The organism is Paenibacillus marchantiae (assembly GCF_028771845.1).
Lineage (GTDB): Bacteria > Bacillota > Bacilli > Paenibacillales > Paenibacillaceae > Paenibacillus > Paenibacillus marchantiae.
This window is the reverse complement of the sequence record NZ_CP118270.1, coordinates 5,994,774-6,052,444: the sequence shown is the minus strand read 5'-3', so window position 1 is coordinate 6,052,444 and position 57,671 is coordinate 5,994,774. Positions and strand designations below refer to the sequence as shown.

General features: G+C 46.7%; 56 protein-coding genes, 2 tRNA genes and 1 other annotated feature (1 of these 59 only partly in view). Of the genes, 52 read left to right on the top strand and 6 right to left on the bottom strand.

Features of this window, described 5'->3' with window-relative positions; all coding sequences use genetic code 11:
- The 17 genes from murB to PTQ21_RS27270 form a co-directional block, all read left to right on the top strand.
- On the top strand, nt 1–219 hold the final stretch of the coding sequence (gene murB, locus PTQ21_RS27350) for a UDP-N-acetylmuramate dehydrogenase (protein WP_063566984.1). 687 nt of this gene lie to the left of the window's left edge; the window shows 219 of its 906 coding nt (coding positions 688–906); its start codon lies beyond the left edge, outside the window; the stop codon is at nt 217–219.
- A 17-nt stretch (nt 220–236) separates the two neighbouring features.
- Complete coding sequence (gene murA / locus PTQ21_RS27345; protein WP_063566983.1) at nt 237–1,520, top strand: UDP-N-acetylglucosamine 1-carboxyvinyltransferase; 1,284 nt, start codon at nt 237–239, stop codon at nt 1,518–1,520.
- A 58-nt stretch (nt 1,521–1,578) separates the two neighbouring features.
- A complete protein-coding gene (locus PTQ21_RS27340; RefSeq protein WP_063566982.1) occupies nt 1,579–2,346 on the top strand; it encodes a cell division protein FtsQ/DivIB in 768 nt (255 codons plus the stop codon).
- 293 nt (nt 2,347–2,639) lie between these two features.
- Nucleotides 2,640–3,923 carry a cell division protein FtsA gene (gene ftsA / locus PTQ21_RS27335; RefSeq protein ID WP_063566981.1) on the top strand — a complete coding sequence of 428 codons (1,284 nt, stop codon included), beginning with the start codon at nt 2,640–2,642 and terminating at the stop codon, nt 3,921–3,923.
- Between the two features lie 150 nt (nt 3,924–4,073).
- Nucleotides 4,074–5,186: a cell division protein FtsZ gene (ftsZ, locus tag PTQ21_RS27330; RefSeq protein WP_063566980.1), complete on the top strand. Its 1,113-nt coding sequence runs from the start codon at nt 4,074–4,076 to the stop codon at nt 5,184–5,186.
- 253 nt (nt 5,187–5,439) lie between these two features.
- Nucleotides 5,440–6,420 carry a sigma-E processing peptidase SpoIIGA gene (spoIIGA, locus tag PTQ21_RS27325; protein WP_063567038.1) on the top strand — a complete coding sequence of 327 codons (981 nt, stop codon included), beginning with the start codon at nt 5,440–5,442 and terminating at the stop codon, nt 6,418–6,420.
- Between the two features lie 11 nt (nt 6,421–6,431).
- A complete protein-coding gene (gene sigE, locus PTQ21_RS27320; RefSeq protein ID WP_017687308.1) occupies nt 6,432–7,154 on the top strand; it encodes an RNA polymerase sporulation sigma factor SigE in 723 nt (240 codons plus the stop codon).
- Nucleotides 7,155–7,265: 111 nt separating this feature from the next.
- A complete protein-coding gene (sigG, locus tag PTQ21_RS27315) occupies nt 7,266–8,048 on the top strand; it encodes an RNA polymerase sporulation sigma factor SigG (protein WP_063566979.1) in 783 nt (260 codons plus the stop codon).
- Nucleotides 8,049–8,284: 236 nt separating this feature from the next.
- Nucleotides 8,285–8,638 carry a YlmC/YmxH family sporulation protein gene (locus PTQ21_RS27310; protein WP_063567037.1) on the top strand — a complete coding sequence of 118 codons (354 nt, stop codon included), beginning with the start codon at nt 8,285–8,287 and terminating at the stop codon, nt 8,636–8,638.
- 51 nt (nt 8,639–8,689) lie between these two features.
- A complete protein-coding gene (gene pgeF / locus PTQ21_RS27305) occupies nt 8,690–9,583 on the top strand; it encodes a peptidoglycan editing factor PgeF (protein WP_072734482.1) in 894 nt (297 codons plus the stop codon).
- Between the two features lie 6 nt (nt 9,584–9,589).
- Nucleotides 9,590–10,291, top strand: a complete 702-nt coding sequence (locus PTQ21_RS27300) for a YggS family pyridoxal phosphate-dependent enzyme (protein WP_274567820.1) — start codon at nt 9,590–9,592, stop codon at nt 10,289–10,291.
- Complete coding sequence (locus tag PTQ21_RS27295; protein WP_063566976.1) at nt 10,282–10,749, top strand: cell division protein SepF; 468 nt, start codon at nt 10,282–10,284, stop codon at nt 10,747–10,749. Before PTQ21_RS27300 ends, PTQ21_RS27295 begins: the two co-directional genes overlap by 10 nt.
- Before the next feature lie 58 nt (nt 10,750–10,807).
- Nucleotides 10,808–11,026, top strand: coding sequence for a YggT family protein (locus PTQ21_RS27290; protein ID WP_063567036.1), 219 nt, complete (start codon nt 10,808–10,810; stop codon nt 11,024–11,026).
- Nucleotides 11,027–11,042: 16 nt separating this feature from the next.
- Nucleotides 11,043–11,825 carry a YlmH family RNA-binding protein gene (locus PTQ21_RS27285; RefSeq protein WP_274567818.1) on the top strand — a complete coding sequence of 261 codons (783 nt, stop codon included), beginning with the start codon at nt 11,043–11,045 and terminating at the stop codon, nt 11,823–11,825.
- 241 nt (nt 11,826–12,066) lie between these two features.
- Entirely contained in the window at nt 12,067–12,576 is a 510-nt protein-coding gene (locus tag PTQ21_RS27280) for a DivIVA domain-containing protein (RefSeq protein WP_063566974.1), read from the top strand.
- A 58-nt stretch (nt 12,577–12,634) separates the two neighbouring features.
- Nucleotides 12,635–12,926 (top strand) — a binding site (T-box leader).
- A gap of 594 nt (nt 12,927–13,520) precedes the next feature.
- A complete protein-coding gene (ileS, locus tag PTQ21_RS27275) occupies nt 13,521–16,619 on the top strand; it encodes an isoleucine--tRNA ligase (protein ID WP_090953434.1) in 3,099 nt (1,032 codons plus the stop codon).
- A 229-nt stretch (nt 16,620–16,848) separates the two neighbouring features.
- Entirely contained in the window at nt 16,849–17,205 is a 357-nt protein-coding gene (locus tag PTQ21_RS27270) for a DUF5665 domain-containing protein (protein WP_063567857.1), read from the top strand.
- 12 nt (nt 17,206–17,217) lie between these two features.
- Here the strand turns inward: PTQ21_RS27270 and PTQ21_RS27265 are convergent, their stop codons facing one another.
- Entirely contained in the window at nt 17,218–17,955 is a 738-nt protein-coding gene (locus PTQ21_RS27265; RefSeq protein ID WP_063567858.1) for a TraR/DksA C4-type zinc finger protein, read from the bottom strand.
- Nucleotides 17,956–18,019: 64 nt separating this feature from the next.
- Here PTQ21_RS27265 and PTQ21_RS27260 point away from each other — a divergent pair, with 64 nt between their 5' ends.
- The 9 genes from PTQ21_RS27260 (at nt 18,020) to PTQ21_RS27220 (ending at nt 24,723) form a co-directional block, all read left to right on the top strand.
- Nucleotides 18,020–18,166 carry a hypothetical protein gene (locus tag PTQ21_RS27260; RefSeq protein ID WP_157258414.1) on the top strand — a complete coding sequence of 49 codons (147 nt, stop codon included), beginning with the start codon at nt 18,020–18,022 and terminating at the stop codon, nt 18,164–18,166.
- Between the two features lie 9 nt (nt 18,167–18,175).
- Nucleotides 18,176–18,670, top strand: coding sequence for a signal peptidase II (lspA, locus tag PTQ21_RS27255; RefSeq protein WP_274567815.1), 495 nt, complete (start codon nt 18,176–18,178; stop codon nt 18,668–18,670).
- Complete coding sequence (locus PTQ21_RS27250; RefSeq protein ID WP_274567813.1) at nt 18,663–19,646, top strand: RluA family pseudouridine synthase; 984 nt, start codon at nt 18,663–18,665, stop codon at nt 19,644–19,646. Before lspA ends, PTQ21_RS27250 begins: the two co-directional genes overlap by 8 nt.
- Before the next feature lie 109 nt (nt 19,647–19,755).
- Nucleotides 19,756–21,009, top strand: coding sequence for an LL-diaminopimelate aminotransferase (locus tag PTQ21_RS27245; protein ID WP_063567860.1), 1,254 nt, complete (start codon nt 19,756–19,758; stop codon nt 21,007–21,009).
- 184 nt (nt 21,010–21,193) lie between these two features.
- The gene (locus PTQ21_RS27240) at nt 21,194–22,108 is read left to right on the top strand and encodes a decaprenyl-phosphate phosphoribosyltransferase (protein WP_371121651.1); all 915 of its coding nucleotides are present in this window, start codon (nt 21,194–21,196) and stop codon (nt 22,106–22,108) included.
- A gap of 32 nt (nt 22,109–22,140) precedes the next feature.
- Nucleotides 22,141–22,773 carry an HAD-IB family hydrolase gene (locus PTQ21_RS27235; RefSeq protein WP_079696187.1) on the top strand — a complete coding sequence of 211 codons (633 nt, stop codon included), beginning with the start codon at nt 22,141–22,143 and terminating at the stop codon, nt 22,771–22,773.
- A 26-nt stretch (nt 22,774–22,799) separates the two neighbouring features.
- Nucleotides 22,800–23,090, top strand: a complete 291-nt coding sequence (locus PTQ21_RS27230) for an EamA family transporter (protein WP_090810048.1) — start codon at nt 22,800–22,802, stop codon at nt 23,088–23,090.
- Between the two features lie 4 nt (nt 23,091–23,094).
- Entirely contained in the window at nt 23,095–23,397 is a 303-nt protein-coding gene (locus PTQ21_RS27225; protein ID WP_256338016.1) for a DMT family transporter, read from the top strand.
- Nucleotides 23,398–23,421: 24 nt separating this feature from the next.
- Complete coding sequence (locus PTQ21_RS27220) at nt 23,422–24,723, top strand: DUF6080 domain-containing protein (RefSeq protein WP_274567812.1); 1,302 nt, start codon at nt 23,422–23,424, stop codon at nt 24,721–24,723.
- Nucleotides 24,724–24,876: 153 nt separating this feature from the next.
- On the opposite strand, the gene PTQ21_RS27215 is transcribed toward PTQ21_RS27220, so the two are convergent.
- Nucleotides 24,877–27,552 carry a YhgE/Pip domain-containing protein gene (locus PTQ21_RS27215; protein WP_274567811.1) on the bottom strand — a complete coding sequence of 892 codons (2,676 nt, stop codon included), beginning with the start codon at nt 27,550–27,552 and terminating at the stop codon, nt 24,877–24,879.
- Between the two features lie 703 nt (nt 27,553–28,255).
- Here PTQ21_RS27215 and pyrR point away from each other — a divergent pair.
- From pyrR to PTQ21_RS27095, 24 genes are all read left to right on the top strand, one after another.
- A complete protein-coding gene (pyrR, locus tag PTQ21_RS27210) occupies nt 28,256–28,819 on the top strand; it encodes a bifunctional pyr operon transcriptional regulator/uracil phosphoribosyltransferase PyrR (protein WP_072734474.1) in 564 nt (187 codons plus the stop codon).
- Entirely contained in the window at nt 28,819–29,730 is a 912-nt protein-coding gene (locus PTQ21_RS27205) for an aspartate carbamoyltransferase catalytic subunit (protein WP_095206245.1), read from the top strand. Before pyrR ends, PTQ21_RS27205 begins: the two co-directional genes overlap by 1 nt.
- Nucleotides 29,731–29,856: 126 nt before the next feature.
- Nucleotides 29,857–31,161, top strand: coding sequence for a dihydroorotase (locus PTQ21_RS27200; protein ID WP_274567810.1), 1,305 nt, complete (start codon nt 29,857–29,859; stop codon nt 31,159–31,161).
- 402 nt (nt 31,162–31,563) lie between these two features.
- Nucleotides 31,564–32,706 carry a glutamine-hydrolyzing carbamoyl-phosphate synthase small subunit gene (gene carA / locus PTQ21_RS27195; RefSeq protein WP_053784194.1) on the top strand — a complete coding sequence of 381 codons (1,143 nt, stop codon included), beginning with the start codon at nt 31,564–31,566 and terminating at the stop codon, nt 32,704–32,706.
- Nucleotide 32,707: 1 nt separating this feature from the next.
- Entirely contained in the window at nt 32,708–35,926 is a 3,219-nt protein-coding gene (carB, locus tag PTQ21_RS27190; RefSeq protein ID WP_274567809.1) for a carbamoyl-phosphate synthase large subunit, read from the top strand.
- Nucleotides 35,927–36,037: 111 nt separating this feature from the next.
- Nucleotides 36,038–36,778, top strand: a complete 741-nt coding sequence (gene pyrF, locus PTQ21_RS27185) for an orotidine-5'-phosphate decarboxylase (RefSeq protein WP_072734472.1) — start codon at nt 36,038–36,040, stop codon at nt 36,776–36,778.
- Nucleotides 36,775–37,416, top strand: coding sequence for an orotate phosphoribosyltransferase (pyrE, locus tag PTQ21_RS27180; RefSeq protein WP_062326374.1), 642 nt, complete (start codon nt 36,775–36,777; stop codon nt 37,414–37,416). The genes pyrF and pyrE overlap by 4 nt, the downstream gene beginning before the upstream one ends.
- 289 nt (nt 37,417–37,705) lie before the next feature.
- A complete protein-coding gene (locus PTQ21_RS27175) occupies nt 37,706–38,626 on the top strand; it encodes an ABC transporter ATP-binding protein (RefSeq protein WP_274567807.1) in 921 nt (306 codons plus the stop codon).
- Complete coding sequence (locus PTQ21_RS27170) at nt 38,589–39,704, top strand: efflux RND transporter periplasmic adaptor subunit (RefSeq protein ID WP_274567806.1); 1,116 nt, start codon at nt 38,589–38,591, stop codon at nt 39,702–39,704. Before PTQ21_RS27175 ends, PTQ21_RS27170 begins: the two co-directional genes overlap by 38 nt.
- Entirely contained in the window at nt 39,704–42,610 is a 2,907-nt protein-coding gene (locus tag PTQ21_RS27165) for an ABC transporter permease (RefSeq protein WP_090953424.1), read from the top strand. The genes PTQ21_RS27170 and PTQ21_RS27165 overlap by 1 nt, the downstream gene beginning before the upstream one ends.
- A 2-nt stretch (nt 42,611–42,612) precedes the next feature.
- On the top strand, nt 42,613–43,476 hold the full coding sequence (locus PTQ21_RS27160; RefSeq protein ID WP_063567873.1) for an ABC transporter ATP-binding protein: 864 nt from the start codon (nt 42,613–42,615) through the stop codon (nt 43,474–43,476).
- 21 nt (nt 43,477–43,497) lie between these two features.
- Nucleotides 43,498–44,952 (top strand): ABC transporter substrate-binding protein, encoded by a 1,455-nt coding sequence (locus PTQ21_RS27155; protein WP_063567874.1) that lies wholly within the window; start codon nt 43,498–43,500, stop codon nt 44,950–44,952.
- Between the two features lie 132 nt (nt 44,953–45,084).
- Nucleotides 45,085–45,249: a hypothetical protein gene (locus PTQ21_RS27150; protein ID WP_162842468.1), complete on the top strand. Its 165-nt coding sequence runs from the start codon at nt 45,085–45,087 to the stop codon at nt 45,247–45,249.
- Between the two features lie 71 nt (nt 45,250–45,320).
- Nucleotides 45,321–45,394 (top strand) — tRNA-Met (locus tag PTQ21_RS27145).
- Nucleotides 45,395–45,450: 56 nt separating this feature from the next.
- A tRNA-Ile gene (locus PTQ21_RS27140) sits at nt 45,451–45,524 on the top strand.
- A 244-nt stretch (nt 45,525–45,768) separates the two neighbouring features.
- Nucleotides 45,769–46,137, top strand: a complete 369-nt coding sequence (locus tag PTQ21_RS27135; RefSeq protein ID WP_090809970.1) for a hypothetical protein — start codon at nt 45,769–45,771, stop codon at nt 46,135–46,137.
- 23 nt (nt 46,138–46,160) lie between these two features.
- Nucleotides 46,161–47,393, top strand: a complete 1,233-nt coding sequence (locus tag PTQ21_RS27130) for a beta propeller repeat protein (protein ID WP_274567805.1) — start codon at nt 46,161–46,163, stop codon at nt 47,391–47,393.
- 186 nt (nt 47,394–47,579) lie between these two features.
- Nucleotides 47,580–47,777: a hypothetical protein gene (locus tag PTQ21_RS27125; RefSeq protein ID WP_063567877.1), complete on the top strand. Its 198-nt coding sequence runs from the start codon at nt 47,580–47,582 to the stop codon at nt 47,775–47,777.
- 138 nt (nt 47,778–47,915) lie between these two features.
- Nucleotides 47,916–48,338 carry a hypothetical protein gene (locus PTQ21_RS27120; RefSeq protein WP_063567878.1) on the top strand — a complete coding sequence of 141 codons (423 nt, stop codon included), beginning with the start codon at nt 47,916–47,918 and terminating at the stop codon, nt 48,336–48,338.
- 238 nt (nt 48,339–48,576) lie between these two features.
- Nucleotides 48,577–50,133 (top strand): tetratricopeptide repeat protein, encoded by a 1,557-nt coding sequence (locus PTQ21_RS27115; protein ID WP_274567804.1) that lies wholly within the window; start codon nt 48,577–48,579, stop codon nt 50,131–50,133.
- Nucleotides 50,134–50,214: 81 nt separating this feature from the next.
- Nucleotides 50,215–50,385 carry a hypothetical protein gene (locus PTQ21_RS27110; protein ID WP_157258415.1) on the top strand — a complete coding sequence of 57 codons (171 nt, stop codon included), beginning with the start codon at nt 50,215–50,217 and terminating at the stop codon, nt 50,383–50,385.
- A 171-nt stretch (nt 50,386–50,556) separates the two neighbouring features.
- Nucleotides 50,557–51,237: a hypothetical protein gene (locus PTQ21_RS27105; RefSeq protein WP_274567803.1), complete on the top strand. Its 681-nt coding sequence runs from the start codon at nt 50,557–50,559 to the stop codon at nt 51,235–51,237.
- Nucleotides 51,238–51,353: 116 nt separating this feature from the next.
- On the top strand, nt 51,354–51,476 hold the full coding sequence (locus PTQ21_RS27100; protein ID WP_079696179.1) for a sporulation protein YjcZ: 123 nt from the start codon (nt 51,354–51,356) through the stop codon (nt 51,474–51,476).
- Nucleotides 51,477–51,647: 171 nt separating this feature from the next.
- On the top strand, nt 51,648–51,977 hold the full coding sequence (locus tag PTQ21_RS27095) for a DUF1904 family protein (protein ID WP_063567881.1): 330 nt from the start codon (nt 51,648–51,650) through the stop codon (nt 51,975–51,977).
- A gap of 72 nt (nt 51,978–52,049) precedes the next feature.
- Here the strand turns inward: PTQ21_RS27095 and PTQ21_RS27090 are convergent, their stop codons facing one another.
- Complete coding sequence (locus tag PTQ21_RS27090) at nt 52,050–53,252, bottom strand: MFS transporter (protein ID WP_274567802.1); 1,203 nt, start codon at nt 53,250–53,252, stop codon at nt 52,050–52,052.
- 144 nt (nt 53,253–53,396) lie between these two features.
- A complete protein-coding gene (locus PTQ21_RS27085) occupies nt 53,397–53,561 on the bottom strand; it encodes a DUF6199 family natural product biosynthesis protein (RefSeq protein ID WP_161490655.1) in 165 nt (54 codons plus the stop codon).
- Between the two features lie 327 nt (nt 53,562–53,888).
- On the opposite strand from PTQ21_RS27085, the gene PTQ21_RS27080 reads away from it, so the two are divergent.
- Both PTQ21_RS27080 and PTQ21_RS27075 read left to right on the top strand, forming a co-directional pair.
- Nucleotides 53,889–55,037, top strand: a complete 1,149-nt coding sequence (locus PTQ21_RS27080; RefSeq protein WP_063567883.1) for a sensor histidine kinase — start codon at nt 53,889–53,891, stop codon at nt 55,035–55,037.
- A 112-nt stretch (nt 55,038–55,149) separates the two neighbouring features.
- Nucleotides 55,150–55,632, top strand: a complete 483-nt coding sequence (locus tag PTQ21_RS27075; RefSeq protein WP_079696176.1) for a NucA/NucB deoxyribonuclease domain-containing protein — start codon at nt 55,150–55,152, stop codon at nt 55,630–55,632.
- 130 nt (nt 55,633–55,762) lie between these two features.
- Here the strand turns inward: PTQ21_RS27075 and PTQ21_RS27070 are convergent.
- Together PTQ21_RS27070 and PTQ21_RS27065 are read right to left on the bottom strand one after the other, a co-directional pair.
- A protein-coding gene (locus tag PTQ21_RS27070) for an IS3 family transposase (RefSeq protein WP_274567801.1) occupies nt 55,763–57,123 on the bottom strand; the annotation gives its coding sequence in 2 pieces (ribosomal slippage) (nt 55,763–56,667 and nt 56,667–57,123; 1,362 coding nt in all).
- Nucleotides 57,124–57,256: 133 nt separating this feature from the next.
- Nucleotides 57,257–57,493, bottom strand: a complete 237-nt coding sequence (locus PTQ21_RS27065; RefSeq protein WP_053784208.1) for a hypothetical protein — start codon at nt 57,491–57,493, stop codon at nt 57,257–57,259.
- Between the last annotated feature and the right edge of the window lie 178 nt (nt 57,494–57,671).

The window sequence follows — 57,671 nt, the reverse complement described above, 5'->3', positions numbered from 1 at the left end:
CCTGGTGATCATGCCGCCCGCCTGATTGAAGCAGCGGGGCTAAAGGGTATGACTCAAGGAGGCGCACAGGTATCCACCATGCATGCCAATTTCATTGTCAATACAGGCCAAGCAACAGCAGAGGACGTTATCACCCTAATGCAGCAGATTCAGAACACTATATCATCTCAAAACGGTATTAACCTGGTACCGGAAGTCTTCGTAGTGGGTGAACGGTAAACCCCGGAGGTGATACATTGGACAAATTGGTGATTGAAGGCGGGAAACCCCTCTCAGGATCCATACGCATCCATGGAGCAAAAAATGCCGCTTTACCGATTATGGCCGCAAGTTTGTTGGCAGACGGAGAAGTTACGCTGCACAACGTTCCACACTTGCTGGACATTGAAGTGATGCTGTATATCCTGGAACGACTTGGATGCACGTGTCGGCATGAACAGGGAACAGTGACGATAGATACATCGTCCATCCGGTCATATGATGTGCCTGAGGATCTCATGAAGCAGATGCGTTCTTCCATTTTTTTAATGGGACCATTACTGGCTAAGTTTGGGCAAGTATCCGTGTACCAGCCAGGTGGCTGTGCCATTGGGGAACGTAAAATTGATCTTCACCTTCGGGGCCTTGAGACGCTCGGAGCTTCGATTGAAGAGCTGGATCAGCAGATCATATGCCGCGGGCGCAAGCTGGTGGGTACAGACATTCATCTGGATTTCCCCAGTGTAGGAGCCACAGAAAATATTATGATGGCTGCTGTTACGGCTGAGGGTACAACAACGATATTTAATGCAGCCAGAGAACCTGAGATACAGGATTTGCAACATTTTCTGAATGCAATGGGTGCACGGATTATCGGTGCTGGAACGGATACGATCACCATTAATGGTGTGGAGAAACTCAAACCTTGTTCTTACGAAATTATACCTGATCGGATCGTTGCAGGAACGGTGATGATTGCAGCCGCAGCAACGAGAGGGAATGTAACGCTTACACACTGCAATCCGGCTCATCTTACTTCCCTTATACATGTGTTGAAGCGTACTGGTGTTCAAATCACAGTCTGCAATGATATAATGACGGTGAGCTGTATGAGCCGTCCCAAATCAGTAGACCGCATTGTGACTTCTCCGTATCCTTCATTTCCAACAGACCTGCAGTCGCAAATTATGGTGCTGCTCAGTCTGGCAGACGGTTTCAGTGTGATGAAGGAAACGGTATTCGAGGGTCGGTTCAAACATGTGGATGAGCTGAATGTCATGGGAGCCGATATTTCGGTAGACATGAATGCAGCATTTATCCGTGGCGTTCCCCGTTTGTACGGGGCTACAGTGGAAGCAACCGATCTGCGTGCAGGTGCAGCACTAGTCATTGCTGGCCTTGCTGCCCAGGGAAAAACGGTTGTGGAGCAAGTACATCATATTGATAGAGGGTACGATCGTATCGAGAAGCTCTTTCAGAGTCTTGGAGCTTCGGTTGAGCGACAGTCCCCCGTTTCGAAGCAGCTGGATTTTGCCAATTAACGTCCTTTGAGTCCCCTTCTTAAGGGAAGGGGGCCGGAGGCTTTGTGGAGCGCGACCTATGCCTAAAAGTCAAATTCCGGTTCTGAAGAAGAATCGGCCCAAACGAAACACAAGCCGTAAAATCGTATTTATTCTCTTACTTCTTTTTATTGTATTACTTGCTGTACTTTTTTTTCGTTCTTCGATGAGTCGGATTTCGGCAATTGAGATTACGGGTAATGTATACACAACAACTTCGGAACTGCTGGAGAAAAGCGGTCTGAAGGAGGGCGAACAGTTTTTTGGGACAACCTCTGCTGATGTGATTGAGCGACTGAAAACGATCAAGGCTATATCAACCGTAACTGTGGATAAACAATTTCCGGGTACTATTCTTATCAAGGTGCAGGAATATCCAACGGTTGCGTATGAACTTGGTTCTGACGGTACGCTAAAAGCCATACTGGCAAGCGGGACAAGCTTAACGGTTCCTGCCACCATTGGCGTTGCGGTTGAGAAACCGATTTTGACCCAGTGGAAGGCGGACGATCCGCTCAAGGCCAAGCTGAGTGAAGCGTTGGCCAAGATCCCGAATGAACTAACGACGGATATATCGGAGATTATTCCGAATCCCACACCTTCATTCCCGGATCAGATCCGAATGTATACCAAGTCACAGTTTGAAGTGATTACAACTGTTTCTCTATTGTCCGATAAGGTAGAGTATCTCAACCAGGTCATTGAGACGGAACGGCCAGGGAAAATCACCATGCTGGAGGCTGATACGTACGTGCCTTTCATTCCGGATAACCCGGAAGAAGATGCTGAACCAGGAGCAACTCCCTGATTTCCGCCTTTATTCGGTAGAGAAGTATTCAAAACCAGGCGGGATCGGGGTTTAGCCCCTTTTATCCAATGAAAGTTGTTCTTTCTGAGACGAAGAAAAAATGATACACTTGAACTTATGGCACTTGAGTTGCCTCCTTCTTTTTTCTTCAAGGTTTTATGTCTCGCAACCAGATCTTGGCACCCAAAAAAATTGTAGAAAAAAGAGGGAAAGCCTAAAGTGTGTTGAATATATTTTAAGAGTGTTTAAACCCGAACGTATTTTACTATTTGGAGTCAGGAGGTGCCACAGACTTGAGCAACAATGACATCATTGTTAGTTTGGACATCGGTACATCCAAAATTCGCGCTATTATTGGGGAAATGAATAATGGAACCTTTAATATTATTGGAGTTGGATCTGCCGACTCGGAGGGAATTCGCAAAGGTGTAATCGTAGATATCGATCAGACGGTGCAATCGATCCGTAATGCAGTGGATCATGCAGAACGTATGGTAGGTATTCAAATATCCGAAGTATATGTTGGAATCTCGGGAAATCATATCGGACTGATGAGCAGTCACGGTGTCGTGGCAGTATCTAACGAGGATCGTGAAATCGGAGAAGAAGACATGGAGCGGGTGTTGAAAGCAGCCGAAGTGATTGCGGTTCCACCGGAACGGGAAATTATTGATGTTGTAGCCAAGCAGTATGTTGTAGATGGCTTGGAGGGCATACAGGACCCCCGTGGTATGATTGGTGTTCGTCTGGAAGTAGAGGCGACCATCATTACGGGTGCAAAAACCGCGATACATAATCTTTTGCGCTGCGTGGAAAAAGCGGGTCTGAAAGTAAGTGATTTGGTACTCATGTCACTTGGAGCAGGTCAGCTGGCATTGTCCAAGGATGAAAAAACGATGGGTTCCGTGCTTGTTGATATCGGAGCAGGGGCTACAACCATCGCCATCTTCGAAGAAGACAGTCTCGTTGCAACTTCAACGCTACCTATTGGTGGGGAGTTTGTAACGAATGATATTGCCTATGGTCTGCGCACATTAACAGATCAAGCCGAAAAGGTAAAATTGAAATATGGCTGCGCATGGCTGGACGATGCTGCTGCGGATGTCATGTTCAAAGTAACACGGATCGGCAGCAACGTAGACAAGGAATTCTCTCAAGAGGATCTGGCGGCTATTATCGAACCGAGGGTTCAAGAAATATTCCAGATGATTTCTCAAGAAGTGAAGCGTCTTGGTTACAATGATCTTCCTGGAGGTTATATACTAACGGGAGGTACGGTCTCTATGCCGGGTGTTCTGCAGGTAGCTCAGCATGAGCTTGCTGCTTCGGTACGAGTTGCGGTGCCGGATTATATCGGTGTGCGTGACCCTGGCTTCACGAGCGGAGTCGGCATTTTGCACAGTGTAATCCGCAGTTTGCGTATTCGTCCCTCGATCAACAACGGCGGTGGAAATAACAACAACAATAATAACAACAAAAAACCGACCAACCGTCCTAAGCCGAATGCGGCCCAGGAATCGGAGCAAAAACCAGGTCTGTTCGAACGGCTGAAAAATATGTTCAGCGAATTTATATAACAGGTTGAATCCATTTCATACAATTCTTGAAGCCGTTTGAATGCGCTGGTTCTAAAATAAACGCTTTCGTTCGTCGATATATGAAATTGATTCGGTTCAATCAAAAATTGGACGGGCCATCCATGCACATTGAGGGGGAGATGGAATAATATGTTGGAATTTGATTTCGAGATGGAGAGCTTGGCTCAAATTAAAGTCATCGGTGTAGGCGGCGGCGGAAGCAATGCAGTCAACCGTATGATCGAAAACGGTGTACAAGGTGTAGAATTTATTACGGTAAATACGGACGCTCAGGCGTTGCACCTCGCGAAATCCGAGCATAAATTGCAAATCGGTGATAAATTAACCCGTGGTCTTGGCGCTGGCGCCAACCCGGATGTAGGTAAAAAAGCAGCGGAAGAATCTCGTGATTTGATCATGAACACCTTGAAAGGTGCAGACATGGTATTTGTTACAGCGGGTATGGGCGGCGGTACGGGTACAGGTGCGGCTCCGGTTATTGCCGAAATCGCCAAAGAGTGCGGCGCACTTACCGTGGGTGTTGTAACACGCCCGTTCACATTTGAAGGACGTAAACGTTCCAGCCATGCAGAGCAAGGTATCGAAGCTCTCAAGGAAAAAGTGGACACGCTGATCGTCATTCCAAATGATCGTTTGCTTGAGATTGTAGACAAAAAGACCCCAATGCTTGAAGCGTTCCGTCAAGCAGATAATGTATTGCGTCAAGCGGTGCAAGGTATCTCTGACTTGATCGCTGTACCGGGTCTGATCAACCTTGACTTTGCAGACGTCAAAACGATCATGCACGAGCGTGGATCTGCGCTGATGGGTATCGGTGAATCGACTGGCGAGAACCGTGCAGCTGAAGCAGCTCGTAAAGCCATCATGAGTCCTTTGCTGGAAACGTCCATCGAAGGTGCACGTGGTGTCATCATGAACATTACGGGTGGCATTAACCTGTCCCTGTATGAAGTCAATGAAGCAGCTGAGATTGTTACTTCAGCTTCCGATCCGGAAGTGAACATGATCTTTGGTGCCATCATTGATGAGGATCTGAAAGAGGAGATCAAGGTTACAGTTATCGCGACCGGATTTGAGGACAAGCCTGCTTCGCCTCCACCTGGACGCAAACCTGCTCCAGCAAGTGAGCCTGCGGATAACCGTTCGCCGAACCTGCGTCCTTTCGGAAATCAGCCAAGCAATGATCAGCTGGATATTCCGACATTTTTGCGCAATCGTTCACGCAATAATAACAACGATTAATACTCCAATAGATTTCAATGAAGACCCGGTACTCCTGATAGGAGTAACCGGGTCTTTTTGTTTTTTATTATCCTATCACATCGTATTGAACAAATTCTGAACAACGGGTCTGAGCAATTCCGACAAAAAAAGTTGGAACGATCCCCCCATGATTAGACAGACTTTGAAAAGTGAGCTCCTTATACTTGTGAATATGCTCATGAATATCGGGATAACGTTATTTCGATATGTTGCGCGCAGGCAGGTGAAGAATGTGGTTGTATATGTGGATCTTATTTTTTTGACGAACCTGTGTATTGACGGTGCACTCATCGGACTGACGGCCTGGATGCGCAAAACGAAGCTGGTCTGGTGGAGATGGTTGCTGTCCGCGATCGTGGGTGCGCTGTACGTAGTCATGATGTTTGTACCGGAGTTTGATTTTATGTTCACCTTTTTGATCAAGTTTGGATTGTCTCTGGTGATGCTGAGTATTGCATTTGGGTTTAAGGGTCTTCAGGCATTTATGAGGACCTTGGGTACCTTCTATGTAATCAATTTTGTCGCCGCAGGGGGAATTCTGGGTGTGCACTACATGCTGCAAAGCTCTGGGGAATTGTTCAACGGCATTTGGTTTACGGCATCAGGTGGAATGTCTTTTGATTTGAAAATTGCCTTTTGGTTCACATTTGTCGTCTTTTTTGCCGTGCTTTTTCTATTCAAAGCCGTGCAGAGCTCGAAACGAAAAACAGACCGAATGACAACGTACTTGGGTAAAGTGGAGGTTTTTATTGATGATGTGACTATTTCTTGTACAGGCCTTCTGGATACAGGAAATCAACTCACAGACCCTCTTTCACGTATGCCCGTCATGGTAATGGAGGTATCGTTATGGCAAGACATGCTGCCTGCTGCATGGAAGGGCAGGTTGAAGGATGAGGCGCCGGACAACCTTATCATGGAGCTCGATCAGGAGGATTTCCACTGGCAGGATCGTTTAAGGCTTGTACCCTATCGGGGTATTAACAAAGGAACTGCATTTATGCTGGCGATGAAGCCAGACCGGGTGAAGGTAACGATGGATGAGATGTGTTATGAGACGACAAAGGTATTAATAGGGTTGGACGGGGGCGTACTGTCATCCGATGGAAAATACCAGGCCGTGATTCACCCTGAGCTTGTGCAAGACGCTGCTTCTGCGCAGTCTACGGCTATCTCTGCGGGAGCAACAGAAAAGCCGCTGAATGTGGTATAGGAGGAACGTACATGCTTGTAAAATGGAAACTGGTGGCGCAGCTGCAGTACTATCGTTTATTATTTCTGCTTGGTTTGAAAAGTGAAGAGATTTATTATATCGGAGGCAGTGAGGCGCTACCGCCCCCATTAACACGTGAAGAAGAAGAATTTTTGTTGCAAAAGTTGTCTTCAGGGGATTCCGCGATCCGTGCCATGCTGATTGAACGGAACCTGCGACTGGTGGTATACATCGCACGCAAATTCGAAAATACAGGTATCAATATCGAGGATTTGGTCTCCATCGGTGCGATCGGGTTGATTAAAGCCGTTAATACATTTGACCCGGAAAAGAAAATTAAACTGGCAACCTATGCTTCCCGTTGTATCGAAAATGAAATTTTGATGTACCTGAGACGTAACAGTAAAATTCGTACAGAAGTTTCTTTTGATGAACCACTCAATATTGATTGGGATGGAAATGAACTATTATTATCCGATGTACTCGGTACAGAGAACGATACAATCTATCGGAATATCGAAGAACAGGTAGACCGGAAGCTTTTGCATAAAGCATTGGAAAAATTAACCGAGCGTGAGCGAATGATTATGGAGCTTCGTTTTGGCTTGACGGATGGGGAGGAAAAGACACAAAAAGATGTCGCCGATCTGCTTGGAATCTCCCAATCCTATATCTCTCGTCTCGAAAAAAGAATCATTAAAAGACTCCGAAAGGAGTTCAACAAGATGGTCTGAACAGGAGCATTTTTTATAATGGGTATTAATGGCAAGGATGCCAAGTGCGAATAAAATAGCCTGCCCCGGAGATAATGTACATTAATGTTTCTCCTTGGGAGGTAAGTCACGATGACCCGAAACAAAGTCGAGATTTGTGGCGTGGACACCGCAAAATTGCCTGTCCTCACCAACATAGAAATGCGGGAATTGTTTCATTCCCTACAGCAACACCATGATCGCTCAGCAAGAGAGAAATTAGTGAATGGCAACCTGCGCCTGGTGCTCAGTGTCATTCAGCGCTTTAACAATCGGGGAGAGTTTGTCGATGATCTGTTCCAGGTTGGATGTATCGGCCTGATGAAAGCCATTGATAATTTTGATTTATCCCAGAATGTCAAATTTTCAACCTACGCGGTGCCGATGATTATCGGTGAAATCCGTCGATACCTGCGCGATAATAACCCAATTCGGGTATCTCGCTCCTTGCGGGACATTGCTTATAAAGCACTTCAGGTGCGTGACAGCCTGACGAATAAAAATTCCCGTGAACCGACGATATTTGAAATTTCTGAGGTACTGAATGTGCCGAAGGAAGATGTGGTTTTTGCATTGGATGCCATTCAGGACCCGGTTTCGCTCTTCGAACCGATCTATCATGATGGTGGAGATCCGATCTATGTGATGGATCAGATCAGCGATGACAAAAACAAGGATGTGTCCTGGATTGAGGAAATTGCACTGCGTGAAGCGATGCACCGTCTCGGTCAAAGGGAGAAAATGATTCTGTCGATGCGGTTTTTCGAAGGGAAAACCCAGATGGAAGTGGCTGATGAAATTGGCATTTCCCAGGCGCAGGTATCCCGTCTGGAGAAATCAGCGATACAACAAATGCAGAAACATGTGAAGTCGTAACAAGGGGTAAGCCAGGAGACGATCAAATGGAAGAAATATCCTTTTGATCGTCTTTTTGCTTTTTGGATTTCGACATCAGAGGGATTTGGAATTGTTCCATTGCCTTTCCTTCGAAAAAGAGGACATTTTTCGCGTATGAAACATATATTGTATAGAAGTGGAGAACGGGCAGAAGCGGATTAATCGGGGGGCGGGACCAAATGAAAGTGAACACAGGTGAACCGGTCGGTAGCGGGATGAAAATTTCGGATTTTCAAACCAAAGATGTTATTAACATTACGGATGGCAAACGTCTGGGTCAGATTAGCGATTTGGAGCTGGATCTGAAGCAGGGACGAATTGAAGCAATTGTTGTGCCAGGTTACAGCCGTTTTATGGGGCTATTCGGCGGGGGAACGGATCTAATCATCCCTTGGAGGAACATTGTGAAGATCGGTTCGGATGTGATTTTGGTTAAAATGGATGAAATGAAGGAAAATAACTACGATGAGCGTGACCGTGAAGCCCGCTTGTATGACGAGCAGAACGGCCGGGTGGACCGGGTGGAACGTATTGAACGCTTGAATCGGAACCAGCGTCGAACGATATAACCGAGACAGAACGGGGTTCATTTGGTACACTGGAAGTTGTGAGGTGAGAAGATGGAACCGTTTATTTTGGATAAGGAAATACGGTCGGGAAGCCAGAACTCAAATTGGGGTCCTGACCCGTTGTTATTATATGTGGAGCCGTGGAAATTGCAGTTTAAGCATATGAAAGCCGGTTTTACGACAAGGCAGGGTGGTGTTGGAAGCACACCTTATGCCAGTCTAAACTGTGCCTATCATGTGGGTGATGATCCGGCTAACGTGCTGAGTAATCGCAAACTTGTGGCTGAAAAGCTGGGTTTCCCTTTGGAATCCTGGACTTGTGGAGAACAGGTACATGGTAAACATGTCGCTGTAATCACGGCTGAAGAGCGGGGTAAAGGTTTGCTGGATCGACAGTCTGCATTACAGGATACGGATGGTTTGGTCACCAATGTGCCTGGTGTGCTGCTGACTTCCTTTTATGCAGATTGTGTACCCCTTTATTTCTATGACCCCGTACAACAAGCGGTGGGGCTTGCTCATGCCGGATGGAAAGGTACTGTTGCCGGTATAGCCGAATCGATGGTCGAAAAGATGGAGCAGGAATACGGAAGTCGCAGACAGGATATCCATGCTGCAATAGGTCCCTCCATTGGGGATTGCTGTTATGAAGTGGATGAAGCGGTTATGCAGCATGTACGGGTTTGGTTGGACCACTCCTCGGGTAATGATGAATACAAGAACTCTGCATCTAATCAAGTATATCGGCCTGCCACAAATGGCAAAACGATGTTAAACTTGAAAGAATGCAATCGACACATTATGATGAAAGCAGGAATATTGCCGGATCATATCGAATGTACAACTTGGTGTACAAGCTGCAATCCCGAGCTATTTTTCTCGTATCGTAAAGAAAATGGCATTACCGGGAGAATGGCGAGCTGGATTGGGCTGGAAGAGAGGTGACCCTCTGTGTCATTGGAGGAGCGTATACAACTGGTAAATCAGAAGATCGAAGCCGCGTGTCAGCGCAGTGGCCGTCAACGTGAAGATGTGAATGTGATTGCTGTCACGAAATACGTCTCACTTGAAACAACGGGAGCTGTGCTGGACCACGGTCTTGAGCATATTGGCGAAAACCGCTGGCAGGATGCACAAGCAAAATGGGAAGCATTCGGTCAGCAGGGAACCTGGCATTTTATCGGTCATTTACAGACGAATAAGGTGAAGGACGTCATCGGTAAATTCCGTTACATACATTCACTGGATCGTTTGTCCCTGGCCAAGGAGTTGGATAAAAAGGCGGCGTCTCTTGGCATCCAGGTGGAAACACTATTGCAGGTTAATATTTCGGGTGAAGAAAGCAAGTATGGCTTGCAGCCTGAACAGGCGAGTTCCTTTTTGCGTGAAATCAGTTCGTTCAACAACCTGAAGGTCATCGGCCTGATGACCATGGCACCCCATGAGGAAGATCCGGAGCTAACACGTCCCGTATTTCGCGGACTGCGTGAGCTTAGAAACCATTTGAATGGACAAGCTTTGACAGCGGAGCCATTGACCGAGTTGTCGATGGGCATGTCCAATGATTTTGAAGTGGCGATTGAAGAAGGGGCAACCTGGGTTCGGCTTGGATCGATTCTCGTAGGAAAAGAGGAGGGTTCGCAATGGGCGTAATGAATAAGTTTATGAATTTCCTCGGGCTTCAGGAAGAGGAAGAGATTGTGGAACGTGAGCGTATGGCGGCACAAGAGGAACATGATCCTGATCAGCAGGAAGCTGAAACCTCAAGTCTAGACAAACGTAGAAACCAAAGGGGTAATAATGTGGTGAGCATTCATTCCCAGAAAAATGTTAAAGTCGTCCTTTATGAACCGCGTTCTTATGACGAAGCACAAGAGATTGCTGACCATCTGCGCTCCCATCGTACAGTTGTAGTTAACCTGCAGCGGGTGCGTCAGGATCAAGCACTTCGCGTCATTGATTTCTTGAGTGGCACAGTGTATGCACTGGGAGGCGGTATTTCAAAAATTGGCGGCAACATTTTTCTCTGTACGCCAGATACGGTTGAAATTCAAGGATCAATTACGGAAATACTGGCTGACAGCGAGCAAGATTATAACAGAATGAGGTGAGCCACTTTTGTATCAGATTGAAAGCGTGTTGTACACGTTATACCAGATTTACTTTTACATGGTCATTGTTTACATATTGATGTCATGGCTTCCCAACGCACGGGAGAGCTTCATCGGTGAATGGCTAGGTAAGTTTGTAGAACCATATTTAAGACCTTTCCGCCGATTTATTCCGCCTTTGTTCGGTGTGTTGGATATTTCACCGATTGTGGCGTTGATCGTTCTTCAACTCGCGCTTAATGGGCTGATCTCCATCCTCCGATACTTTGTATATTAAGGTAGGGTGAACATAGATGAGCGGTGAAATTTACGAGCATTTTAGTCATGAAGAGCGGGATTTTGTGGATAAAGCTTCAGACTGGGTTGAACGTGCAGGTAAGTATCATGACATGAAGCTAACTGACTTTCTTGATCCCAGACAGGCCTTTATTTTACAAACGCTTGTGAACCGTCGAGATGATGTACAGATTCGTCTGGATGGTGGTTATGAAACAGCTGAACGTAAGCGTGCGCTGATTGCACCGGATTATCGATATCTGGACGATGAAGATATGGGTATGCAGGTGATGAGCATTACGTCTGACGATCAGAAAATCAAAGAGCTGGAGCATGGGGACTATATGGGTGCCCTGCTCGGGCTTGGCATGAAACGTGGCAAGATCGGTGATATTCAAGTGCTGGAGGACGGGTGCCATACTGTGGTGGCGTCGGAAACCGGCGCTTTTTTATCGCTTCAACTGAATCAGGTGCATCGAGTACATGTGTTTACGGAGTTGTTGGCACTGGATCAGCTGAAATGGTCCGAGAGCAAACTGGAGACGATGGACATTACCGTAGCTTCCCTGCGTTTGGATGGCATCTGTGCAGATGTGTATCGGCTTAGTCGCAGTAAAGTTCTGGTTCCGATCAAGGCCGGCCGCTGTCGTGTGAATTGGAAAGTGGAGGAAGATCCGTCCAAAGCGCTGAAGGCGGGAGATGTGGTATCCATTCAAGGATTTGGTCGATTCAAGGTGATGGAACAGGATGGGTTGACCAAAAAGGGACGCTGCCGCGTAAAAATCGGCAAATTTGCCTAAGAGTGTTGCAGGAAAACCCGCTTTCTTGTCGAAATGTTTAAGGTAAAGGTGCAAAAAACATTCGGTGTTTCCGATATACATTAAAGTGCAAAGGTTGATATGACCGCCAAAGGATCAGAGTCTGATCCTGCATTCCGTGTTAGTGCCAGGATTAGGCATCACATATACGGCCCCTTGGGTGGAACCCATATGCTGCAAACCTTCTCAGTCCGGGAAGGAACTTTTACAGGAGGTGGACAGCATGCCATTAACGCCGCTGGACATACACAACAAGGAATTTTCCCGACGTTTGCGCGGGTATGACGAGGATGAGGTCAATGAATTCCTGGATCAAGTCATCAAAGATTACGAAGGCGTCATTCGCGAAAACAAAGAGCTGAGCAATCAGTTGCTGTCCGTTCAGGAGAAGCTTGATCATTTTGCAACGATTGAAGAGACGCTGAGCAAAACGATCATCATTGCGCAGGAAGCTGCGGATGATGTGAAGAACAATGCGAAAAAAGAAGCACAGTTGATCGTGAAGGAAGCCGAGAAAAATGCGGACCGGATCGTAAACGAATCTTTGTCTAAATCACGCAAAATTGCTTTGGAAGTCGAAGAGCTCAAAAAGCAGGCGTCCATCTATCGTGCTCGTTTCCGTACACTTGTGGAAGCACAGCTTGAATTGTTGACTCAGGATGGTTGGGAAGCGCTGGAGAGCCGGGAGCAGGAAGTCCGTGACCGTGAGCGGGAAATGAAGGAAATTTATTAGTCTATCCGCCTGGTTGACTTTTGCCTGTAAAGAGGCTATAACTATATTCATAATGAATAGTGATTCCATGACGGGTTCAGTACGTTATGATCTCATCCCTCAGAGAGTTGGCGTCTGGTGCAAGCCAATGGATGAGTTATAGCCGAATATCTCCCCGGAGAAGTGACGCTGAAGCGGTGAAGGATTGGCCGTGTGTAAGCGAAACCGTGAGCCGAACGTTATATCGGCACCCTGCTGTAGTTAAGCGGGGCATAAGCGCTGTTGATGACAGAGCATACCCAATTTATATTGGATGTGGTTTGTGATGAACAGAATTAGGGTGGTAACGCGAGCACAACCTCGTCCCTTTCCAGGGATGAGGTTTTTTTGTGTCCAAAAAAAGTAGCGAACGTACATGAGGCCCGAAGGTGCCTCAGGGAGAGAGCCAACCGCCGGAGGAGCGAAGTGTCCGGCACTGGGGTTCGCTAAGGCGAACGCCCATGAGGCCCGAAGGTGCCTCAAGGAGAGAGCCAGCCCGCCGGAGGAGCGAAGCGTCCGGCACTAGGGTTCGCCAAGGCGAACGCCCATGAGGCCCGAAGGTGCCTCAAGGAGAGAGCCAGCCCGCCGGAGGAGCGAAGCGTCCGGCACTGGGGTTCGCTAAGGCGAACGCCCATGAGGCCCGAAGGTGCCTCAAGGAGAGAGCCAGCCTGCCGGAGGAGCGAAGCGTCCGGCAACTCCCTTCTCGCGGTAAGGCCCTGCGGCGTTCCCGAAGGGGACAGCCGCATGAGGGCCGACTCCAACATACACACCCTCGCCAACGCCGCCGTAGCTCCCGCCAATGACGACCCTTTCCGGGTGTCCAGAGGGCGGAGCGCCTATGGGGTCCCCCTTGGTAAGGGGGATTTAGGGGGATTGAAACGCTTTTTGTGGACGGTCCACAATCCATACTTGAAAGGAAGATTATCATGCAACGAGTTGACGTCAAAGAGAAAGCACGTGCCAGAGAACTACGTGTGTTAAACAAATGGAAAACCGAGAATACATTCAAAAGATCCATCGAAAACCGCGAAGGTAAGCCGAACTTCGTATTTTACGAGGGGCCGCCTACAGCCAACGGTAAACCGCATATCGGTCACGTATTGGGACGGGTAATCAAGGATTTTGTGGGACGTTATAACACGATGAAGGGTTACCGCGTCGTTCGTAAAGCAGGCTGGGATACACATGGTCTGCCTGTAGAACTGGGTGTTCAGAAAAAGCTGGGCATCTCCCATAAGTGGGAAATCGAAGATTATGGTGTGGAGAAATTCATTAACGAATGTAAAGCGAGCGTGTTCGAATACGAACAACAATGGCGCGATCTGACCGAAGGTATCGGCTACTGGACCGACATGAATAATCCGTATATCACACTCGACAACAATTACATCGAAAGTGTGTGGAACATTCTGGCGACGATTCATGAAAAAGGTCTGCTGTATCGCGGTCACCGCGTGAGTCCTTACTGTCCGTCTTGTCAGACTACACTTAGCTCCCATGAGGTAGCGCAAGGGTATAAAGACGTGAAAGACCTCAGTGCTACAGCCAAATTCAAGCTGAATGACAGCGGCGAATTCGTGCTTGCCTGGACAACGACCCCTTGGACATTGCCTTCACACGTTGCGCTTGCCGTGAACCCGGATATGGACTACTCCCGTGTTCGTCAGGACAACGAAGTGTACATCATGGCGACTAATCTTGTTGAGAAAGTCATGAAGGATGCCAAAGGGGAGTATGAAATCATCGGTGCCCTGAAAGGTTCTGACCTGGTTGGCAAAACGTATGATCCTCCGTTTAACTACGTACAGGCTGAGAAAGCAAATATCATCCTGGGTGCAGGTTTTGTAACCGATGCAAGTGGTACAGGGATTGTACACATGGCACCAGCACATGGTGAAGATGACTATCGTGTATGTCGTGAGCATGGCATCAGCTTTGTGAACATGGTGGACCTGGAAGGTAAGTTTGTGCCACAGGTAACTGATTTTGCCGGACGTTTTGTTAAGGATTGCGATATTGATATCGTAAGATACTTGTCTGAAAAAGGACGTTTGTTCAGCAAAGAAAAATATGAGCATAGCTATCCGTTCTGTTGGCGTTGTGATACACCACTTCTGTACTATGCAATGGACAGCTGGTTTATCCAAACTACAGCAATCAAGGATCAGTTGATCGCCAATAACAGTGAAGTAGACTGGTACCCAGGCCACGTTCGTGACGGGCGTTTCGGGAAGTTCCTTGAAGATCTCGTAGACTGGAATATCAGCCGTGACCGTTACTGGGGAACGCCACTGAACATCTGGGTGTGCGAAGAGACAGGTGAACAATTCGCTCCGCATAGCATCGCTGAACTGCGTGCTCGTGCCATTGGCGACGTGCCTGAGAATCTGGAGCTGCATAAGCCGTATGTAGATGACGTCAAAGTCATGAGCTCTTGTGGCAAATATGAAATGAAACGTACACCGGAAGTGATCGATGTCTGGTTCGACAGCGGCTCCATGCCGTTTGCCCAGCAGCACTATCCATTTGAAAATAAAGAAATATTCGAACAGCAATATCCGGCAGACATGATCTGTGAAGGAATTGATCAGACACGCGGTTGGTTCTACAGCTTGCTGGCCGTATCTACACTTTTGACAGGCAAAGCACCTTACAAAGCAGTTATGGCAACAGGCCACGTTCTCGATGAGAACGGACAAAAGATGTCCAAATCAAAAGGCAACGTTATCGATCCTTGGGAAGTTATCGAAGAATACGGTACAGATGCATTCCGCTGGGCTTTGCTGTCTGACAGCGCACCGTGGAACAGCAAACGTTTCTCCAAAGGCATCGTGGGCGAAGCGAAATCCAAAATGGTGGATACGCTGGTCAACACCCATGCATTCCTGACGCTGTATGCTACAATTGATGGATTTGATCCACAGGAGCATCCGTTTAAATTGTCATCACACAACCTGGACCGCTGGATTTTGTCAAGACTGAACAGCCTGATTCTCGTTGTAGAAAAAGCGCTGGCTGTTAATGACTATCTGAACTCTTCCAAAGCCATTGAAGCGTTTGTAGATGAACTCAGTAACTGGTACATTCGTCGTTCCCGTGACCGTTTCTGGGGCAGCGGATTGACAGAAGACAAACTGGACGCTTACCGTACCCTTACCGAAGTGCTGGTGACTACAGCCAAGCTGGTGGCTCCATTCACACCAATGCTTGCAGAAGATATCTATCTGAACCTGACTACTGGTGAGAGTGTGCATATGGATGATTATCCGGTTGCCAATGAAACGTTGATTGACTTGGATCTGGAGCAGGATATGGAGACAGCACGCCGAATCGTTGAACTTGCCCGTAACGTCCGTAACGAAACAGGTATCAAGACACGTCAACCGTTGTCTGAACTGATCGTTTCCCTGGATAAAGGCTTCGATCTGGCAAGTTATGAAGAGATCATCAAGGATGAGATCAATGTCAAAACGATTCGTACCGAGCATGATGATGCGGATTTCGTTGATTTCACTTTGAAATTGAACCTGAAAGTGGCGGGTAAAAAATACGGTAAAAACGTAGGCTTCCTGCAGAACTTCTTCAAGGGAATGTCAGCAGATGAGACGCGTAAAGTGGTGACAGAAAATCTTCTGAATGTCGTTTCACCTGAAGGCGAAGAGCTGCAAGTGACGGGTGAAGAACTGCTGGTGGAGAAACAAGCCAAATCCGGTTTTGCCTCGGCATCCGGCTATGGTCTGACAGTAGCTCTCAATACGGAGATCACAGCAGAACTCGAACAGGAAGGCTGGGTCCGTGAAGTCATTCGTGCAGTTCAAGACACACGGAAGAAGCTGGATCTACCGATTGAGAAAAGAGTACGTTTGACGCTGGATGTAGACTCTGCTTTACAAGAAGCGATTCAGGCTTTTGATCATGTGCTGCGTGAGAATGTGCTCGTTACCGAAGTTACCTTCGGAACGAATGATTCGATGCAACGCATTGAAGCCGGAGGCAAAGCCATCGGTGTTTATATCGAGGGGTAATACAGTAATTCTCACGTAAGGCGTTCCTGGAGAAAGGATTGCTTTGTCAGACTTTAACGGGGATAGAGTAACTCTATTTCAAATAGGACAGTATATAGAGACAGACATGCCAACGAGCCTCAGATGCAGGAGATCAATCCTGTATCCTGGCTCGTTTGGTTTTTCAGCAAATGGGCAATGATTTCTATTGTGCAGACATTCTATATACATCAAAGGAACTGAGTAAATTATGAACGAACAGGATACCCAATCGCCATCTAATTCAGAATCCACGACGCATTCCAAGAATGCGGAGGACAAGATTGAAGAACTTCACAAGCTCACTAACCGGCTCGCGAATGAACTCGAACGTTCACGAATCGCACAGTATACGGAATTACTGAACCGGCCGTGGAAGCTGATCGGACTTAATCTGTTGTCCGGCGCCGCAAGGGGCGTGGGAATCGCCATCGGTTTTACTTTTTTTGCAGCAACGATTATTTACGTGTTACAAGTGCTTGGTGCGCTTAATCTGCCCATCGTGGGTGATTACATCGCAGATATTGTACGGATTGTGCAGCGACAGCTGGAATTGAACACTTATTAGTTTACCCGTGGGTTAATATGAGTCGTCTGACTCGACATCTGGTTCTAACAGACCATCACCTTCACGGTTCTCTAGGTACTGTCGATATTGCCGATTACGTACGATGGACACGTCATGGCCGTAGATATCGGTTGCGACAAAGCTTTCATATGCCTCAACGCAGCCCTCCACTTCGTCAGTGGCTTCAATCGCCATAACATCATAACTGTCGATGTCGCGTCCCTCAGCCATAGCCGGAGTATTGGAGGTGCCCCAACTTTCAACAATCTGCCATGCATCTTCGCCGTCGAAGCCGTTCTGGTCGTCACGTTCATCCAGGCTTGTGCGGCCAAAGGCAGGAGCGAGGAATTCTTCCTCGACAGGACGATTTTCGGAGACAACGGTTTCCGGTTGATGTTTTTTGCAGTATTTGGTGTAAGGAACAGCTTGCATGCGTTCATAGGGGATAGGTTGCTGACACACGGCGCAAGTTCCATAATGGCCTTCTTCGATGGAATGCAGGGCAGAATCGATGCGCTCCAGTTGAAATTCATCATGCTCCAGCAGAGAAATATCCTTTTCGCGCTCATACATCTCGGTAGCTACATCACCTGGATGGTTGTCAATCGGTGATAATTCACCTGTTTGAAGCTTCATGGAATCACCAAGACCATAATGTTCGTTTTGCTCCAGTCTATGTTCAATGTCACGCTTTTCGGTTATCAGTTGGGAACGTAACGATTGCAGTTGTTTAGCAGTGAAATGTGACATCATTTTCCCCTTTCTGTTCCGTATGGACTCCGGATTTTAACTCTGTTGTAGGATGTACCATTTCGTGCAGAATTACAGAAGGGAAATGTTATCGTTTTTGCCATCCGGGCTGGGGCTAACCGCGTCGTGGACGATTTCCAAACAGCTGTGCTACAATGAACAAGTCTGGCGTAAAGCCTGGTATCGTTTGGAAAAGACAAGAACGGAGTGACAAACAAACGTGGTGTATTATATCCTCGCTTTTATCGTATTTTTAGTCGATCAGGGAACGAAGTTCCTAATTGCAACCCGGATGGAACTTAGAGATGAAATTCCGGTGATTGGCAATTTCTTTGTCATCACATCACATCGTAACTCAGGTGCAGCTTTTGGTATTTTGCAGGATCAACGCTGGTTCTTTATTGTAGTTACACTGGTTGTCGTGGTGGCTTTGGTTTGGTATTTGCAAAAGGTAAAAGATACTCCGCACAAATTGCTGCCCGTGGCGCTTAGTTTGGTGCTTGGGGGAGCCATTGGTAACTTCCTGGATCGGGCTTTGACCGGAGAAGTGGTCGATTTTATCCAGCTTAATTTTGGTAACTATACGTTTCCCATTTTCAACATAGCCGACTCGGCGATCTGTATCGGTGTGGTACTGATTATTGTAGAAACGTTGCTTGAAGGACGGCGCGAGAAAGCAGCCGCAAAGGTCGAAGGGAATGAACATCATGAGTAAAACGCAAAATGAAGAACAGAATAACGGAGATACGTCAACGCATGACGATGAACTCTTGAATGGCAATGATCGTATGGAATGGACGGTTGCCGCTGAACATAAAAAAGAACGAATTGACAAATATATTACAGAATCCATGGATAACGTATCGCGCTCCCAAGTTCAATTGTGGATCGGAGACGGATTCGTAACGGTGAACGGAGTTAAAGTCAAAGCTAACACCAAATTATCTGAAGGTGATCTGATAGAGCTTCTGATCCCTGAGCCGACGACTGTGGAGATTATTGCTGAAGATATTCCGCTTGAAGTGGTGTATGAAGATAGTGATTTGATCGTTATTAACAAACAGCGTGGCCTTGTTGTACATCCAGCACCAGGGCATACGTCAGGAACACTTGTTAATGCACTGATGTATCACTGTAAAGATCTCTCAGGCATTAACGGCGAGCTGCGTCCCGGTATTGTGCATCGGATTGATAAGGACACATCAGGTCTAATTATGGCTGCCAAAAATGATCGTGCTCACGCCTCGCTGGCTGCTCAGCTCAAAGAGCATAGTGTGAATAGACGATATATTGCACTCGTTCATGGGCATCTTAGCCATGATCAGGGTACGATTGATGCACCAATTGGTCGAGATACCAATGATCGCAAAATTTACACCGTTACAGAGCGTAACAGTAAACATGCGGTTACGCATTTCACCGTCACGGAGCGCATCAATGACTACACGTTGTTGGAACTGAAATTGGAGACAGGGCGTACCCACCAGATTCGTGTTCACATGAAGTTCATTGGTCATCCGCTTGTTGGAGATCCGACGTATGGTCGTAACAAAGGGATCAAAATGCAGGGACAAGCCCTGCATGCCGCGATTCTCGGTTTTGTACATCCAACGACCGGAGAATACCTTGAATTTACAGCTCCGCTTCCGCAGGATATGGAAGATGTTCTAGCCTCACTGCGTAGCCGCTGACAGCTCGAGAAAGTACAAATGTTCGGATAATTTGTCCATGGTTTTGAACGCGCAAATGCTTCATATTAAAGTGTAGAAATTTGCGTCAAATGAGGAGATGAACAAAATCATGAGTATCGATAAATATCAGGAAACGTACATTCAGACTAATTTTGCCGACCGTATTGGCGGCTCCAACTATGGTAAAGACACCAACATCTATAAATTCGAGAAAATCAAACGTGCCAAAGCTTCGGCTAAAAAGGATTTTCCCAATGTAGAATTGATTGACCTCGGCGTAGGTGAACCAGACGAGATGGCAGATGCAGGCATCGTAGCTGCATTGGCGGAGCAAGCCTCCAAACCTGAAAACCGTGGATACGCGGATAACGGTATTCCTGAATTCAAGGAAGCGGCAGCTGCTTACCTGAAAAATGTATTTAATGTTGAAGGTATCGATGCATCAACTGAAATCGTGCATTCCATCGGTTCCAAGCCAGCTTTGGCGATGATGCCTTCTTGCTTCATCAATCCAGGTGATGTAACGATTATGACGGTGCCAGGGTATCCGGTTATGGGTACACACACCAAATACCTGGGTGGTGAAGTGTTCAACATTCAATTGACCAAGGAGAACAACTTCCTGCCAGATCTGTCGGCTATTCCGGAAGATATCGCGAAACGTGCAAAGTTGCTCTATCTGAACTATCCGAATAACCCAACGGGCGCGAGTGCTACCGTGGAGTTCTTTACGGAAGTGGTTGAATGGGCGAAGAAATACAGCGTAGTCGTTGTACATGATGCTCCATACGCAGCATTGACTTATGACGGCAAAAAACCGTTCAGCTTCCTGTCTGTACCTGGTGCGAAGGATGTGGGCGTGGAATTACACTCCCTGTCCAAGTCCTACAACATGACAGGTTGGAGAATTGGTTTTGTTGCAGGTAACCCGCTTGTTGTCAAAGCATTCAGCGACGTGAAAGACAACAATGACTCTGGTCAGTTCATCGCGATCCAAAAGGCTGCTGCTTATGGATTGAACCACCCGGAAATCACGGAAAAAATCGCCGAGAAATATTCCCGTCGTCACGACCTGCTGGTAGCTGCACTGAACGAGCTGGGCTTCCAGGCTGAGAAACCTAAAGGTTCCTTCTTCCTTTATGTTGAAGCTCCAAAAGGTATTGTCGGAGGTCGCCGCTTTGAATCAGGCGAAGACTTCTCCCAGTTCCTGATCCGTGAGAAACTGATCTCTTCGGTGCCTTGGGATGATGCAGGTAACTTTGTTCGTTTCTCCGTTACCTTTGAAGCTAAAGGGGAAGAAGAAGAGAAACGTGTTATCGCTGAAATTAAACGCCGTCTGAGTGACGTGCAGTTCGAATTTTAATTAATTCACATAATCATAATGATGTAATGTAAAGAAAGAAGAGACCGGAAACGGTCTCTTTTTTTATGCAAAAAAATATAAATTCTTCCTGTAATCCCTTTACAAAATTATACAAGCAACATATGATTAGATCTTTACGTTATTTATATAAGTCAGAAGTTGCTTTTGAAGGGAGTTATGGAAATTGTTATCATCACGTACCAATACCGTGTCCACACCTGCTGCAGGGACAGGCAATACCGTTTCAGGATTGCTTAAACTATTGAGACCAAAACAATGGACCAAAAATTTGCTGTTGTTTGCCGCGCTGCTTTTTTCTTTTGAGGAAATTCGGACGGAGACCATTCTATCGACTTTGCTAGGTTTTATTTTATTTAGCCTTGTTGCAGGCTGCGTTTATATTTTAAACGATTATGTAGATCGCGACAGAGATCGTCAGCATCCGGTGAAGATGTTCCGTCCCCTTGCTTCTGGACAGGTCAACCCTGCTCACGCCTTGTTGTTCGGAATTCTGTTATTAATTCTTTCCGTCGGGACAGCCTTCGTGATGAACCCATTATTCGGAGTATTATGTATTGTTTATTTCCTATTGAATGTGTCGTACTCATTTGTACTCAAACATCTCGTTATTTTGGATATGATGACCATTGCGGCTGGATTTGTGCTTCGTGCGATTGCAGGCGGTGTCCTGATCCATGTGCCATTTACGCCGTGGTTCCTCATCTGTACGATGCTGCTGTCCCTGTTCCTGGCTATCGGCAAACGGAGGAATGAACTCACCCTGCTTGAGGGAAATACCGGCTCACACCGTAAAGTGTTAGATAACTATTCAATTACGTTATTGGATCAGTTCAATACCATTGTCACAACGGCGACCATTATTAGCTATTCGCTCTTTACGTTCACATCCGATCGTACCATTCATTTAATGTGGACGATTCCTTTGGTTATATACGGCATGTTCCGCTATCTGTATCTGATTCATATGAAGAACCAAGGTGGTTCCCCAGATCGAGTTCTATTTGAGGACAAGCCCATCTTGATCACGGTCATTTTGTATGTCATAAGTGTTATTTCGATTTTTGCTATTTTTGAATAAAAGTTTGAGTCTGGAAGGTAGAGGGGATCTGGGTGAAAAGCACGAAAATCGCCATCTTTGATATTGATAAAACGATTATACGCAGAGATTCCATGTTTCAGTTTGTACATTACGGCGTTCGCCGTTACCCATGGCAGGTATGGAGATTGCCTGTAATTGCATTTCATACCGCGCTGTTCAAGGCAGGTCTGATGACGGTTGAGCGTGTCAAACGTTCCTATTTCAAAAGCATTGAACGCATGTCCGAAAATGATCTGGAGCATTTTTTTGATACACGATTGCGTACTGCCATTTTTGCGGAGGCAAGTGTAGAGATGCAGCACCGTAAGGAAGCAGGCTATCATGTATTGCTGGTGACCGCATCTCCGCATGCCTATATGAAATATTTTAAAAACTTTCCCTGGGTGGATCATGTCATTGGTACCGATCTGGTTCGTCACTCGAATGGCTATACCTGTAGGATTGATGGCAGCAATTGCAAAGGGGATGAGAAGGTTCGTCGAATTCAGGCCTATCTGGATGAGAAAAAGATGGTGATTGATTATGATCAATCCTGCTCCTACTCCGACTCCTTATCCGATCTTCCAGTGATGCAGTTGGTGAGTCAGCGATACTTTATTAACAAGCGCGTGCCAGAGATGGAGGCATTGTCGTGGGGGAGATAAAAGGGCGCCATACAGGCAAGCTGTTGATGCTGGTCTCCGCTTTTCTTACAGCGACAGGCCAATTGTTCTGGAAGTGGGGGCTGACCGAGTGGATCTATCTGGGCATCGGCTTTCTCTGTTATGGGCTGGGTGCCATTTTGATGATCAAGGCTTTTGCTTTGGAAAAGCTGTCTGTGGCCTATCCTTTGATGTGTGCAAGCTATGTGTTTGCGCTGATCTATGGATACTTTTTGCTAGGAGAAGAAATTACGGTGCAGAAGTTGGCCGCTGTTGTGCTGCTTGGAATTGGGGTGACGTTGACCAGTGTTGATCGATAGCTGGATGATTGCTGTATTAATTGCAATGACCCTGTGTGGAGCGATGGGGGGAGCGGGTTTGAAAGCCTACGCTACCAGCCGCAAAAAGCTGCATGTTTTAATGGGGCTAGGATTCTATGGTACAGGTGCGCTGCTGAACATTGTATTGTTGAAATTTCTTCCCTTAACTGTTGTGCTGCCAGCCAATGCGTTAACGTATGTGTGGACGCTCATTATAGCGCGGTTTGCCTTTAAGGAAGCAGTGGGTCCTTTGCGCTGGATCGGTGTCACTTGTATTATGGGCGGGTTGTGTTTATTGGTTTTCTAGAATAATGAAACTGGATGTGAATGCATGAAATTTTTGGACTACTTATTTTATAATCGCAGGACCAATTGGACGGCATTTGGCCTGTTTGCGGGTTTTGCTCTTTTTTACGCTCTCATGAATGGACCTTACGTGACGTACATTGCGAATCACGCAGAGCTACTTGGGTCATACACGCCATTTAGTACGACGCAGTTTCCACTTAATTTATTTAACTTCGATCCTTCCATGTATTACGGAAGCAACAGTTCTTCGGTTATTCATCCGTTAATTTCATTTCTAGCGGTCACGCTTGAAGCAGGTGCTCAATTGCTGGGCGGGAATTGGTTCTTTCTTGTCCTGCAGTCCCTTGTGAATGCGGGTTCGGTTGTGCTGGTGTTTCTGTTTTTAAATCAAAAAGATAAACAAATCACCACACCGTTACTTTTCGCTTTATTGTTCGGTTTCAGCTCCTATCTGATGTTTACCGCGTTGATTCCGGATTCGTATCCGTACGTACAGTTTGTTATCCTGTTCTCTGTGCTGTATATGCAATACACCCGTGAACGGAAAGATGTCCGTTACATCCCGAATGCGCTGCTGGCATCCATCAACTTCGGACTGACGTCGACCAACATTGTACCATTTGCGGCAGCCATGTTTTTCAATTTGCGTACGTGGCGTAACAAGTCTGGTTGGAAAAAGTATATCGGGATTATGGCACTGGCCGTTGCCTTCATCGTAGTATTGACAGGAATCCAATACATCGCGTTTGGCGGTCGCAGTTGGGTCAGTAACTGGCTGCTTGGCATTCAAAATGGGGGAACAAGCTATGCCACTCCATTCCAGTTCGCAGCTCATTGGAAAGCTCTAAGTTTGCTAACGATTAATCCGATGCTGTCACCGAAAGTACATTTGCTGGACCCGGGTATGGTCGCGTTTGTAACAGATTTGACCCGTTCCAATCCGATCTATGTTCAGCTTACGGGTATATTTATCCTGTTGCTGGCGCTCACTGGGTTTATCAAAGGCATCCGTGAACGGGAAGTGTGGACTCTTGTGTCATACATTCTGTTTGCCTTTTTACTTCATATCGTTGTTGGTTTCGGGCTGGCGGTATTTCAATACGATATGTACCTGTATGCAGGACACTATCTGTTTGCGTTTTTCCTCCTCGGTGGGGGCTTCGTCATCGGTCTTCGTCAGGGGCTGGGTAAAAAAGTGCTAATAGGCTTGATCATGATATGTATTCTCGTCACCGCAGGGAACAACATCTACCGTCATGTAGAAACTTTAACAACCATTAAGCAGTCCTATGATCAGTTGGAACAGGAACGTACAGTGAAATAATCAGAGATTTTAATTATCTTTATAATGAGACAAGACCATTGGACTTTAAATCCAATGGCCTTGTCTTGTTTGGTATGATTCATTCGATATGTGCATGTTGGGATAAACAAAAGACCCACTGCGTTGATTACGCAGAGGGTCTCACGGACGATTTTAAGCAATGATTTTGGTCTTCTTGGCATTCTCGGCTGAACGTTTGGTGAGACTGCTGAGTGGACGTTTCAAAGCGAGAGCAACGATGAGACTCAGCGCGATGAACATGCACAACCACAGAATATCCTTGATGGCAGTCGACCACAAGATGCCGCCGACCGACTCACGCAGTAGACTAATCGCATACGTGAAGGGCATGAACGGATTCAATGCCTGGAAAAAGGGCGATGTCATGCTGATTGGAAACGTACCGCCGGAGCTGGAGAACTGAAACACCATGAAGATGATCGCGATCCCTTTTCCGATATTCCCAAAAACGGACAGCAGGGTGTACGTTATGGTAACAAATACGGCACTCACCAGCATGGCAAACAAGACAAACCACACTTTATCTGCGACATAGGTGCCGAGGATCAATATATCTCCCAGGCTGACACAGATCGCTTGAAGCAATCCAATAGTCAGAAAAGTGGCAAGACGTCCAAGATACAACTCGTATCCCCGGAACTTGCCTTCTGGATTCTCAGCTTCGGCACGAAGCAGGGAAATCAGTAGCGTTGAGCCGACCCACAAGGACAGCACGCCATAAAATGGTGACATGGCTGATCCGTAATTCGGAATCGGGTAAAGCTGTTGTTCCTTGATTTTCACCGGACTTGCTAGGAAAGCACTCTCTTCTTCAATGTCGCCGCGCAAAAGCTTGGCGAGCTCGGCAAACTGGTTATTACCTTCGACTTCTCTAAGTTTGTCTGCTGCCTTGCTGATGGCACTTTCCAATGCTGGCAAATCATCACGTACAAGCGTAGCAACACGATGTACTCCTTGTTCGACCTCCGGAAGCTGGTTCTGTACAAAATCGGATGCCTTGCCTATCTGTTTCTCGGCATTGGGCAGATCGTTCCGAACAAAATTAGCCGCTTCATTCAGCTTGGTGCCCAGCTTGGGCAGATCGTTTCGAATTAATGAAGATACTGTGTTCAAAGCTTGGATGAAGCCTTCACTTTTATTCGCGAGTGTCTCCGATATCTCATGAATCTTAGATTGTATTTGAGGCAGTTCGCTCTGGATTTTTGTCAATTCAGTCTGCCCAAACGTAATCCCTTCTTTGGCTGACGCAAGAATGTCCGCGATATCCGGAATTCGATCTCTTGCTCCCTGTAGTGTATCTGCTGAAGTGGAAAGGATAGACCTCAGCTTATCCGCACCAGCCGCAAGAGCCGGCGATATTTCGCTCTCGTAGGTGTTCATGATATTGCCAATGCCGCTGCTAATGTCCTTGGAGAGAGCATTTAACTGGGCGATGACGTCTGCGGGCGGAGTTGTATTACGACGCAGAGCATCACTGATAATCCCTGTCAGGCGGATTTGCAGCTGAAGTTTATCTGAAATGGTGTTCAGCTGCGAAATTTTATTAGCAAGTGGATGGCTTGGAAGTAAGTTGTCGATTTTGCCCAGTAGTTCTGCCATACTGTCGACGAGTCTTACTGCAATCCCCAAACGGGCAGCGATCCGGTCCAGATCTTCTGCTGTCGGCAGGTTATTAAGATCTGTATTCTGCAATTGCCCAAATACGTCTGATGCAGCGTTTGATATTTGCTGCACCAGCAGCAGGTTTTGCCGAATCGCCGGGCCTATAGCCTGAAATGCTTCTTCACTGGAATCCACAAAGTGATTTAAGCCTTCGGCCAGCTCAATCCCGTTACCAGCGATTTGGGATACTTTATCCAGATCTTGCTCTGCGGCCGTTACGATAGACAGAGCCTTGTCGGTTTTATCCAGGGCTGTTTGGATGACACCTGATACCTGACCAAAGTTTGCATCCACTTCTTGAATACGTTCTACGGCTTTTTGAATATCGGGAATACGCTCCTGAATAGCCAACACCTCGGATGCTGCATCATTAATTTGTGGCCAATACTCCTGCACCTTGAGCACATACTGTGCGGCTTCATTGATTTCAGGCAGTTTTTTTTCGATCTCGACGATCTTTTGAGCATCTTTTACGATACCAGGCATGGCTTTTTCTACTTCCAGTACCTTTTGACCTGCAGCTTGTATATCCGGAAGATTTTTCTCCAGCGTGAATATGCCATTCTCCATCTTGCGCAAAGTTGGAAGCTGGGCATTGATCTCAACTCCGGCTTCCTTCAATTTGGTTAGAACAGCCTGACTGACGGCTTCAGTGAAATTTTCATTGATTTGTGTTGTTATCGCAGATACACCGGAACCCGTGATTTTTGGAGCGATGGCATTAACCTTCTCATTAACGGTATAGATTACCTCTGGGCGCTCCAGCTTCCCGTCAACGATACCTGTAATTTTGGTTGAAAAGTCCCCAGGAATGAGCAGGCTTGCATAATACTCTCCTGTTTGCACACCACGATCAGCCTCAGCCTGGCCCACAAAAGTCCATCCCAGCTTTTCGTTCTGTTTCAGGCTGGACACCAGTTCGTCTCCAATATTGACATTAGTTCCTGCAACAGTTGCACCCTTGTCCTCGGTTGTCACCGCAATTTTGATCCCTTGGGTGTTGCTGTATGGGTCCCATACGGACTTCACGTTGACCCAGTCATACACCCCGGGTAGTAAAATAATAGCCACAATTAGAAAAATACCTGTGGGAACCTTCAAAATATGCAACCAGTCTGTTTTGTAAACTTGCCAAATGTGACGCATAACTTCCTCCTAAATGTAAATAAATGTAGGTCTTATCTTATTTCTATGTCGCGTATTTGTAAATCCTTATGTATATCGGCTTTATTGAAGCATCTATGAATTGTTTCATGTTTATAAACTTTACCCATTTCGCTGGGTACTAATGCAGAGCCTTCATGTATTCCGTGTTTCTGGACGTTGAACTCTAAAATTAGACTCTGTCCCAACGTTGAGTATAGTCAGAGGATTATTTTGGCTGTAAGATTCTCCGCAATTGCCTATGGATAAATATACAGAATTATTGTATAATTATGAATAACGAATGAAATGTGATGTGTTTGGATGTTTTTCAGCCGAACTGCTGATTCTAAGGGAATACAGTAGAGGAATTTCGCCTGTGATGTTGAGGTGTTGACAGAGGGTTGTCTTTCTGTCATAATTCATGAAGACAAACGGACATATTGAGTACAGAACCCTGTGAGGTCCTGCAATATGAACGACATGAATAGCACCTTTAAATCAGTCCCGTGAGACTGGCAAGGTAACGTGAACGATACATCGTTTTTTGCTGCGGCAAATCAAGCGATGCATCCCGAGAGTAAACTTTCTTCAGAGCGGTCTGAAGTTCGGAGACTCCTTGCCAATGAACACGGCAAGGAGTCTTTTTTGTTCTCCTCGTCACGGGGCCATGATCTGAAAGGTAAATCCTGAGGAGGCTGAACGCATGAGCACAGAGACACATGTCATTATGGATGAAACCGCGATCCGCCGCGCATTAACACGGATTGCCCATGAGATTTTGGAAAAAAACAAAGGTATTGAGGGTTGTGTACTTATCGGAATTCGAACACGGGGTGTATACCTCGCAGAACGGATCGCCGCCAAGATTGAAGAAATCGAAGGTACACCGATCCCTTGGGGAGAACTCGATGTGACCCCTTATCGCGATGATCGCTTGGAAGAGAATAAAGCGAATCGCAAGGAACTGTTGACGATGACACCTGAATCACTTTCAATTCATAACAAAAAAGTGATTTTGTTCGATGATGTGCTCTATACCGGACGTACGATTCGCGCAGCGATGGATGCCCTGATGGATTGTGGAAGACCACAGAACATTCAGCTGGCGGTTCTCGCAGATCGCGGACACCGGGAACTTCCGATTCGACCTGATTTTATCGGCAAGAATGTGCCGACTTCTAAATCAGAGGAGATCGAGGTTGCATTGATAGAAACGGACGGACAGGACGAAGTCAAGATCATTCAGAACCGGGGGGAACAGGCATGATGATTACACAACCAGCATTGAAGGACCGGAGCTTGCTTGGCCTTAAGAACCTTAGCCGCGATGAGATCGACTCCATTCTGAACAGAGCAGCACACTGGGAAGCGCAGAAGGAGAAACTGGTTCCTGTACTGGAATCCCACTTCGTAGCCAACATGTTCTTCGAGAACAGCACGCGTACTCGCTTCTCATTTGAGATGGCAGAAAAACGTCTGGGTGCACAAGTACTGAACTTCACGGCGGCTGCATCAAGCGTGGAGAAAGGTGAATCCATCTATGATACGGTACGCACACTGGAGTCCATGGGCATTGACGCAGGAGTGATTCGGTTGAAACCTTCGGGTGTTCTGCAACAACTGGCTCAGAAAGTGAATGTTCCACTAGTGAATGCCGGAGACGGAAATAACGAGCACCCTACCCAGGCGTTGTTGGATCTCTACACGATGCGGAAGGCTTTCGGTGAGCTGAAAGGTTTGCGTGTGTCGATCATCGGAGACATCCTGCATAGCCGGGTAGCTCGCTCCAATCTGTGGGCACTGCAAAAGTTTGGTGCGGATGTGCGCTTCTGCGCACCGCAAACGATGCAGGCACCGGAGCTCGCAGAACACGCGCCTTATGTAGGTCTGGAAGAAGCACTCGATGCGGATGTAGTCATGATGCTCCGAGTTCAACTGGAACGTCATAAACATGGCCTGATTACTTCGGCTGAGGATTATCGCGAACACTACGGATTGACGGAAGAACGGGCATCACGCCTGAAACCAAGCACAATCATTATGCACCCTGCTCCTGTGAACCGAAATGTCGAGGTAGATGACGCGGTAGTGGAGAGCGCAGCATCGCGGATCTTCCCGCAGATGGCAAACGGTGTTCCAATCCGCATGGCGGTCATGGAACGTGCGATGAAACTGTAACAGGGTCTGGCTGTGGGTCATAGGCTGACGGGACGGAAGTTCTTATAGAGCAATGTGAGGGTACACGATAAAGAAAATCACCCGGCTTGTCTGGCAAGTCGGACAGAACCGAAGCGGAGGGCAATTATGCTACAGATTATAAAGAACGCGAACATCTTGAATCATCAAGGGGAACTTGAACGGAAAACGATCATTATAGATGAAGGAAAAATTCAAAAGATCGCTGGAGTGGAAGACGAAGCGGTACTGAAAGTAGAGCAATCAGCGCATAGCGTAACCGATGCTTCAGGCAAACTGGTCATTCCCGGTTTGATTGATATGCACGTGCATCTGCGTGAACCTGGATTCGAGCATAAAGAGACGATCGAGACGGGTGCCCGTTCGGCAGCACAAGGTGGTTTTACAACGATTGCATGTATGCCAAACACAAGACCGGTAACCGACAGCGCAGATGTCGTTAAGTTGGTTTTGGATAAAGCCAAAGAAGCCGACCTGGTTAAAGTACTGCCTTATGCAGCTATTACGAAGAACGAGCTTGGACGTGAACTTACGGATTTCGCCGCATTGAAAGAAGCGGGTGCGATTGGATTCACGGATGATGGGGTGGGCGTACAAAACGCTCAAATGATGAAAGATGCTATGAGCCTCGCAGCAAGTATGGATATGCCAGTCATCGCTCACTGCGAAGACGACTCATTGGTAGTTGGCGGATATGTGACAGAAGGCGAGTTTTCGAAGCGTCATGGTATCAAAGGTATCCCTAATGAATCCGAGGCCATCCACGTAGGCCGTGATATCCTGCTTGCAGAAGCAACGGGAGTTCACTACCACGTCTGCCACGTAAGTACGGAGCAGTCGGTTCGCTTGATTCGCCTGGCGAAGTCCATCGGTATTAAAGTAACTGCTGAGGTATGTCCGCACCATCTGGTATTGTCGGATGAGGATATCCCAGGTATGGATGCCAACTGGAAGATGAACCCGCCCCTACGCTCACCACGCGACGTGCAAGCTTGTATCGAAGGTTTGCTGGACGGAACGCTGGATATGATCGTTACCGATCACGCGCCGCATAGCGAAGAAGAGAAAGCAAAAGGTATGGAGCTGGCACCGTTCGGTATCGTTGGATTCGAGACGGCTTTCCCGCTGTTGTACACGAAGTTTGTGGAAACAGGGCTTTGGAGCCTGGACTTCCTCGTGAAACGCATGACAGCAGATCCGGCACGGGTATTCCGACTGGATACTGGCAAGCTGGAAGAGGGAGCACCAGCGGATATCACGATGATTGACCTGAACGAGGAAAAAGCGGTTGATCCAGCAACTTTTGCTACCAAAGGAAGAAACACACCATTCACAGGCTGGAAGCTAAAAGGATGGCCGGTACAGACATGGGTGGATGGCAAAAGCGTGTGGAATAACACGGTACAACAGTAAATCAGTAACTTATTAGATCAATAAATCAATAAGCTTTTCCTCTTTAATTCTTTTAAAACAACAAGGCTTTATAACTCTAAATCTACAACCTATACACCAATAACATCTTTACAACTAACTCAAGGCAGACCATGCCGAGAGTCAAACATACGAAACAAAGAAAAGTTGAATAATGCTTTTGAACATGGACACCAACGTAACTGTGGAGTGGGCAGAAAGAACCCGAAGAAGCAAAGCGTTCGCCTTTATCACCGGATTACTCCATTTGAAGAATGGGATCAAAGTAATCCGGAGATAACAGCGATCAAAGGGTTTTCTGCCCACGGAGCCGCACCAAACGTAACGTCCCCCATGTTCAACTCAAAGTATTCAACGTTGATAAACACAGAGGAGTGAAATGGGATGCAGGCACAGGCAAGATTATTGTTGGAAGACGGCACACTGTTCACCGGGAAAGCATTCGGTGCTGAAGGTGAAACAACAGGTGAGGTCGTTTTTAATACGGGAATTACAGGCTATCAAGAGGTGCTTTCGGATCCTTCTTATTGCGGTCAAATCGTAACCATGACGTACCCACTGATTGGTAACTACGGCATTACGCGTGACGACTTCGAGTCGATTCGTCCATTCGTACATGGTTTTGTGGTACGTCGTCATGAGCCGACACCAAGTAACTGGCGTGCAGAATACAGCGTAGACGATTTGCTTAAAGAGTATGGCATCGTAGGAATCAGCGAGATTGATACACGGATGCTGACTCGCCGGATTCGTCACCACGGCACAATGAAAGGAATTCTCACAACAGGATCGAAACCTGTGGAAGAGTTGCTGGAGATGATGGGAGACACCAGCATCGCTGAGCTGCGTAACCAGGTTCCTATGACTTCTACTCAACATGTATACAACAGCCCGGGAACGGCTGAACGCATTGTATTGGTTGACTACGGTGCAAAAACAGGGATTTTGCGTGAACTCAGCAAACGTAACTGTGACGTTGTCGTAGTTCCGCATGATGTAACAGCGGACGAAATCCGCCGCATGAACCCGGATGGCATCCAGCTGTCCAACGGCCCTGGGGACCCGAAAGACGTTCCTCACGCGGTTAAAATGATCAGTGAACTGCTCGGCGAATATCCGATCTTCGGAATCTGCCTGGGGCACCAACTGTTCGCACTTGCGGCAGGAGCCGATACAGAGAAACTCAAGTTTGGACACCGCGGCGGAAACCACCCGGTTAAAGAACTGGAGAGCGGACGTTGCTTCATCACATCCCAGAACCACGGTTACACCGTAAACGAAGAATCCGTGAAAAATACGGAGCTTGAAGTGACACATATCAACAATAATGATAAGACCATTGAAGGTCTGAAACATAAAACATTCCCGGCGTTTTCCGTTCAGTATCACCCGGAAGCAGCGCCAGGACCATATGATAACAGCTATCTGTTTGACCGCTTCATCGAGATGATTCGGGAGCACAAGATTACTCACCCGCAACAGCCGCGTCAAGCCGTATTGGCAGCCGCAGTGAAAGGAGCACAATAACATGCCGATTAACAAAGATCTCAAAAAAATCCTGGTGATTGGTTCAGGTCCAATCGTCATCGGTCAAGCGGCCGAGTTCGACTATGCCGGTACACAAGCATGCCAGGCACTGAAAGAAGAAGGCGTGGAAGTTGTACTCATCAACAGCAACCCGGCTACGATTATGACGGATACCAACATGGCTGATAAAGTGTACATTGAACCGATTACACTGGATTTTGTAACGCAAATCATTCGTCAGGAACGTCCAGACGGTTTGCTGCCAACCCTTGGCGGTCAAACGGGTCTGAACATGGCTGTGGAACTGGCACGTGCTGGCGTCCTTGAGCGTGAGAATGTCAAACTACTCGGAACACAGCTCACATCCATTGAGAAAGCGGAAGATCGTGATTTGTTCCGTGATCTGATGCGTGAACTGGAACAGCCTGTACCCGAGAGTGTAATCGTAACAACACTTGAGGAATCACTTGATTTTGCGAATGAGATTGGTTATCCAATCATCGTCCGTCCAGCCTACACGCTTGGTGGAACAGGCGGCGGAATCTGTGCGAACGAAGAAGAACTGCGCGAAACCGTAGCAGCAGGAATTCGTTACAGCCCGATAGGGCAATGTCTGGTGGAGAAAAGCATTGCTGGCATGAAAGAAGTCGAGTATGAGGTTATGCGTGACAAGAACGATAACTGTATCGTAGTCTGCAACATGGAAAACTTTGACCCGGTAGGTGTTCATACAGGTGACAGTATCGTTGTGGCGCCAAGCCAGACGCTGTCTGACCGTGAATATCAAATGCTGCGCTCAGCTTCCCTGAAAATCATCCGTGCCCTCAACATCGAAGGTGGATGTAACGTACAGTTTGCGCTTGATCCGCACAGCTTCCAATACTATGTTATCGAAGTTAACCCACGGGTAAGCCGTTCTTCGGCACTAGCTTCCAAAGCAACGGGCTATCCGATTGCTAAGATGGCTGCCAAAATTGCCATGGGTTACACACTGGACGAAATCGTGAATCCGGTAACGGGCCAAACATATGCATGCTTTGAGCCAACACTGGACTATATCGTGAGCAAAATCCCACGCTGGCCGTTTGACAAGTTTATCTCAGCGAACCGCAAACTGGGTACACAGATGAAAGCGACAGGCGAAGTTATGGCGATTGGCCGTACATTCGAAGAGTCAATTCATAAAGCTGTTCGTTCCCTGGAAATCGGCGTACACCGTCTGTATCTGAAAGATGCCGAAACCCTGGATGAAGCAACGCTGAACGAGCGTCTGGTCAAAGCCGACGATGAGCGTATCTTCCTGATCGCTGAAGCATTCCGCAGAGGGTATACATTGCAACAGCTTCAAGATCTGACGAAGATTGACTGGTGGTTCCTGGATAAACTCGAAGGGCTGATCAGCTTCGAAGATCGCATTCGTGAGGAATCCGAATTGTCCTCCGAAACCTTGTATCAAGCGAAGCGTCTTGGCTTCACAGACCGTGCCATTGCTGAGCTGCGGGCTGAAGGTCAACCAGGAGGTACGCTGACGAAAGAAGCTGAAATCAGAGCACGTCGTGAAGAGGAAAACCTTCGCCCAGTCTACAAAATGGTAGATACATGTGCAGCTGAGTTTGAAGCAACAACGCCATATTACTACTCTACTTACGAAACTGAGAATGAAGTCATTCCTTCAGATAAGAAAAAAGTAGTCGTACTTGGTTCTGGTCCAATCCGGATCGGTCAAGGGATTGAGTTTGACTACTCCACAGTACACGCGGTATGGGCTCTGCAAAAAGCAGGCTATGAAGCAGTTATCATCAATAACAACCCGGAGACGGTGTCTACGGACTTTAATACATCGGATCGCTTGTACTTTGAACCCCTGTTCTTCGAAGATGTAATGAACGTTATCGAACAGGAACAGCCGGTAGGTGTTATCGTACAGTTTGGTGGTCAAACAGCAATCAACCTGGCAGCACCACTACGTGCCGCTGGTGTAACGATTCTCGGAACAGATCTGGAAAACATTGATGAGGCAGAGGATCGCAAGAAGTTCGAGCGTTTGCTCTCCCGTCTGGAAATTGCACAACCAAAAGGAAAAACAGTCATTTCGGTAGATGATGCGGTTGAAACGGCTCAAAGTCTGGGTTACCCGGTACTGGTTCGCCCTTCCTATGTACTCGGCGGTCGTGCGATGGAGATTGTATACTCCGATGCAGAATTGCTGACATATATGGAACAGGCGGTTAAAATCAACCCGGAGCATCCGGTCCTGATCGACCGTTACATGATGGGTAAAGAGGTCGAGGTTGACGCGATCTGTGATGGTGAAACGGTATTGATTCCGGGTATCATGGAGCATATCGAGCGCGCAGGGGTTCACTCCGGTGATTCCATCGCGGTTTATCCGCCACAGCACCTGTCCCAGGATCTCAAAGAGAAAATTGTAGAGATTACAATCAAGATTGCAAAAGAACTGAAAACGATCGGTTTGGTTAACATCCAGTTTGTTATCCATAAGGGTCAAGTGTACATCATCGAGGTGAACCCGCGTTCATCCCGTACAGTACCTTTCCTGAGCAAAGTAACTAACATTCCGATGGCGAACCTGGCAACACAAGCCATTCTGGGCGTGAAGCTGAAAGACCTCGGATATGTCGACGGTCTGTGGCCTGAATCGGATCATGTTTCCGTAAAAGTTCCGGTCTTCTCCTTCGCGAAGCTGCGTCGTGTGGAACCAACGCTTGGACCTGAGATGAAATCCACAGGTGAGGTTATGGGTCGTGACCCGAATTACGCTAAAGCGTTGTTCAAAGGTCTCATCGGTGCAGGCATGAAGATCCCGGCCACCGGAGCAATCGTGGTAACGGTAGCGGACAAAGACAAAGAGGAAGCTGTTCCACTGCTTGAAGGTTTCTATAGACTGGGATACAAAATCATGGCTACCGGAGGTACGGCAGCTGCGCTTGAAGCAGCGAACATTCCGGTGACGACGGTGAACAAATTAAGTGAAGGTTCGCCGAACATTCTCGATATGATCCGCAGCGGCGAAGCAAACTTTGTGTTCAATACGCTGACCAAAGGCAAAACCCCGCAGCGTGACGGATTCCGTATTCGTCGTGAGGCGGTAGAGAACGGGATTGTATGTATGACTTCACTGGATACGATCCGTGCCCTGTTGATCATGCTGCAAACGATCAACTTCTCCTCTGAGGCTATGCCAGCTCTTGTAAAATAAATAAGACGATTTGTCACTGATCAAGGACATCAGTCAGCCTTCGGGCTGGCGGGATGTCCTTTATATCGGGCAAAAACGGAAAAATCAAGCTTTTGGAAGGAGCGCTGGAATATGAATCACCCGAATTTCAACGAAATGGCTGGCCGTCTGATGGTGGCACTCGATTATCCCGCAGCGGAGCAGGCTCAGGAATTAGTACAAGCCTTAGAAGGCATTCCCTGTTATCTGAAGGTGGGCATGCAGCTGTTCTACGCCGCTGGCCCGGACTTCATTCGCGAGCTGAAGTCGAAGGGGTACTCGGTATTCCTTGACGTGAAGATGCATGATATTCCAAACACGGTTCGTGGGGGTGCTGAAAGCATCACCCGTCTGGGAGTGGATATGTTCAATGTGCATGCAGCTGGAGGTACAAGCATGATGCGTGCTGCCCGTGAAGGTGCTGAGGCGGCTCTAGCTGCTGATCCTTCTCTTCGCAGACCTGAGATTATTGCGGTTACCCAGCTGACCAGTACCAGCCAGGAAACGATGAATGCTGAGATCGGCATCCAGGGAAGCGTTGAGGCAGCAGTAGTCCGTTATGCAGGACTAGCCCATGAGGCAGGTCTTGATGGCGTCGTTGCTTCCCCGTTGGAAGTACCGGCGATCCGCGCAGCCTGTGGCAGTGATTTTCACACGGTCACACCAGGCATCCGCCCAGCGGGAAGTGGCCTCGGAGACCAGACTCGTGTCCTGACGCCAGGTGAAGCCATTGCCAGAGGCAGCCATTACATTGTTGTAGGCAGACCAATTACGGGCGCTCCCAATCCACGTGAAGCAGCAGAAACCATTTTGAAGGAGATGTTAAACGCATGATCGAACTTACTGAGATTCCTAACCATATTGCTTCCCAACTGTTGAAAATTAAAGCGGTGGCGCTGCGTCCGCAGCAGCCATTTACCTGGACATCCGGCATCAAATCACCAATCTATTGTGATAACCGTCTAACGATGTCTTATCCCGAGATTCGTAACGACATTGCTGAAGCCTTTGCTGCGATCATTCGTGATCAATATCCCGATGCAGAAGTCATCGCAGGTACAGCAACCGCGGGTATCCCGCATGCTGCCTGGGTGGCGCAAAAGCTGAATCTGCCGATGGCATACATTCGTGATAAAGCCAAAGGACATGGCAAAGAGAACCTGATTGAAGGACTGATCACTGAGGGGCAGAAGGTTGTTGTCATTGAAGACCTGATCTCGACAGGTGGCAGTTCAATCAAAGCCGCTGAAGCAGTACGTGTAGCCGGGGCGACTCCATTGGCTGTACTGGCGATTTTCAGCTATCAGCTCGACAAAGGCATTAAAGCTTTTGAAGAAGCGGGAATTCCGCTGCAAACCCTGTCCAATTACACAGCTCTGATGGATGTGGCTTTGGCTGAGGGTACAATCCAGGAGAGTGATTTTGAACTGCTCAAATCCTGGCGTGAAGATCCTTCTTCATTTGGTAAATAATATCATTCACACCCGACTGAACAGTTTGATTGTGAACGGTATCAAAATTGTAATGATTGCCGCCATAGAGGCAAATACATTGAATATTCAAGAGGCATCCCGCACTTTGGGGTGCTTTTTTCGTTTGTTCATCAAAATATTAACTTTTTCACTGGAACGTTGTAAAAAGCTTGTAACTTTTAGTTGTGATCCGTCGTTTATAATGCAGTGTAGTATGGAATAGATTTCTATTTTTAGTGTCTTGATGAAGTGAACGGGATATGAAGAAAGGATGAGCGTGATTGCTGGCATGAAGAATTTATTTTCCAAAATCAGACCTGCCAAGAGCCAGTCAGGCGAGGACAGTGCGGTCGGACTCACGGAGCAGCAGGAACCAGTCGGGCAGGAGGAATCGGCATACATAAGTGAACCGCAGAATACATCCATCGACTCGCACGACATAACCAATGAAACAAGCCAAGAGGAAGTTGCGGTTGCAGCAGCTGAACCTGAAGTGAAGTCCAAGCCCTCCAAGAAGGATCTGTTGCCTCCATATGAAGGACCTGTGCTGGAGGTTCGCAATGTTCATCGCAGTTTCCAGACGGGTAGCCGTATTATTCATGTGCTCAAAGGCATCGATATGGAAGTGAACCCGCAACAGCTGGTGATGTTGAAAGGGCGGTCGGGCTCAGGGAAAACGACGCTGCTCAATATGCTGGGTGGGCTGGATCAGCCATCCAGTGGAGACATTCTGTTCTCCGGCCAGCCTCTTCAAGATTGGGGAGACCGGCGGCGGACCGCTTTGCGGCGCAGAGAAATTGGTTTTATTTTTCAGGCGTATGCGCTTATGCCCTTGTTGTCTGCTTGGGAAAATGTAGAGCTGTCGCTGCGCATGGCGGACGTGCCGCGTTCGGAATGGAAGGACCGGGTAGGTCATTGTCTGGATCTGGTCGGACTAACCAAACGGGTCAAGCACCGTCCATTCGAGATGTCCGGGGGAGAGCAGCAGCGGGTGGCCATCGCCAAGGCGATAGCCCACAGACCGAGATTATTGCTCGCGGATGAGCCGACAGCTGAACTCGATTCCAAAATGGGAGCACAGGTTATGGCTGTATTTCGCAATATTATTGAAGTTGAACAAGTAACGATCTGTATGACTACACACGATCCTACGATTTTGGAGGTTGCGGACCATGTTTATGAAATGGCGGACGGCAGATTTATCAAGTAAAGGGGCCGCTCCGAAGAGGGGGAAACGCGCAGCGCTTATTGTGCTTAGTGCGATAGTGGCTGCAACGATGGCCGGCTGCTCTTTGCTGCCGGCTGAGACAGAGGAAGAAGTACTTCCGCCAATTACACCGCCAACGATCTCCAAGAAGCCGGAATATGAAGTTCGGACAGAGACGCTGGAGAAGAAAGTAAGCGGAAGCGGCAAGATGATGAGCCAGCGGGAAGAAAAGGTGTATTTTACGCTGGACGGTATGCATATCAAAGAGTTGAATGTAAAACCAGGGGATAAAGTGAAAAAAGGTCAACTTCTCGCTGTTCTTGATGTAGAGAGCGTGGAGAAGGAAATCCGGGCCAAAAACCTGCAGATTCGCAAATCGGAAGTGCAAATGAAGGAAACGCTTCGCAAACGGGATGAGATGGACCCGGTAGAGTTCGAAGAGTCCACGATTGCCTTTGAAGAACTTCGTCAGGAACTCGCCGATCTGGAGGATCAGTTGGGTAAAGCCACTTTGACCGCTCCATTCGGTGGAACAGTCATTGCTGTGCAGGTGGAGAAGGGCGCGGCTGTCAAAGCTTATGACCCGATTGCGACCATAGCAGATACATCCAACCTGGTTGTCGCAGCTACGTTTGCCAAGGAAGATTTGGAAAAGTTCTCGGCTGGCATGAAGGCGGATGTGGACATTAATGGGGCAGGCAAAGTGGCTGGCAAAGTTAAAGTGATGCCTGTTGCCCAAGCATCGGGTAGTGGAAGTGGTAATGGCGGAGGGTCGGGGGAAGGCGGAACGCCTCCAGCGAAAGAAAGCCTGGATCAATATGTTATCGTCTCGCTGGCGAAAATGCCCAAAGGGGTTGAACGCGGTACACCTCTAATGGTATCGATTGTCACGCAGCGAACAGAGAACGCGATTGTCATTCCAGTATCCGCTCTGCGCTCCATCGGTTCAAGAACGTACGTGCAAGTGGTGGAGAGTGATGGAAGCAAGCGTGAAGTGGACGTAGAAGTTGGGCAGCAGACATCCACGGATGTGGAGATTCTGAAAGGTCTGACCGTTGGACAGAAAGTAGTGGGCCGCTAATGGGGCTGCCATTGCTTCGACTGTTGTTCCGCAAAATGTGGAACACTCGCTGGATGACGTTCAGCACACTGATCGGACTGATTGTGGCGGTAGCGTTCACCGTTAGTATTCCGATGTATGCCGATGGTGCGCTGAAGCGGGTCGTGGCCCAGACGCTGCAGGATAACAGTGAGGGACTGCCAGCCGGCTCGTTGCTCATGAGTTACCAGGCACCTGGTGGTGTGAAGACAGATACACGTGGTCTGGAAGAGGTGGATCGATATATTCGCGAGGATGTGCCCCGTGACATTGGATTTCCTTTTCATACGTATGTGAACTCCCGTTCCATCCGCAGCACAGAGGTGAACCCGGAAGACCCAACCAAAGTGGATGCCAGCCGGGTCCGCAGCATGAGTCTGGGTACGATGACAGGCCTGGATGCACAGGTTAATTATTCTGCGGGAGTGAAGCCGGGCAACCAGGTCAAGGACGATACGATTGAAGCTGTCATGCTCGAAGAGGGCATGTATCGTAACGATCTGCATATCGGAGATGTTCTGGAATATCCGATTTACAGCGGTCTCGATATTACGTTGCGTGTGAAGATTATAGGTTCTTTCAAAGCCGATGATCCTAGCAGCCCGTACTGGGTACAGGGATTTGACGGTATGATGAACGGACTATATGTGGATGAATCGGTATTTAATAATGTTCTGTTAAAGGAAAAAGGGATACCTCTTCAGAATTCACGTTGGTATTATGCATTTGATCTGAAAGAGATTCAAACGAGCCAGCTCTCGGGATTGACCTCTGTGCTGGAAAGGCTGGATATCGACCTATATCAGCGGTTGAAGGATACGAAAGTGGACATCACCTTCGGGGATCTGCTGAAACAATTCCGCAGTCAGAGTCTGCAATTGCAGACCATGCTGTTCACACTGGCAGCACCGATGATTGCGATGGTCTTTTATTTTATTGCCATGAATGCCAGACAGTCGTTACAGAAGCAGGAGAGTGACATTGCGGTTCTGCGCAGTCGGGGAGCTTCTGCCCGGCAGATCTTCTCTCTTTATCTGCTTGAAGGTATATTCCTGGGAGCGATTGCTCTTGTCATTGGCCCGTTTCTTGGATGGTTTATGGCGAAAAGCATCGGTTCAGCGAGCGGATTTCTGTCGTTCGTGGATCGGAAATCCATTCCGATCGGAATATCAAAAGAAGCCATCCTGCTTGGCCTTATCGCCGTGTTGGTGGCAATTATAGCTTCTCTCATTCCGGCAGTAACCTATGCGCGGGCGACGATTGTATCGGCTAAGCGGCGGCAAGCACGTACAGATCGTGCGCCGGTATGGCAGCGCTGGTTCCTGGATATCGCTCTGTTGGGGCTCGCCGGATATGGATACTACTTGTTCTATGAACGGCAAATGTTGACGTTCCAGACCGGAATGACGACAGATCAGCTTCAGGTACAGCCGTTTCTGTTCTTTGTACCGGCACTCGCGATCTTTGCACTGGGACTGTTCTTCTTACGGTTGTTCCCGTGGATTTTGAAGTTGATTCAGCTGATCGGGCGCAAGTTTCTCCCGGTTCCACTGTATCTGACACTGACGCAGCTTTCGCGTTCATCATCTTCTTATTATCCTTTGATGATCCTGCTTGTATTGACACTCGGACTCGGTGTGTATAACTCGGCGGCGGCTCGTACCATTGATCTGAACTCAACCGAGCGCACGTTATATCGCTATGGTTCGGATGTTATTATGCAGACGGTATGGGAAGGCACACCTGAGGTTAAGCCAACGGGTTCCGGACAAAACGGAGGTTCAGGCGGTGGACAGGGTGGAGGAAACGGTGGCGGTGGTTCTGGAGGCGGCGGTAACGGCGGCGGAGGTGGATCAGGTGGAGGCGGTGGTACTTCACAACCGACGAAGATGATCTATTCCGAGCCACCTTTTGAAGTGTTCCGCAGCCTGAATGGTGTCGAACATGCAGCGAGAGTGCTGCAAACGAAAGGCAACATTATTGTCTCTGGCAAATCAGGTGGACAGGGAATGCTGGTGGGGATCGACAATGTGGATTTTGCCCAAGTGGCGTGGTTCCGCAACGATCTGTTCCCGGCTCATCCTTATAAGTACCTTGACTTGCTTGGAAAATATGAAGGGGCCGTATTGATCTCTTCCAAATTTGCAGACAAATTCAAGCTCAAAACCGGAGACCTCGTCTCCATTGGTGTACAGGGCCAGGCGATTGAATTTGTGGTCTTTGGCATTATACCTTACTGGCCTGCCCAGTATCCGGATCAAATGCCGTTTTTCATTGCCAATCTGGATTACATCTATGATCAGGTGCCTCTGATTCCATATGAGGTCTGGCTGAAGATGGAGCCGGATGCCAAAGTTGCTCCTTTGATGGAGAAACTTGCAGCTGAAGGCATTGAATTATCGTCTGTGCGCGATGTGCGTACAGAGCTGGTATCCCAGGGCAAACATCCGTCAAGAGGCGGGGTGTTCGGCATACTGAGTCTCGGATTCCTTGTCTCGGTGATTATTTCCCTGATCGGATACATTCTGTACTGGTTCTTCAATCTATCCGGGCGTGTAGTACAGTTCGGTGTCCTGAGGGCGATGGGATTATCCCGGGCACAATTGAGCGGTATGTTGCTGTTAGAGCAGGTGTTCACGGCGGGTCTGTCCATCATTCTTGGTATTGGCATTGGTCAGGTATCCAGCCGTCTGTTCCTGCCCTTCCTGCAAACGACAGATAATGTGTCCGCACAGGTACCTCCGTTCCGAATTGTATTTGAAGAGAAAGATATGTTGCAACTATACGGCGTGACCGTGGTCATGCTGATCATTGGAGCAACGATGCTGCTGTGGCAAATCCGCAGGCTGCGAGTTCACCAGGCAGTCAAAATGGGAGAGGAGAGGTAAACGTGATCCAATGCGAAGGACTTGTCAAAATTTTTAAATCCAGCGATGTGGAAGTCGTTGCCCTTCAAGGTCTCAATCTGACTGTCAATCAAGGTGAAATGATGGCCATTATCGGTAACAGTGGTAGTGGTAAATCCACATTGCTCAACATTCTGGGTGGACTTGATCGTCCAACAGCTGGTACAGCCGTTGTCGGGGATTGGGATTTGCTGAAAATGACAGATGCCCAATTGGTGGAGTACAAACGTCATACCGTAGGGTTCATTTGGCAAAATAACGGCCGTAACCTGCTGCCATACCTTACAGCACTGGAAAACGTGGAAACGCCCATGATTTTGGGAGGCAAGCGCGATCGCGCATATGCCATGCAGCTGCTGGAGTGGGTTGGACTGAAGGATCGGATGCACAACAAGCTGCATCAATTATCCGGTGGGGAGCAGCAGCGGGTAGCGATTGCCATCTCGCTATCAAATCGCCCCAAGCTGCTGCTTGCCGATGAGCCGACAGGTTCGGTGGATTCAGAGACATGTGATACCATCATGGGCATTTTTCGTAAAATGAACAAGGAACTCGGGGTCACGATTGTGATTGTTACTCATGATCTAACCCTTGCTGGTAAGGTGGACCGGATCGTGGCGATTCGGGACGGCTTGACCAGCACCGAGTTTGTGAAACGTAATCCGAATCTGGATGACGAACATGGCTTATCGGAGGCAGGAGCCCCGGATATTCATGAAGCTTTTGTCATTATCGACCGGGCGGGACGACTTCAGGTGCCCAAGGAGTATCTGGAGGCGCTGTCCATTGATAATCGTGCCACATTGGAATTTGACGGTGAACGTATTGTCATTACACCGCCAAGATAATTTTAGAGGGGGAATTGGGAGATGAAGAACAGGTTTTGGGGAAAACGAGTGCTGGCCGTGTTGGCTACAGCTAGTCTGGCATTGCCGCTGCTTGCGGGTTGTACAGCGAGTGAGTCCAAGGATAACGAGCAGCGTGTATTGCGTGTAGCGACGTTATGGGGTGGCCAGGATGACAGCTATTTCCGTCAGCAGTTTACCGATGCTTTTGAATTGACACATCCAAATATAACGATTGAAGTTGTACCTGCGGTAGATCAGGGCAGCATGTATGGCTATGGTAACCAGGAAGAGCAGAAGGACATTCCGGATACGATGGAAAGCTTGAAGAAGATTATGACAGGGGATAACCCGGTAGATGTCATCGTGGCGGATACGGCGACAGTCAAGTCGTTGATTCAGGAAAACATGGTGAAACAACTGGACCCACTGATGCAGGAAGACAAGTTTGATACTACGGATATTGTGCCAAGTGTTCTCGAAGGAATTAAGGATTTGGGAGATCAGAGCATCTACGCTTTGACGCCAACGTTCTCCTCTTCCGCTTTGTTCTATAACAAGGGTATGTTTGAGAAAGCAGGCGTGGAGCCTCCAACGGATAATATGACTTGGGATGATATTTTCAACCTGGGTACACGCCTTACCAAAGGTGAAGGAAAAGACCATGTATTTGGTTTCTCTTTCAGTACCTATCAAGGCGGTTCTCCATACTATACGATGTCCCAGTATTATAACTCTTTGCAGCTGAAAATTTTTGATGACAAAGCGGAAAAAATGACTGTAGATTCTCCTCAATGGGAGAAAGTATGGAGCACGATAAGCAAGCTCGCCTTAGATAAAGTCATCCCTAAAGGAGACGAACCGCAGGATAGTCAGGATGAGAGTGGACGTTATAATCCGCTTCAGGGTGATCTGTTCCTGAGTGGCAAAACAGCCATGGTGATTGGAGATTACAGCTACATTAATCAGTTGATTGATGCCAATAAAAATGCAGATAAAATGAAAGACTTTACGAAGGTAGACTGGGATGTTGTTACACCTCCAGTTCATCCGGAGGCTCCTGAAATCGGAGGCAACATTTATCTGAGCAATCTTATGGCCATTAATAGTTCAGCTCAGAACCCTGATGATGCATGGGAATTGATTAAGTATATGAACAGTGAAGACTGGGCGAAAATCAAAGCACGCAGCAGTTATGAGATGGTTTCACGGAAGAGCTTTATTAAACCGAAGGATGGCTTGGATTACAATATCCAGGCGTTCTATACACTGAAACCTATACCTCCGACCAATACGAACTTGGATAAAATGTATCAAAAAATGCCGAACCTGTGGCAAGTAAGTGACAAGGGTATGGAATACTTCAATCAAGTTCTTGCGAACAAAAAAACACCAAAAGAAGCGCTTGGTGAATGGGCAGCCAAAGGGAACGAGATGCTGGAGAAATTGAAAAAGAACCCTAAAGCCACATTTCAATAAAAGTTAGATGATCTTGTAAAAAAATCATAGATGCAGCCGCTGGAGATTTATATCTTCGGCGGCTATTTTTATGGAATTGGGGTATTCTACAAAAGCAGGGATAAATGATGACTTCAAGAAAGGACGAGTGGAATGCACTGGGTATATTTCAGCAAATTGTATACAACCAAATTTCAGGCAGGGTGTCTTGCAAAACGGATGGAGCAGGATGGGTGGATTTACGGTCATAACGAGCCAGCTGAAGTGGAAGTATATCGTTCAAAAAAAGGGCGGTATGGCGTACGCTTCATTCCCTAACATTACCCCTTGACATGTGGGGCAGGTATGGTGTATATTAATTAAGTCGCTGTTTTAATATTTCTTACTGACGCGGGGTGGAGCAGCCCGGTAGCTCGTCGGGCTCATAACCCGAAGGCCGCAGGTTCAAATCCTGCCCCCGCAATTTAGTTTTACTGGATGATTCACAGCCATCATCTGAACGTTATACATTTTTGTTCAGGGCCCTTAGCTCAGTTGGTTAGAGCGGTCGGCTCATAACCGATTGGTCACAGGTTCGAGTCCTGTAGGGCCCATTCTCTCGAAACCCTTGCGTAGCAAGGGTTTTTTTCTATTGTTATAAACTCAAAACTGATATTAACTGAGCCTTGGAATAAAGCCTGCAAAAGTTCGATGGTGATGAGCATCATCATTCGTTGCTGCTTCATCAAGGCTTTTTTGTTGTATTTCCCCTTCAACAAAGAATCCGTACTACTTTAAATGATAGGGGCGTACAAATAGTGTAGTTAATCTGTGGTTCAAAGAGGAGGGATAGTTCGATTGCCAAACTCTACAGGGTTGATCTACAATTCGCCAACAGGTGGAAGTGTGGCTACTCAGATTCTTGTGACTTGTTTAAATGATTCTCTTAATATTCCTGTAAATATAGAGATAGAAGTGTTTAAATGGGACACTACTCAAAATGCCAGAATTCCAATTGGGCACGATTTATTTCAAGTAGGCCCCCAGGCATCTCGGACCTTGATTTATGCTCTAAACGATGCAGCATTTTATGAAGTCCAAGCAGATTTCTTTAGTGCTACAAGTACGATTATTCATGCATATGGTATTGATTCTACAGGTAATGTTATTCAACGTGTTTTACAGTCAGAAATGATATTAATTGACCGGTTTACGAATATTCCTTAATCTTTGGAATGGAGGTGAGGTACTTGCCCGTTGTAAATATCACAGGAGCACTCGGTGGAAACCAATTTGAACCCTCAATTGCTTCCAACGAGCTACTTCCGAATATCATGTGTGCGGTTGCTGTTGACACAAGTACAGGACCTACACTTATCGGCGTTTATCGTTCTACTGACAGTGGACAGACATGGTCAACGACAACTATGCAGCAGCCTGCCGGGTATGCAGGCGCTGAAGCACCAACCATTGATTACACATTTCCGAGTACGTTTATAGTGACAGTTCACATATTTAACGGTGATAATGACGGTACAATCATCAGTTACACATCCCTGGATGATGGAGTGACCTGGACTCCTCCCGTGTTTGTGAACAAGGGATATGGCCTTATCGTTCATAATGATGAGCCGTTTATAGCAGTGGATCGAACACCTGGAAGCCCTTATCGGGGGAATGCATACGTGGGGTATACCCCTCTTGCTACATTGGCTTCGTCCACGTTTTTGCAAAGGTCATTAGATCAGGGGACAACGTGGGAGATTCCGAGCCGAATTTCAAGCCCAAGAGGTTTCCATGACAGAAGTTCTATAGCTATAGGTTTTACTGGTGAGGTATATGCAGGATATATTACTACAGGGCCGGATAGTCCGTACGCACTGCTTCGCATTTCCTACGATGGAGGGGCTACGTTCCAGCCGCCGATTGAACGACAATCCACATGGATTGCTTCTGTTGTCCCTGCCCCATCTCCTTTACCTGTCACGAATTATGCTTTTCGCGTGCAGACGAACCTGAGCTTGGGAGCTGACATATCCAATGGAACCAATAGTGGTAAAGTCTATGCAACCTGGAATGATGCGCGGAATGGATACACCGACATTTTCCTATGCAGCTCACCGGATGGGCTTCTATGGTCAGATCCTGTAAGCATTACTGGAGCTCCCGTTGGTTCGCAAAATTTCTTTCCCTCCATTACTGTATCGCCATTCACAGGAACTGTAAGGGTTATTTATTATTCCAATCAGATTGACGGATTTCTTTTAGATGTGTTTGTTGCTGAATCGTTTAACGGAGGAGCTACCTTTGCGAATCGCCGACTCACAACGACTTCGTTTAACCCCAACGGCAATTCACCGCAGCCTACAGTATTAATTGGTGATTATATCACCGCTACAACGTATGCTCCCGATAATTTGGCTGCAGTTTGGATGGCAACCACTCCGCCCACTGGAAAATTGGACGTTTACTTTGGAAGTTGATTAGATTACTTTAAAGTGATGAGGGAATTACAAATAATTCACTGTGAGAAAGCTCTGTTAGCATAATGCTAGCAGAGCTTTTTTATGGCAGGCGAATACTAACGAAATTGCAAACAAAGCTGATAAAATAAATATATGGTATCATTGTTAAAATATATGTTATAAAGGTGGTGACAATTTAAAGTTATGAATGGTGCTAGTGCTGTGGGTTTTGTAGGAATTTTAACTATATTTATTTTCATTGGTTTGGTAGGTCTGATTTTATATGCTGTGTTTTCAATGGCAATAAAAAGATCTGGTTTAAGGGAGGAAATCTCAGGTTTGAAGCAAGAGATTCGATTATTAAAAGAGAGATTGGAGAAAAACGAACATAACTTCGATTAGAAATTCTAGAGGCACTACCGTAGCAATACGGGCAGTGTCTTTTTCATATGCCCTTTTTTCTAAATATCAGTGTCTGTCCATGCCATATCTCAAATCTCACATATACTATCATATCCCCGACAGAAGGAGGTAGATTTCATGAGTCAATTTCTTGATGCTAGAACATCGCAGAATGCGAGTTTGGCGAACTCCATTGCTATCCCGATCCTCGTAATCAATACTCCTCAACTGTTTGGTCAGATTGGTCTGCAAACAGCTGGTGCTGGTGCAAACCCACGGGTACAATTCAAAGGAACTGTATCAGTGCAGCTTCCATTAGCCCTCGTAGGTGTAACGATAACAATTGTCAGAGGAACCTTAGCAACGGATCCTGTCATCTATTCTGCAACGTCTACGTTCAGCTTGAGCATTCTGGCTCCTCAGGTCATTACGTTCTCTGCGGATGATTTCAATCCACCAATAACACCTCAGTTGACGTACACTGCATTTATCAGCTCTAACTTGCTGGGTACGATCCGTGTAGGCCCTGAGAACTTTGATGGAGCGGTATATTCGGACTAACGTTGAGCGCCCTTGCCAACAGTTCGTTATAGATGGAGCATAAATGTATTAACGAGCATTGCCTGCCTTGAGAAAGGTAGGTTTTTTCTATTTTACAGGAGTGTGGTTTAGCACTTCATTGGATCAGTCATCGTTTATGATATAATGCGTTAGAGATTAAGGGAACGGTCTATGAGAACATGGAATAGAAAGTCCGAAATGTCGATGAAATTATGAATGGAAAGCAGGTTTTCAACCAATGATGCAAAACGAAGGACAACGATTCCGCTTCAGTGAAGCTCCGGTATGGGACTGGCAGCGGGCATATTATGAACAGAAAGGGCTGCACGCTTGGACCGAGAATCAGGTTCCGCAATATATTACGAGTAACCCCATGATTGCAATGGCGTATGCCGAGATGATTTTTGGTTTTCTTCAAGATCTCGCCAGCAAAGGAAAGACGGCCGAGACAGTAACCATTCTGGAACTTGGAGCGGGCGTAGGCCGCTTGGCGCACCAAATTCTGTTCAAACTGACAGAGTTGAAAGATTTTGCAGGCGTGCAGCTGCCAGCTTTTCGATATGTAATGACCGATCTGGTCGAAGATAATGTATTGGGCTGGAGAGAGCATCCGTCCATGCAATCCTTTATTGACCAAGGAATACTGGATTTCGCACGTTTTGACGCGATACAGGACACCGAGTTGAATCTGGTAGTGGCGGATACAGTTATTCGACCGGGCGATCTGAAGCAACCTTTGCTGTTGATTGCCAATTACTTTTTTGACAGCATTCCACAGGAATTAATTTATGTCGGTGAGGGTGAGATATATGAGTGTGACATACTCCTCCAATCTCCAGAATCTGCTCTTCATTCGGAGCCTGCCGAGTTGCTGAAAAACATGATACTGAGTTATGAATACCGCCGTGCACCTGAGTACAGTGCAGAAGACTATCCGTATCAAGGGCTTATCGCTCTGTACAAGGAAGAGTTGGAGGATTCGCACATTATGTTCCCGGCAATCGGTCTGTCCTGTCTCGAACGATTGAATAGGTTATCAGATTCAGGATATGTGTTAATTACTGCGGACAAAGGTGACCATCGACTGGACAACTGGAAGTTTGCCGAGCCTCCTGAATTCGTACTTCATGGAAGTTTTTCTTTAACGGCAAATTATCATGCCATTCAATATGTATTGGAACAGCAAGGAGCCCACACTCGTTTCACAACACATCATTATAAAGATCTGAACGTTGGATGTATGTTGATGGTGGACGAACCATTGGGGTACATAAACACTCGACTGGCGTATCACCGATTTGTTGAACGTTTTGGACCCGATGATTTCTTTAGTATGAAAGAATGGATGGATCATCAGGTAGAGCGGATGGAACTGAAGCAGATTATACCATTCTGGCGTCTGGGCGGATATGATGCTGAGTTTTTGATTCATAGTGCCAACCGGATTTCGAACCTTCTACCGGATGCAAGCGATGAGGAAATGCTTGATATTCAGTCTGGAATCCACATCATGTGGTCTTCATATTATGTAATGGAGCGGCTAGGAGATGTGGCGTTTCTTGTAGGTCAGCTGTTATATGGGATGTATATGTATGAGGACGCCAAGCGATTTCTGGAGCTGTCGTTAGGTACTGATTCGAGAAAACAGAACTCAGCTGTGCTGTACGACTTGGCTGTGTGTTGTTATGAACTTGAACTGGAAGGAGAAACACTGGCTTACACACGGAAAGTACTGGCTTTGGAACCTGATCATGAGGAAGCAATAGATTTGTTGAAAAGCTTCGAGTGTCTATAAAGATTGAAACTTACTTCTTTTCATCGTATTATTAGGATGATCACACAAAAATTTCCTGTATACGGAAGAGGAGATGAGTGCATGAAGAAGGTTCTGACCATTTTGCTGTATCCACTTGCGGCGGTTGTGGGAGCGTTGGGCGCAAATTCAGCTGCGACTGGTGATATGGTACTTTTTGCCAAAGATATAGCTACAGATCGAGGTTATGACGGGCAGGAGATTTATGATAGAATTGAACACAGAAATTCCTAACTACATATCATTTAAACTGTAAAAGTAATTGTTAGACGTAACGATATGCCAAAGACAATTACTCTTGAAGCGAAGTGCGGTGAGCAGGAATCCTGCCTGTACAACCTTTAAGCCGGTTTCATACCTGATACAGGTATGAACCGGCTTTTATTCATGAATGGGGGATAAACGTTGAAGATTATTATTGGACAACCCAGGTTGGAACAACAATTGCTGCAGCTGGAAGCGGAATTGAAACAACATCCAGAAGCGGATGTGTTGTTCTTTCCTGAAGGCTATCTGAATCAGAACGTGGAAGAGGCTAGCCGTCTGGCGGCTGTATATGGAACGATGATTGTATCAGGTCATCGCAGGTTGGATGAACGTCCCAAGGACCGTGCGATCATTATTAACAAGGCTGGGGAGACTGTATTGGAGAAAGCGAAGTATACCGCTGCTGAGGTAGTTAAGGAACAGGACTGGACCATAAGCACATTGTTATGTGACGAACTGGTACTGCAAGGATTTCGCAACGAGAATATTGGCAGAGTGGATTTGATTATGCATTCCATTGGTGTGGGGATGTTCAGTGAAGAGCAGTATACAGAGTGGGTTGAAGAAGCGCGGCAGATGGCGATACAAAATCAATGCATTGTTATGGGGACCAGCCATGCGGACGGTTCATATCGTAACAGTGAAATTTCAATTCCAATCGCTTATTGTATTGCCCCGGATGGCCAAGTGGTTTTGGCGTCCAGAAACGATACACGTACTCGTTTGATTGTCCTGGAGAAGCAAAATACAGCAGACTTCTATCGTGAAGTATCAGGAAATGATGTGAACATCAACATCCAAGTCATTCCTTCGGCATAATTCAACTAACAGAATACACAATGATTGGGCCGGTTAGCTTGCCGTATAGCCCGGTCATTCATGTTAGAATCGACATATGTTATGGCATACCTTGAAATTCAAAGGAGGCCAATCAAATGAGTGAAGTTGGATACGGTTGTGGCGGCAATGTTGGTGGATTTGGCGGATGGACTTCCACAAGCGCAATTCTCGTACTCTTCATCCTGCTCGTAATCATCACTAAATCTTTCTGGCTGTAAGCCGCTGTAGAACAAGGTGAGACCCTGGTTGCGTGTATGCTCCGCTGAGACTTCAGCGGGGCTTTTCTGCGTTTCTATGAAAAAAATGATATGATGAAAGAGATTTGACAACCGAAAACAATGTGCTTAAAATCACATAAGAGACTAATAATAGAGATTGAAGGGATAGCAATGCCGTTTATTCGTTTTAAAGGATTCACAGGACCTCAGCTGGAGGAAGTTGTACCTCGCATCACTGAGCAATTTGCGTTGATTACCAATATCCCGCGGGAGAGAATGAAGGCAGAACGTCATGACGTACAAGCCCTTACTCCTTCTCCGGCTTCAGTAGAGATCTTGATGTTCCAACGTGATCAGGAGATTCATAATCGTATCGCTTCCTCAATGCAGGTTATTTTGGAAGAAGCGGATTTGCCTGATGTGCATATTTTCTTCAATATACTGTCACCAGCGCTGTATTATAAACAAGGCAAGCCGTTGACAGATTACCGATTGGATTGAGAATAAAATGGCTGCACCGATGATGTTCGGATGCAGCAGAGACGAGCAGATATGTGCTCGTCTTTTTTTGATTCAATCATTTTGCTCTTTAATTCGATTTAACCGGAAAGAGCACAGGGAGGATACGATGAATAAGGCACCGCCAATCAAATATACTAGCCGAATCCCCATTTGATCAGCAATCAGACCGAAGATTACCATAGATATGCTCATGGAAGCTGAGAGAATAATTCCATGTGCTGCGTTTACTTTGGTCAGTGATTCGATGGGCACACGGGTCTGAAAAGCCGTCTGCTGAGCAATATCGCGGATTTGATAAGCAGGACCCATAAGCATACACAATACCAGAGCAAGCCAAGGAAGGCTGTTTAAACCGTATGCGATGGTCAGTAAGCTGAAGAGAAGAGAACCTATGGCCATACTGGAGATCAAGTGCTTTTGTATGCGAGTGGCCAAGGCGATGGCCAGAATTCCCCCAAGAATGGTGCCGGCAGAATAGCTGGAGTTGATAAGTCCCCACCAACCTTCCTCTTGGCCCAAAGCTTCTTTCACAAAAGCAAGCGTGATAGCACCGATCCAGATGGAGCCAGCAAGACCTTCAACCAGATCCATGAACGTTATCAGGCGCAACGATCGATTTTTCCAAAGGATAAGCCAACCTTCCCTTAATACATCCCATCTGGAAGTGGATTTCTCGACTTTTTCCTGCATATCGCGGGTAAGTGAACTGATCGTAATCATTAGAAGCAGGACAGCCCAGGATAAGCTTGTAGCCGCCCAGAATGTTTGTGAAGCCCCCCAGTGCATAACGATGAATCCTGTCATCGCATATCCAATGATCGTCACGGTCTGAGTAGAGAATGAGAGAAAACTATTCGCCTTCACCAGATCTTCTCCTTGAACCAATCGTGGAGTTAATGTGTTTATTAATGGAGATTCCCATCCGTCCAGGAACGAGAGGATCGCTATTCCCACAAGCAGAAGAGGAATGTGAGCAGTGAGATCGGTAAATGCGATGGCGATTCCGGTTATCATCAATGTTTTGGCTAAAGGAATGCTAATAATCAGCCTGGAGAATGCGAAACGGTTCACAAGCAGTGGTGCAGTGAACCCTGCGACGATACGAGCTGACATTTGAATGAATGGAAACAGCGCAGCGTAAAGGACAGACCCGGTCTGACCGTAAATAAACGTCGTGATAACCATGATATATATAACATTAATGAGAGAAAGCAGCGTTTTGGCAGCCCAATATGGATAAAATGCGATGTTCATGCTAAGGTGTCCTTTCCACAACGATAATTATATATTACGGGTATCGTTGCAAACGCACCACAAACAAAGTTGTCATTTTCCCGTCATTGAAGCAGCAAAAAAGCAGCTGTCCCAAGGGATAGCTGCCGTTCTGGTTTCTATAATTCAAGCCACAACGAGCGTAAAAGCGATAAGCAGCATCAACAGACTGGTCATTCTGGTCATCGCCATATACGGTCTGCTGGGCTCAGCCTCTCCCCGAGAAATCCAGCCATAACGCAAGTACCAGCCAAATTTCGGGAAGCACAAATTAATGATACAAAGTGTCATGAATATAAAAAAGAGGGTTCTCATACCCGATCTTCCTTCCTCATTTTACACGACCCGCTCAAAATTAACGCTTACGTCTGGAGAAGAAGAAAACAAGCAAAATAATAATAATAACGATTAATAAAAATTTCATGAGTGACCCTCCTGATGAGATGATAAGTTTTGTGAATGTATTATTCAGATATTACCCAAGGAACACATGGCTTGAATAACTATGTTACAATTAATTATATTGTTTTTATATAATCACATACCATCGGGTTATCGATAGCTGCATTAGGAGCATGAACTCAACACAACAAAGTTTGGTGAGATGAAGGAGGAAGCATGACTAAATACAATCAACTCGCTATACAATGGGAATTTATAATTTCTAAGATTAAATCTTCCGTGACCGTAGTCGATGCTACCTTGCCTGATTTTCCGCTAATGTATGTAAATGAATATTTTAGTGAATTAACCGGATATAGTGCGGAAGAGTCGATTGGACAGAATTGCCGGTTCCTGCAAGGGCCGGATACGGATCCGGAAACCGTACAGAAAATTCGCGAAGCATTGAAGAAGCGTCAGTCGATCAAGACAGAGATTCTAAACTATACGAAGCATGGACAGAAATTCTGGAATGAACTGAATATTGATCCGATTTTCGATGATTCAGGGGAATGTTTGTTTTTTGTAGGGATTCAATACGATATTTCGGAGCGAAAATATGCTGAGCAGCAGTTACGTATGGCAGCTTCGCTGACAGAAATGAACAGTAGGGGACAGCTGGAGTTCATTGGGAAGCTGAACCATGAACTTCGCACGCCGCTGAACGGGATTATGGGCATGATCGAACTTGTGGGCATGGGTGACAACAGTGAGGAGCAAAAAGAGTACCTGGAGCTTGCGCGTCAGTCAGGGGAGGCTCTTCTGAACATTGTCAACAATAGTCTTGATATGGCCAAGCTGGGCAGAGGGAAAATGAGAGTGGAGCAAATCGAATTTCAGCCGTTGAAGCTGATTCAACAGATTATTAAAACGCATGAACCTGCGGCGCAGAATAAACAAATTCGCTTGCTCTGTCATGCGGATCTGACTACTCCTGATGTACTCACAGGTGATCCTCTGCGTCTCCGACAAGTGCTGGATAACCTGCTCAGCAACGCCATTAAATTCACGGAACAAGGTGAAGTGCAATTACAGATGGACGTTGAGGAGCGGCGAGGGGATACCGTTATTCTGGTATTCACTGTACATGACACCGGCATTGGCATTCCAGATAATAAAATCAATCAATTGTTTGAAGCATTCACGCAGACAGACATCTCTCATGCACGCAAATTTGGCGGCAGCGGACTTGGACTCACCATCTGCAAAGAGTTGCTCGAATTGATGGATGGTCAAATTTCGGTGGAGAGTACCGAGGGGAAAGGTACGAAGTTTGAGGTAACCTTGCCTTTACTTCGACAACAGGCGATTCCTAACGTAGGGTAGTCTATACAGAACGAACAGCCGGGAAGTGTCGGCTGTTTTTTTATGTTTTTTTATATTGTTTAGCGAACTGGCGTTCTGGTATAATGCAAGTGTTGAATGGGGGAGAAACAGCATGAGTAAAAGACGCAGAAGTAAAAGGAGCAAGGGCAAGCAACGATTTAAAAAGCAGATATTGACGCTGGTGGCCATGTTAATGGTAGCTCTCTATGCATGGGTTGGGGGAGAATGGTCTCTGGATATACCGTCCCAATTTGGAGGAAGCAAGGGGAGCGTAGATCATACCATCACATTCCCGGCCGAGCGCTATCCCGAAACGGCCAATCATATCAAGAAGGCCATCAAGGCAGGACATTCGGATGTATGCACCATTGATCGCAGTGGAGCTGAAGGTAATCGGGATTTGTCCCTCAAAGGTGTTCCGGTCAAAAAGGGGAAAGATCGGGATGAATGGCCAATGGCGATGTGTGCGGAAGGCGGAGCGGGTGCGGATATCCAATATATTAGTCCCAAAGATAATCGTGGTGCAGGCTCATGGGTGGGAAACCAGCTAAGTACATATCCGGATGGAACACGAGTAAAGTTTGTGGTGAAATAACGACGGACTATGAATGAGAAAGGTCTTGATGGAGAAATGCCTTGGCTTTGAAAGAGTGTGGTGTAAAGTAAAAGGCAAAAATAAAACCAGACGTTGATTGAAGTGACCCCTTAAAGTTAGACAAATATTTTTATGCAACCTGTATGGCATGAATTCGGTATTGTACCGGGCTCATGCCTTTTAATTTTGACTTAATGTGTTTGTCATTGTAGTAATCGATGTATTGTGCTAGTTCTTGCTTGAAGTCATCTAGACTTTCAAACTCATTAAGATAGAGAAATTCTGACTTCATAATGCCAAAGAAGTTCTCCATTACTGCGTTATCGTAACAATTTCCTTTGCGTGACATGCTCTGGATAATCGCCCGTTCCTTCAAAGCATGTTGATACTGCTTCATCTGGTAGTGCCAGCCTTGATCCGAATGCAGGAGGAGCTCATCCTCGTTGGATAAGCGTTTAAAAGCTTTATTTAGCATGTCGGAGACTAATGAATAAGTAGGGCGAGATCCTACTGTGTACGTGATAATTTCACCGTTAAATAAGTCCAGAACAGGTGATAAATAAAGCTTTTCTCCAAACAACTTAAATTCCGTAATATCGGTAACCCATTTCTCATTTGGTTTTTCTGCTTGAAAGTTACGATCCAGTACGTTTGGTGCAATGTTACCCACTGTTCCTTTATAGGAACGATATTTTTTCATACGCACTACTGATTTCAGGCCTAATTCTTTCATGATACGCTGTACTTTTTTATGGTTAACTCGGTGTTCACGATTAACTAGTTCATCACGGATACGACGATAGCCATAACGCCCCTGATGTTCCTCGTAAATGGATTGAATAAGGAGTTTCAGGTCTGCGTCTAGATCGGGCTTGTCAAACTGTTTCACCCAGTAATAGAAGGTGCTACGTGGGACTTCAGCGAACGCTAGCAATGCAACCACCGGGAATTCAAGCCTTAATTCATAGACTACTTGCGCTTTGTCTTGTTTGGTGATTTTTCCTTGTTTTGAACTAAGGCATTCAACTTTTTTAAATAGGCGTTTTCCATACGCAAACGTTCTAATTCAGCTTGTAGAGCTTCAACTGATTCATGGCCAGGTTCTAGCTTCTTCGTCATATTTTTGTTCGTATTTTTCATGAGTGGACGCCCCTTTTTCTTTGATTTCAGGCCGTCCATTCCATCCTCATTGAATTGAATACGCCATTTTCTAATAATCCTAGGAGAGGGTATATTGAAAATGACCGCAGCTTCATTTGGAGACGTCCCATTCTCGTTTATATAGGTGAGTACGTCTAGTTTAAATGTCTTAGTGTAAGCTGTATAGCTCTTTTCAAAAGCTTTGACGCCGTGATATTCGTATTGCCTAATCCACATACGTAAAGTTTCATGATTTATCCGTAATGATTTTGCAATACTTTTGACTCCTTCAGTACCATTCTGATATCTATGAATGGCTTTCAATTTCTCATCTAAACTGAATTTAGGCAAAAAAACTGCACCTCCATTGTTAGTCGTGGCTAACAAATGGGGTGCAGTTCATGATGCGTCTGGTTTTATTTTATGAATGACGAAATAAACACGTCTAGTTCACGTATAAATACATGAAGTGCTTGTTCCCTGTTTACAGATCAGCCGTACACAACTGCATTCCACTTAAATGATGAGAGCGAATGCTTAACAGACGTGTGACTTGTTCTACTTCGTCGAATGGAATCCACAGGCTTCCGTGAACTGTCCGTAAGGAAAGAATGGAAGCATCGGCTGTACGTTCCGGAAATCCAGTTACCGTTTGTCCACTTGTATTACGAACGATGATTTGTTGTTTGCGTCGAATGGCAATTTCTACCTCTTTTTTCATATGTCATTGCTCCTGGTTATGGAATAGTAATTCGATATGTCAATAATTTCAATGGTTAATTTGTCTTCTTTATCTAGTCTATCAGAACTAGGTATAGATTTCCAGATCAGAAATTAAATTTTACATAGGTGAAAGGACTTATTATATGAGATCCGTTTTTGAAGAAGCAACCAGGGTT

What these genes read in the sequence shown, in the direction of transcription:
- PTQ21_RS27215 (WP_274567811.1), bottom strand. Translation starts at nt 27,552, where the DNA reads ATGCGTCACATTTGGCAAGTTTACAAAACAGACTGGTTGCATATTTTG.
- PTQ21_RS27110 (WP_157258415.1), top strand. Translation starts at nt 50,215, where the DNA reads ATGAAGAAGGTTCTGACCATTTTGCTGTATCCACTTGCGGCGGTTGTG.
- PTQ21_RS27280 (WP_063566974.1), top strand. Translation starts at nt 12,067, where the DNA reads ATGCCATTAACGCCGCTGGACATACACAACAAGGAATTTTCCCGACGT.
- pyrR (WP_072734474.1), top strand. Translation starts at nt 28,256, where the DNA reads ATGAGCACAGAGACACATGTCATTATGGATGAAACCGCGATCCGCCGC.
- PTQ21_RS27100 (WP_079696179.1), top strand. Translation starts at nt 51,354, where the DNA reads ATGAGTGAAGTTGGATACGGTTGTGGCGGCAATGTTGGTGGATTTGGC.
- PTQ21_RS27285 (WP_274567818.1), top strand. Translation starts at nt 11,043, where the DNA reads ATGAGCGGTGAAATTTACGAGCATTTTAGTCATGAAGAGCGGGATTTT.
- PTQ21_RS27340 (WP_063566982.1), top strand. Translation starts at nt 1,579, where the DNA reads ATGCCTAAAAGTCAAATTCCGGTTCTGAAGAAGAATCGGCCCAAACGA.
- PTQ21_RS27175 (WP_274567807.1), top strand. Translation starts at nt 37,706, where the DNA reads ATGAAGAATTTATTTTCCAAAATCAGACCTGCCAAGAGCCAGTCAGGC.
- ftsZ (WP_063566980.1), top strand. Translation starts at nt 4,074, where the DNA reads ATGTTGGAATTTGATTTCGAGATGGAGAGCTTGGCTCAAATTAAAGTC.
- PTQ21_RS27085 (WP_161490655.1), bottom strand. Translation starts at nt 53,561, where the DNA reads ATGACACTTTGTATCATTAATTTGTGCTTCCCGAAATTTGGCTGGTAC.
- PTQ21_RS27095 (WP_063567881.1), top strand. Translation starts at nt 51,648, where the DNA reads ATGCCGTTTATTCGTTTTAAAGGATTCACAGGACCTCAGCTGGAGGAA.
- PTQ21_RS27090 (WP_274567802.1), bottom strand. Translation starts at nt 53,252, where the DNA reads ATGAACATCGCATTTTATCCATATTGGGCTGCCAAAACGCTGCTTTCT.
- PTQ21_RS27200 (WP_274567810.1), top strand. Translation starts at nt 29,857, where the DNA reads ATGCTACAGATTATAAAGAACGCGAACATCTTGAATCATCAAGGGGAA.
- PTQ21_RS27295 (WP_063566976.1), top strand. Translation starts at nt 10,282, where the DNA reads ATGGGCGTAATGAATAAGTTTATGAATTTCCTCGGGCTTCAGGAAGAG.
- PTQ21_RS27290 (WP_063567036.1), top strand. Translation starts at nt 10,808, where the DNA reads ATGGTCATTGTTTACATATTGATGTCATGGCTTCCCAACGCACGGGAG.
- carB (WP_274567809.1), top strand. Translation starts at nt 32,708, where the DNA reads ATGCCGATTAACAAAGATCTCAAAAAAATCCTGGTGATTGGTTCAGGT.
- PTQ21_RS27270 (WP_063567857.1), top strand. Translation starts at nt 16,849, where the DNA reads ATGAACGAACAGGATACCCAATCGCCATCTAATTCAGAATCCACGACG.
- pgeF (WP_072734482.1), top strand. Translation starts at nt 8,690, where the DNA reads ATGGAACCGTTTATTTTGGATAAGGAAATACGGTCGGGAAGCCAGAAC.
- PTQ21_RS27250 (WP_274567813.1), top strand. Translation starts at nt 18,663, where the DNA reads ATGAGTAAAACGCAAAATGAAGAACAGAATAACGGAGATACGTCAACG.
- PTQ21_RS27265 (WP_063567858.1), bottom strand. Translation starts at nt 17,955, where the DNA reads ATGTCACATTTCACTGCTAAACAACTGCAATCGTTACGTTCCCAACTG.
- PTQ21_RS27205 (WP_095206245.1), top strand. Translation starts at nt 28,819, where the DNA reads ATGATTACACAACCAGCATTGAAGGACCGGAGCTTGCTTGGCCTTAAG.
- PTQ21_RS27170 (WP_274567806.1), top strand. Translation starts at nt 38,589, where the DNA reads ATGTTTATGAAATGGCGGACGGCAGATTTATCAAGTAAAGGGGCCGCT.
- PTQ21_RS27230 (WP_090810048.1), top strand. Translation starts at nt 22,800, where the DNA reads ATGCTGGTCTCCGCTTTTCTTACAGCGACAGGCCAATTGTTCTGGAAG.
- PTQ21_RS27075 (WP_079696176.1), top strand. Translation starts at nt 55,150, where the DNA reads ATGAGTAAAAGACGCAGAAGTAAAAGGAGCAAGGGCAAGCAACGATTT.
- PTQ21_RS27080 (WP_063567883.1), top strand. Translation starts at nt 53,889, where the DNA reads ATGACTAAATACAATCAACTCGCTATACAATGGGAATTTATAATTTCT.
- carA (WP_053784194.1), top strand. Translation starts at nt 31,564, where the DNA reads ATGCAGGCACAGGCAAGATTATTGTTGGAAGACGGCACACTGTTCACC.
- pyrF (WP_072734472.1), top strand. Translation starts at nt 36,038, where the DNA reads ATGAATCACCCGAATTTCAACGAAATGGCTGGCCGTCTGATGGTGGCA.
- sigE (WP_017687308.1), top strand. Translation starts at nt 6,432, where the DNA reads ATGCTTGTAAAATGGAAACTGGTGGCGCAGCTGCAGTACTATCGTTTA.
- PTQ21_RS27310 (WP_063567037.1), top strand. Translation starts at nt 8,285, where the DNA reads ATGAAAATTTCGGATTTTCAAACCAAAGATGTTATTAACATTACGGAT.
- PTQ21_RS27225 (WP_256338016.1), top strand. Translation starts at nt 23,095, where the DNA reads ATGATTGCTGTATTAATTGCAATGACCCTGTGTGGAGCGATGGGGGGA.
- PTQ21_RS27065 (WP_053784208.1), bottom strand. Translation starts at nt 57,493, where the DNA reads ATGAAAAAAGAGGTAGAAATTGCCATTCGACGCAAACAACAAATCATC.
- PTQ21_RS27220 (WP_274567812.1), top strand. Translation starts at nt 23,422, where the DNA reads ATGAAATTTTTGGACTACTTATTTTATAATCGCAGGACCAATTGGACG.
- PTQ21_RS27155 (WP_063567874.1), top strand. Translation starts at nt 43,498, where the DNA reads ATGAAGAACAGGTTTTGGGGAAAACGAGTGCTGGCCGTGTTGGCTACA.
- PTQ21_RS27245 (WP_063567860.1), top strand. Translation starts at nt 19,756, where the DNA reads ATGAGTATCGATAAATATCAGGAAACGTACATTCAGACTAATTTTGCC.
- PTQ21_RS27120 (WP_063567878.1), top strand. Translation starts at nt 47,916, where the DNA reads ATGAGTCAATTTCTTGATGCTAGAACATCGCAGAATGCGAGTTTGGCG.
- pyrE (WP_062326374.1), top strand. Translation starts at nt 36,775, where the DNA reads ATGATCGAACTTACTGAGATTCCTAACCATATTGCTTCCCAACTGTTG.
- PTQ21_RS27125 (WP_063567877.1), top strand. Translation starts at nt 47,580, where the DNA reads ATGAATGGTGCTAGTGCTGTGGGTTTTGTAGGAATTTTAACTATATTT.
- PTQ21_RS27165 (WP_090953424.1), top strand. Translation starts at nt 39,704, where the DNA reads ATGGGGCTGCCATTGCTTCGACTGTTGTTCCGCAAAATGTGGAACACT.
- sigG (WP_063566979.1), top strand. Translation starts at nt 7,266, where the DNA reads ATGACCCGAAACAAAGTCGAGATTTGTGGCGTGGACACCGCAAAATTG.
- ileS (WP_090953434.1), top strand. Translation starts at nt 13,521, where the DNA reads ATGCAACGAGTTGACGTCAAAGAGAAAGCACGTGCCAGAGAACTACGT.
- PTQ21_RS27150 (WP_162842468.1), top strand. Translation starts at nt 45,085, where the DNA reads ATGCACTGGGTATATTTCAGCAAATTGTATACAACCAAATTTCAGGCA.
- PTQ21_RS27115 (WP_274567804.1), top strand. Translation starts at nt 48,577, where the DNA reads ATGATGCAAAACGAAGGACAACGATTCCGCTTCAGTGAAGCTCCGGTA.